The 55,812-nt window shown below is 69.4% G+C and carries 55 protein-coding genes (1 of these 55 only partly in view); 28 read left to right on the forward strand and 27 right to left on the reverse strand.

What is annotated here, in order from left to right; all coding sequences use genetic code 11:
- Positions 1-379, reverse strand: a 379-nt coding sequence (locus FFK22_RS12080; protein WP_186002427.1) for a dienelactone hydrolase family protein, incomplete at its 3' end; no start/stop codon positions are given.
- Positions 380-454: 75 nt separating this feature from the next.
- A complete protein-coding gene (locus FFK22_RS42870; protein ID WP_186002428.1) occupies positions 455-676 on the reverse strand; it encodes a DUF1127 domain-containing protein in 222 nt (73 codons plus the stop codon).
- 126 nt (positions 677-802) lie between these two features.
- Here FFK22_RS42870 and gcvA point away from each other — a divergent pair, with 126 nt between their 5' ends.
- Both gcvA and FFK22_RS12095 read left to right on the forward strand, forming a co-directional pair.
- Positions 803-1,735, forward strand: coding sequence for a transcriptional regulator GcvA (gene gcvA / locus FFK22_RS12090; protein WP_138891932.1), 933 nt, complete (start codon positions 803-805; stop codon positions 1,733-1,735).
- Positions 1,736-1,808: 73 nt separating this feature from the next.
- Positions 1,809-2,498 (forward strand): tellurite resistance TerB family protein, encoded by a 690-nt coding sequence (locus FFK22_RS12095; protein WP_138891933.1) that lies wholly within the window; start codon positions 1,809-1,811, stop codon positions 2,496-2,498.
- A gap of 105 nt (positions 2,499-2,603) precedes the next feature.
- On the opposite strand, the gene purS is transcribed toward FFK22_RS12095, so the two are convergent.
- Both purS and purC read right to left on the reverse strand, forming a co-directional pair.
- On the reverse strand, positions 2,604-2,846 hold the full coding sequence (gene purS, locus FFK22_RS12100) for a phosphoribosylformylglycinamidine synthase subunit PurS (RefSeq protein WP_138891934.1): 243 nt from the start codon (positions 2,844-2,846) through the stop codon (positions 2,604-2,606).
- The gene (gene purC, locus FFK22_RS12105) at positions 2,843-3,610 is read right to left on the reverse strand and encodes a phosphoribosylaminoimidazolesuccinocarboxamide synthase (RefSeq protein ID WP_138891935.1); all 768 of its coding nucleotides are present in this window, start codon (positions 3,608-3,610) and stop codon (positions 2,843-2,845) included. The genes purS and purC overlap by 4 nt, the downstream gene beginning before the upstream one ends.
- A 213-nt stretch (positions 3,611-3,823) precedes the next feature.
- Here purC and FFK22_RS12110 point away from each other — a divergent pair, with 213 nt between their 5' ends.
- Entirely contained in the window at positions 3,824-4,156 is a 333-nt protein-coding gene (locus FFK22_RS12110; RefSeq protein ID WP_138891936.1) for a DUF1476 domain-containing protein, read from the forward strand.
- Positions 4,157-4,477: 321 nt separating this feature from the next.
- On the forward strand, positions 4,478-5,074 hold the full coding sequence (locus FFK22_RS12115) for a carbonic anhydrase (protein ID WP_221938545.1): 597 nt from the start codon (positions 4,478-4,480) through the stop codon (positions 5,072-5,074).
- A gap of 21 nt (positions 5,075-5,095) precedes the next feature.
- On the opposite strand, the gene FFK22_RS12120 is transcribed toward FFK22_RS12115, so the two are convergent.
- The 4 genes from FFK22_RS12120 to FFK22_RS12135 form a co-directional block, all read right to left on the reverse strand.
- Entirely contained in the window at positions 5,096-5,932 is an 837-nt protein-coding gene (locus FFK22_RS12120; RefSeq protein ID WP_138891938.1) for a carbohydrate ABC transporter permease, read from the reverse strand.
- Positions 5,929-6,810: a carbohydrate ABC transporter permease gene (locus FFK22_RS12125; protein ID WP_138891939.1), complete on the reverse strand. Its 882-nt coding sequence runs from the start codon at positions 6,808-6,810 to the stop codon at positions 5,929-5,931. Before FFK22_RS12125 ends, FFK22_RS12120 begins: the two co-directional genes overlap by 4 nt.
- Before the next feature lie 77 nt (positions 6,811-6,887).
- Positions 6,888-8,273 (reverse strand): ABC transporter substrate-binding protein, encoded by a 1,386-nt coding sequence (locus FFK22_RS12130; RefSeq protein WP_138891940.1) that lies wholly within the window; start codon positions 8,271-8,273, stop codon positions 6,888-6,890.
- An 86-nt stretch (positions 8,274-8,359) separates the two neighbouring features.
- Positions 8,360-9,415, reverse strand: a complete 1,056-nt coding sequence (locus FFK22_RS12135; protein ID WP_221938546.1) for a LacI family DNA-binding transcriptional regulator — start codon at positions 9,413-9,415, stop codon at positions 8,360-8,362.
- Positions 9,416-9,798: 383 nt separating this feature from the next.
- Here FFK22_RS12135 and katG point away from each other — a divergent pair, with 383 nt between their 5' ends.
- A complete protein-coding gene (gene katG, locus FFK22_RS12140) occupies positions 9,799-11,976 on the forward strand; it encodes a catalase/peroxidase HPI (protein ID WP_138891941.1) in 2,178 nt (725 codons plus the stop codon).
- A 126-nt stretch (positions 11,977-12,102) separates the two neighbouring features.
- Here katG and FFK22_RS12145 read toward each other — a convergent pair whose 3' ends face one another.
- From FFK22_RS12145 to FFK22_RS12175, 7 genes are read right to left on the reverse strand one after another with little or no spacing between them, the layout of a single operon-like run.
- Complete coding sequence (locus FFK22_RS12145) at positions 12,103-13,149, reverse strand: ABC transporter substrate-binding protein (protein ID WP_138891942.1); 1,047 nt, start codon at positions 13,147-13,149, stop codon at positions 12,103-12,105.
- A gap of 30 nt (positions 13,150-13,179) precedes the next feature.
- Positions 13,180-14,310 carry an FAD-binding oxidoreductase gene (locus FFK22_RS12150; RefSeq protein WP_138891943.1) on the reverse strand — a complete coding sequence of 377 codons (1,131 nt, stop codon included), beginning with the start codon at positions 14,308-14,310 and terminating at the stop codon, positions 13,180-13,182.
- Positions 14,307-15,680, reverse strand: coding sequence for an NAD(P)/FAD-dependent oxidoreductase (locus tag FFK22_RS12155; protein WP_138891944.1), 1,374 nt, complete (start codon positions 15,678-15,680; stop codon positions 14,307-14,309). The genes FFK22_RS12150 and FFK22_RS12155 overlap by 4 nt, the downstream gene beginning before the upstream one ends.
- Positions 15,677-15,967: a (2Fe-2S)-binding protein gene (locus FFK22_RS12160; RefSeq protein WP_138891945.1), complete on the reverse strand. Its 291-nt coding sequence runs from the start codon at positions 15,965-15,967 to the stop codon at positions 15,677-15,679. Before FFK22_RS12160 ends, FFK22_RS12155 begins: the two co-directional genes overlap by 4 nt.
- A gap of 13 nt (positions 15,968-15,980) precedes the next feature.
- Positions 15,981-16,775 (reverse strand): ABC transporter permease, encoded by a 795-nt coding sequence (locus FFK22_RS12165; RefSeq protein ID WP_138891946.1) that lies wholly within the window; start codon positions 16,773-16,775, stop codon positions 15,981-15,983.
- An 8-nt stretch (positions 16,776-16,783) separates the two neighbouring features.
- Entirely contained in the window at positions 16,784-17,647 is an 864-nt protein-coding gene (locus FFK22_RS12170; RefSeq protein ID WP_138891947.1) for an ABC transporter permease, read from the reverse strand.
- On the reverse strand, positions 17,644-18,717 hold the full coding sequence (locus FFK22_RS12175) for an ABC transporter ATP-binding protein (RefSeq protein ID WP_138891948.1): 1,074 nt from the start codon (positions 18,715-18,717) through the stop codon (positions 17,644-17,646). Before FFK22_RS12175 ends, FFK22_RS12170 begins: the two co-directional genes overlap by 4 nt.
- Before the next feature lie 205 nt (positions 18,718-18,922).
- Between FFK22_RS12175 and FFK22_RS12180 the strand changes: the two genes are divergently transcribed.
- From FFK22_RS12180 to FFK22_RS12200, 5 genes are all read left to right on the forward strand, one after another.
- Positions 18,923-19,747, forward strand: a complete 825-nt coding sequence (locus tag FFK22_RS12180) for an IclR family transcriptional regulator (protein WP_138891949.1) — start codon at positions 18,923-18,925, stop codon at positions 19,745-19,747.
- A gap of 40 nt (positions 19,748-19,787) precedes the next feature.
- The gene (locus FFK22_RS12185) at positions 19,788-20,825 is read left to right on the forward strand and encodes a class I SAM-dependent methyltransferase (RefSeq protein WP_138891950.1); all 1,038 of its coding nucleotides are present in this window, start codon (positions 19,788-19,790) and stop codon (positions 20,823-20,825) included.
- Complete coding sequence (locus FFK22_RS12190) at positions 20,822-21,532, forward strand: pseudouridine synthase (RefSeq protein WP_138891951.1); 711 nt, start codon at positions 20,822-20,824, stop codon at positions 21,530-21,532. The genes FFK22_RS12185 and FFK22_RS12190 overlap by 4 nt, the downstream gene beginning before the upstream one ends.
- 453 nt (positions 21,533-21,985) lie before the next feature.
- Positions 21,986-22,192 (forward strand): hypothetical protein, encoded by a 207-nt coding sequence (locus FFK22_RS12195; protein WP_138891952.1) that lies wholly within the window; start codon positions 21,986-21,988, stop codon positions 22,190-22,192.
- A gap of 151 nt (positions 22,193-22,343) precedes the next feature.
- Positions 22,344-22,982, forward strand: a complete 639-nt coding sequence (locus tag FFK22_RS12200) for a phosphohydrolase (protein WP_138891953.1) — start codon at positions 22,344-22,346, stop codon at positions 22,980-22,982.
- Between the two features lie 4 nt (positions 22,983-22,986).
- Here FFK22_RS12200 and FFK22_RS12205 read toward each other — a convergent pair whose 3' ends face one another.
- Together FFK22_RS12205 and FFK22_RS12210 are read right to left on the reverse strand one after the other, a co-directional pair.
- Positions 22,987-24,066 (reverse strand): AbrB family transcriptional regulator, encoded by a 1,080-nt coding sequence (locus FFK22_RS12205; protein WP_221938547.1) that lies wholly within the window; start codon positions 24,064-24,066, stop codon positions 22,987-22,989.
- A 28-nt stretch (positions 24,067-24,094) separates the two neighbouring features.
- Positions 24,095-24,667: a hydrolase gene (locus FFK22_RS12210; RefSeq protein ID WP_138891955.1), complete on the reverse strand. Its 573-nt coding sequence runs from the start codon at positions 24,665-24,667 to the stop codon at positions 24,095-24,097.
- 152 nt (positions 24,668-24,819) lie between these two features.
- On the opposite strand from FFK22_RS12210, the gene FFK22_RS12215 reads away from it, so the two are divergent.
- Complete coding sequence (locus tag FFK22_RS12215; protein ID WP_221938548.1) at positions 24,820-25,413, forward strand: TetR/AcrR family transcriptional regulator; 594 nt, start codon at positions 24,820-24,822, stop codon at positions 25,411-25,413.
- Here the strand turns inward: FFK22_RS12215 and FFK22_RS12220 are convergent.
- On the reverse strand, positions 25,404-26,681 hold the full coding sequence (locus FFK22_RS12220; protein ID WP_221938549.1) for an MFS transporter: 1,278 nt from the start codon (positions 26,679-26,681) through the stop codon (positions 25,404-25,406). The genes FFK22_RS12215 and FFK22_RS12220 overlap by 10 nt on opposite strands.
- A gap of 115 nt (positions 26,682-26,796) precedes the next feature.
- On the opposite strand from FFK22_RS12220, the gene FFK22_RS12225 reads away from it, so the two are divergent.
- From FFK22_RS12225 to FFK22_RS12235, 3 genes are all read left to right on the forward strand, one after another.
- Positions 26,797-27,717 (forward strand): LysR family transcriptional regulator, encoded by a 921-nt coding sequence (locus tag FFK22_RS12225; protein ID WP_221938550.1) that lies wholly within the window; start codon positions 26,797-26,799, stop codon positions 27,715-27,717.
- A 396-nt stretch (positions 27,718-28,113) separates the two neighbouring features.
- Positions 28,114-28,815: a PhoH family protein gene (locus FFK22_RS12230; RefSeq protein ID WP_138891956.1), complete on the forward strand. Its 702-nt coding sequence runs from the start codon at positions 28,114-28,116 to the stop codon at positions 28,813-28,815.
- 99 nt (positions 28,816-28,914) lie between these two features.
- Positions 28,915-29,427 carry a ferritin-like domain-containing protein gene (locus tag FFK22_RS12235; RefSeq protein ID WP_138891957.1) on the forward strand — a complete coding sequence of 171 codons (513 nt, stop codon included), beginning with the start codon at positions 28,915-28,917 and terminating at the stop codon, positions 29,425-29,427.
- A 108-nt stretch (positions 29,428-29,535) separates the two neighbouring features.
- Here the strand turns inward: FFK22_RS12235 and FFK22_RS12240 are convergent, their stop codons facing one another.
- A complete protein-coding gene (locus tag FFK22_RS12240) occupies positions 29,536-29,847 on the reverse strand; it encodes a general stress protein (RefSeq protein ID WP_138891958.1) in 312 nt (103 codons plus the stop codon).
- 217 nt (positions 29,848-30,064) lie between these two features.
- Between FFK22_RS12240 and FFK22_RS12245 the strand changes: the two genes are divergently transcribed.
- Positions 30,065-30,445, forward strand: a complete 381-nt coding sequence (locus tag FFK22_RS12245) for a helix-turn-helix domain-containing protein (RefSeq protein WP_186002429.1) — start codon at positions 30,065-30,067, stop codon at positions 30,443-30,445.
- 19 nt (positions 30,446-30,464) lie between these two features.
- Here the strand turns inward: FFK22_RS12245 and FFK22_RS12250 are convergent, their stop codons facing one another.
- On the reverse strand, positions 30,465-31,172 hold the full coding sequence (locus FFK22_RS12250; protein ID WP_138891959.1) for a Crp/Fnr family transcriptional regulator: 708 nt from the start codon (positions 31,170-31,172) through the stop codon (positions 30,465-30,467).
- Positions 31,173-31,364: 192 nt separating this feature from the next.
- Here FFK22_RS12250 and FFK22_RS12255 point away from each other — a divergent pair, with 192 nt between their 5' ends.
- The 5 genes from FFK22_RS12255 to FFK22_RS42875 all read left to right on the forward strand — a co-directional run bounded on the left by FFK22_RS12255 (position 31,365) and on the right by FFK22_RS42875 (position 41,243).
- A complete protein-coding gene (locus FFK22_RS12255; RefSeq protein ID WP_138891960.1) occupies positions 31,365-32,345 on the forward strand; it encodes an aldo/keto reductase in 981 nt (326 codons plus the stop codon).
- A gap of 97 nt (positions 32,346-32,442) precedes the next feature.
- A complete protein-coding gene (locus FFK22_RS12260) occupies positions 32,443-32,958 on the forward strand; it encodes a hypothetical protein (RefSeq protein ID WP_138891961.1) in 516 nt (171 codons plus the stop codon).
- Between the two features lie 525 nt (positions 32,959-33,483).
- On the forward strand, positions 33,484-35,808 hold the full coding sequence (locus tag FFK22_RS12265; protein ID WP_186002430.1) for a pentapeptide repeat-containing protein: 2,325 nt from the start codon (positions 33,484-33,486) through the stop codon (positions 35,806-35,808).
- Between the two features lie 53 nt (positions 35,809-35,861).
- Complete coding sequence (locus FFK22_RS12270) at positions 35,862-39,131, forward strand: hypothetical protein (protein WP_138893442.1); 3,270 nt, start codon at positions 35,862-35,864, stop codon at positions 39,129-39,131.
- Between the two features lie 33 nt (positions 39,132-39,164).
- Positions 39,165-41,243 carry a pentapeptide repeat-containing protein gene (locus tag FFK22_RS42875; protein WP_186002431.1) on the forward strand — a complete coding sequence of 693 codons (2,079 nt, stop codon included), beginning with the start codon at positions 39,165-39,167 and terminating at the stop codon, positions 41,241-41,243.
- Between the two features lie 113 nt (positions 41,244-41,356).
- On the opposite strand, the gene FFK22_RS42880 is transcribed toward FFK22_RS42875, so the two are convergent.
- A complete protein-coding gene (locus FFK22_RS42880) occupies positions 41,357-41,755 on the reverse strand; it encodes an NUDIX hydrolase (protein ID WP_186002432.1) in 399 nt (132 codons plus the stop codon).
- A 105-nt stretch (positions 41,756-41,860) separates the two neighbouring features.
- Here FFK22_RS42880 and FFK22_RS12295 point away from each other — a divergent pair, with 105 nt between their 5' ends.
- Genes FFK22_RS12295 through FFK22_RS12305 form a run of 3 tightly spaced genes read left to right on the forward strand, consistent with a single transcriptional unit; the run spans position 41,861 to position 43,492 of the window.
- Positions 41,861-42,412 (forward strand): AAA family ATPase, encoded by a 552-nt coding sequence (locus FFK22_RS12295; RefSeq protein WP_306770100.1) that lies wholly within the window; start codon positions 41,861-41,863, stop codon positions 42,410-42,412.
- Entirely contained in the window at positions 42,409-43,023 is a 615-nt protein-coding gene (locus tag FFK22_RS12300) for a dimethylsulfonioproprionate lyase family protein (protein ID WP_186002433.1), read from the forward strand. The genes FFK22_RS12295 and FFK22_RS12300 overlap by 4 nt, the downstream gene beginning before the upstream one ends.
- A complete protein-coding gene (locus FFK22_RS12305) occupies positions 43,010-43,492 on the forward strand; it encodes a nucleoside deaminase (RefSeq protein WP_138889894.1) in 483 nt (160 codons plus the stop codon). The genes FFK22_RS12300 and FFK22_RS12305 overlap by 14 nt, the downstream gene beginning before the upstream one ends.
- On the opposite strand, the gene FFK22_RS12310 is transcribed toward FFK22_RS12305, so the two are convergent.
- Complete coding sequence (locus tag FFK22_RS12310) at positions 43,467-43,898, reverse strand: YbaY family lipoprotein (protein ID WP_221938551.1); 432 nt, start codon at positions 43,896-43,898, stop codon at positions 43,467-43,469. The genes FFK22_RS12305 and FFK22_RS12310 overlap by 26 nt on opposite strands.
- A 210-nt stretch (positions 43,899-44,108) precedes the next feature.
- Here FFK22_RS12310 and FFK22_RS12315 point away from each other — a divergent pair, with 210 nt between their 5' ends.
- The gene (locus tag FFK22_RS12315; protein WP_138889896.1) at positions 44,109-45,803 is read left to right on the forward strand and encodes a calcium-binding protein; all 1,695 of its coding nucleotides are present in this window, start codon (positions 44,109-44,111) and stop codon (positions 45,801-45,803) included.
- Positions 45,804-45,848: 45 nt separating this feature from the next.
- On the opposite strand, the gene FFK22_RS12320 is transcribed toward FFK22_RS12315, so the two are convergent.
- The 5 genes from FFK22_RS12320 to FFK22_RS42885 all read right to left on the reverse strand — a co-directional run bounded on the left by FFK22_RS12320 (position 45,849) and on the right by FFK22_RS42885 (position 50,884).
- Positions 45,849-46,340 carry a YajQ family cyclic di-GMP-binding protein gene (locus FFK22_RS12320; protein ID WP_221938552.1) on the reverse strand — a complete coding sequence of 164 codons (492 nt, stop codon included), beginning with the start codon at positions 46,338-46,340 and terminating at the stop codon, positions 45,849-45,851.
- Between the two features lie 30 nt (positions 46,341-46,370).
- A complete protein-coding gene (locus FFK22_RS12325; protein WP_138889897.1) occupies positions 46,371-47,276 on the reverse strand; it encodes a ChbG/HpnK family deacetylase in 906 nt (301 codons plus the stop codon).
- Entirely contained in the window at positions 47,242-48,258 is a 1,017-nt protein-coding gene (locus FFK22_RS12330; protein ID WP_221938553.1) for a glycosyltransferase family 2 protein, read from the reverse strand. The genes FFK22_RS12325 and FFK22_RS12330 overlap by 35 nt, the downstream gene beginning before the upstream one ends.
- Positions 48,259-48,266: 8 nt before the next feature.
- On the reverse strand, positions 48,267-49,874 hold the full coding sequence (locus tag FFK22_RS12335; protein ID WP_138889899.1) for a glycosyltransferase family 39 protein: 1,608 nt from the start codon (positions 49,872-49,874) through the stop codon (positions 48,267-48,269).
- Between the two features lie 335 nt (positions 49,875-50,209).
- A complete protein-coding gene (locus tag FFK22_RS42885) occupies positions 50,210-50,884 on the reverse strand; it encodes a CHAP domain-containing protein (RefSeq protein ID WP_186002434.1) in 675 nt (224 codons plus the stop codon).
- Between the two features lie 723 nt (positions 50,885-51,607).
- On the opposite strand from FFK22_RS42885, the gene gabD reads away from it, so the two are divergent.
- The 4 genes from gabD to FFK22_RS12360 form a co-directional block, all read left to right on the forward strand.
- Positions 51,608-53,065 carry an NADP-dependent succinate-semialdehyde dehydrogenase gene (gene gabD, locus FFK22_RS12345; protein WP_138889901.1) on the forward strand — a complete coding sequence of 486 codons (1,458 nt, stop codon included), beginning with the start codon at positions 51,608-51,610 and terminating at the stop codon, positions 53,063-53,065.
- Complete coding sequence (gene rpiA, locus FFK22_RS12350) at positions 53,062-53,772, forward strand: ribose-5-phosphate isomerase RpiA (RefSeq protein WP_138889902.1); 711 nt, start codon at positions 53,062-53,064, stop codon at positions 53,770-53,772. Before gabD ends, rpiA begins: the two co-directional genes overlap by 4 nt.
- A 140-nt stretch (positions 53,773-53,912) precedes the next feature.
- Complete coding sequence (gor, locus tag FFK22_RS12355) at positions 53,913-55,295, forward strand: glutathione-disulfide reductase (RefSeq protein WP_138889903.1); 1,383 nt, start codon at positions 53,913-53,915, stop codon at positions 55,293-55,295.
- Positions 55,292-55,812: the 5' portion of a bifunctional 2-polyprenyl-6-hydroxyphenol methylase/3-demethylubiquinol 3-O-methyltransferase UbiG gene (locus tag FFK22_RS12360; RefSeq protein ID WP_138889904.1), read on the forward strand. The gene runs 229 nt beyond the window's last position; only the first 521 of its 750 coding nucleotides appear in the window; its start codon is at positions 55,292-55,294; the stop codon falls past the right edge of the window. Before gor ends, FFK22_RS12360 begins: the two co-directional genes overlap by 4 nt.

A 55,812-nucleotide genomic window follows, 5' to 3' on the forward strand; every position in this document is an offset into this window, starting at 1 on the left:
AGCCGACAGCGCCGATCGGGCCCGCGACCTTCTCGGCATCGAAGACATCGAGGAAGGCGGCGGTGTCGCGCCGCGTCATCTCCTGGCTGGTCTCGCGCAGCATCGTCATGATCTGGGCGCGGGCGGCGTCGTCGCCGAAGGAGGCGCCGGTGAACGGGCCGTACGACCCGAAGCGGTAGAACAGATCCGGCAGCAGCACGACATAGCCCGAATCGGCCAGCCGCTGCGCCATGCCGGCCAGCGAGGCCCGCGGGCCCATCGCATCCATGTAGAGGATGACGCCGCGCAGCGCCTTGCCCGGCGCGGCGGTGCCATCAGGATGGAACAGTGCCGCCTTGGCCGTGCCATCCGCCGTCTTGATCTGAAGGTCGCGCCTCATCTGCCAATTCCTTGTGGGCTGGCCCCGGCCGCGGGGGAGCAATCGAGAGGGGCGGCCGTGCCGGGATCATAGCCCTCATTCCCGCCAGAACGGCTTGCGGTGCATGGTCTCGACCTGGTCGCGGCGCAGGCCGAGGTCGAGCAGGGTGTCGTCGTCCATGCGCTGCATCCGGCTGCGCGTCTGGATCCGGGCGTACCACAGCGCCGGCAGGGCCGCGATGTGGCTGAGCAGGGACAGGACGGGGGTCGGCCGCTTGCTGGGTGCAGAACGGCGCTCGTCGAGGCAGGTGCTGATCATGATACGGTCCTGATCTAGGGTGGGATCAGGGGTCGACCCGTGCCTTGAAGATCGGTCCTGGCGGCCGCGACCGCAAACGGGATAGTCTGGGCCTAGTCCAATAAAAACTTGGCCTGAGGCATCGGAATGGGATGGCGGCTGCCCCCGCTGAACGGCGTGCGGGCCTTCGAGGCGGCGGCGCGGCATCGCAGCTTCACCCGCGCCGCGGCCGAGCTGTCGGTGACCCAGGCCGCGGTCAGCCAGCAGGTGCGCCGGCTGGAGGACTGGCTGTCGGTCAGGCTGTTCCACCGGCGCGAGAACAGCCTGGAACTGACCGAGGCCGGCCGCACCTACCTGCCGCTGGTCAGCGGGGCCCTGGCCGGCATCGCCGACGCCACGGCGCAAATCGCGCCCGGCCGCACCGGCGGCGTGCTCACCATCAGCACCACCCCGTCCTTCGCCGCGAAATGGCTGACGGCACGCCTGCGGGGGTTCACCGCGGCGCATCCCGATATCGACGTCAATGTCACGGCGTCGTTGGCCCGGGTCGATCTCGAGGGCGGGGAGGCGGATTGCGCCACCCGCTGGGGCCAGGGCGGGTGGGAGGGGCTGGCGTGCGACCGGCTGTTCACGGACGACAGCTTCCCGGTCTGCAGCCCGGCGTTGCGCGACGGGCCGCCCGGGCTGCGCACGCTCGACGACCTGCGCCGGCACACGCTGCTGCACGACCAGTCCCTGGCGCCCTGGCGCGACTGGCTGCGCGCCGTCGGCATGGCGGAGGTCGACTGGGTGCGCGGATTGCGGGTCAGCGATTCCTCGCTGACCATCCAGGCGGCGATGGAAGGGCAGGGGGTGGCGCTTGTCGTGTTCTCCCTGGTCGTCGACGACCTGGCGGCGGGGCGGCTGGTGCGGCCGCTCGACCTCTCGGTGCCAAGCCCCGCCAGCTACCATTTTGTCGCCACGACGCGGGCGCTGCGGCGGCCGATCGTCCAGGCGTTCCGCGACTGGATCGTCGCCGCCGCAGCCGAGACCACCCTGGCACCGCGGGAGCCGGTCGCGTCGTCGCGCCCGGCCGATTGAGCGCCCGGCGGGCTTGTCGGGCGCCGCCGGCCGGACCATCTGCCTTGCGGTGCAACAACTGGAGGAGAGGCGCGTGATCGATCCGAAGAAGCTGTTCGAGGATTTCCTGGGCGGTGGTGCGAAGCAGCCGGGCAGCAAGAGTTCCGGCCTGTCCGGCAATCTCGGGACGCTGGCCACAGGCGCTGTCGGCGGCGGGTTGATCGGCCTCCTCCTCGGCTCGAAGAAGGTCCGCAAGTTCGGCGGCAGCGCGCTCGGCTATGGCGGTGCCGCGGTGCTGGGCGGCCTGGCCTACAAGGCCTGGCAGGACTGGTCGGCCAAGCGGGCGCCGGCCCCGGCCCAGCCGCCGGCGCAGCAGCCGCTGGCCCTGCCGCCGCCGCGCAGCCCGTTCGACCTGGAGACGCAGAGCGCGGCGGGCGGCGGCGATGCGCGCATCGCCGTGGTGCGGGCGATGATCGCCGCGGCCAAGGCCGACGGTCATATCGATGCGACCGAGCAGCGGGCGCTGTTCGACCGCATCGGCCAACTCGGCCTCGGCACCGAGGAGAAGGCCTTCGTCATGGACGAATTGGCCAAGCCGCTCGACATCGCGGCGATCGCGGCCCTGGCGGCGACGCCGGAGCAGGCGTCGGAGATCTGGCTGGCCTCACGCCTGGCGATCGATCCGGACGACCCGCGCGAAAAGGCCTATCTCGACGACCTGGCGAGACAGCTGAAGCTGCCCGAAGGGCTCGCGGCCCATCTCGAGGCGCAGGCGGTCGGGTGACGCCCCTGTCTGTCATGCCCGGGCTTGACCCGGGCATCCAGAAGGTGTCGACGCTCTCCGGATTGCCGGGTCAAGCCCGGCAATGACAAGAGGGGAGGGAGCGCCTCAGGCGACCAGGTCGATCGTGTAGCTCTCCATGACCGGGTTGGCCAGCAGCTTGCGGCACATCTCGTCGAGGCGCGCCTTGGCCTGGGCCGCGTCGGCGGCGGCGATCTCGACCTCGATCACCTTGCCCTGCCGCACTTCGCCGACCTCGTCGAAGCCGAGGCCCTGCAGGGAATGGCCGATCGCCTTGCCCTGGGTGTCCAGGACACCGGGCTTCAGCATGACGTGGATGCGCGCTTTCATGGGGCGACCTGGCTCTCACGGATGTCGACGACACTTCCTTCCGGCAAGATGCCGAGGCGCCGGGCCACTTCCTGATAGGCCTCGAGGACGCCGCCGAGATCCTGGCGGAAGCGATCCTTATCGAATTTCTCGTTGGTCTGCACGTCCCACAGGCGGCAGTTGTCCGGGCTGATCTCGTCGGCCAGGACGATCCGCATCTCGTCGTTCTCGTCGTACAGCCGGCCGAACTCCAGCTTGAAGTCGACCAGCTTGAGCCCGATGCCGAGGAACAGGCCGGTGAGGTAGTCATTCACTCGCAGCGACAGCGACACGATGTCGTCGAGGTCCTGGGCGTTGGCCCAGCCGAAGGCGGTGATGTGCTCCTCCGACACCATCGGGTCGTTGAGCTCGTCCGACTTCAGATAGTACTCGATGATCGAGCGCGGCAGCGGCGTGCCTTCGGGCACGTTGAAGCGCTTGGAGAACGAGCCCGCGGCGATGTTGCGCACCACCACCTCGAGCGGGATGATCTCGACCTCGTGGATCAGCTGCTCGCGCATGTTCAGGCGGCGCATGAAATGCGTCGGCACGCCGATCTCGGACAGCCGGGTCATCAGGTACTCGGAGATGCGGTTGTTCAGCACCCCCTTGCCTGAGATCACCGCCTTCTTCGTACCGTTATGCGCCGTCGCATCGTCCTTGAAGTACTGGACGATCGTGCCAGGCTCCGGCCCTTCGTACAGGACCTTGGCCTTGCCTTCGTAGATGCGCCTGCGGCGGCTCATGTGGACGTGTCCATGGAAGGTGAAGCCAAAACAACAAAAAAGGGTCGGGACGTCCCACGGAGGACGTCCACGCCTGCGCACATATAGCAAGCGCGGCTCTGGTAAACAATTGCGCGCTCCCGTCCGCCTCCGGGCGTGACCAGGGCGGCCGGAGACGCTATATCCTCCGCTATGGGATGCGCCCGCGGTTGCGGGCAGATGGAAGGACACGGCATGACGACGTTCGACTCGCGGGGCCAGGCATTCGAAGCGGAGTTCCAGCACGACCAGGAGCTCCTGTTCCGGATCCAGAATCGGCGCAACAAGCTGCTGGGCCTGTGGGCGGCCGAACTGATGGGCCTGACCGGCGCCGATGCCGACACCTATGCGAAGGAGGTCATCATGTCCGACTTCGAGAGGCAGACCGACGAGGACGTGCACGACAAGGTCTATGCCGACCTGAAGATCCACGACGTCGACCTGTCCGACCACCGGCTGCGCAAGAAGATGGACGCGCTGCTGGCCGTGGCGCGGCAGCAGATCATGACCGAGGCGACGCCGAAGTAGCGGCAGGCGGCCTTTCGAGACGACGCAGGGCGGCTTCGGCCGCCCTTTTTCATGCGCGTCGCCGGGGCCGGGACGGATCCTTGCGGATTTGGCCTTCCCATTTTCCGGGCAAGAAAGAAAACTCTCTTCAGCTCGATTCGTACGAATCAGCCTGCATTTCGGAAAGGAATTTTCATGTGTGATCAACATTGTTCCGCCGGAGCGAAGCCGTCGCCGCTCCCGGTCTCCCGCCGTGGCCTCCTCGTCGGCGGCGCGGCCCTCCTGTCGGCCGGTGCGGCTCTGTCCGCCTGCGCCAGGGCCCAGGCGCAGGGCGAGAAGCCGGTGGCGACCCCGATCTCCGGCGACGACGCCTTGAAGCGGCTGATGGACGGCAACGCCCGCTACGCCGCCAACACGCCGGTGCAGAAGGACTATTCGGCCGGCCGCGCCGCGCGAGTGGGCGCCCAGCATCCCTTCGCGTCGATCCTGAGTTGCGCCGATTCCCGCGTCGCGCCGGAACTGGCCTTCGACCAGGGGCCGGGTGATCTGTTCGTGGTCCGGGTCGCCGGCAATTTCCTGAACGATGACGGCCTCGCCAGCCTCGAATACGGGGCGCTGGTCCTGAACATCCCGCTAATCATGGTGCTCGGCCACAGCAATTGCGGCGCGGTCGACGCGACCATCAAGGTGCTGAAGGACGGCACCAGGCTGCCCGGCCATCTCCCCGGGCTGGTCAATTCGATTAAGCCGGCGGTCGAGGCGGCGAAGGCGAAGGGCGGGCCGGACCTCCTCGCCGACGCCACGGTCGAGAACGTCCGGCGCAATGTCCGGCTCCTGGTCACCGGCGACCCGGTCGTCTCCGGGCTGGCCAAGGATGGCAAGGTGAAGGTCGTCGGCGGTATCTACGATCTGGCGACCGGTCGGGTCACGCTGGTGTGAGGAGGGCGGGGCGGGAAGGGCTCAGCCCTTCACCGCCCCCGCCGTCAGCCCGCTGGTCATGGCGTTGCGGAAGACGTAGTAGATCACCGCCGGCGGCACGGCGTAGATCAGCCCGGTGGCCATCAGCAGGTTCCACGGCGAATCGTCGGCCGACAGGAACGCGCCGAGCCCGACCGACAGCGGCGCCGCCTGCTCGCTCGACAGCAGCAGGAAGGCGTAGAGGTACTCGTTCCAGGCCAGGATCAGCGCATAGATGCCGATCGCCACCAGCGACGGGCGCATCAGCGGCAGATAGACCATGCGGAAGATCTGCAGCGGGCTGGCGCCGTCCATGATCGCCGCCTCGTCCAGTTCACGCGGCAGCTTGTCCGAGGCCTGCTTCAGCACCCAGATGGCATAGGGCGAGGCCAGCGCGATCATCGCCAGGATCAGAGCGGTCTGGGTATCGAGCAGGCCGTAGGAGCCCATGGTCTTGTACATCGGCACCGCCAGGAAGGCGGCCGGGATCAGATAGGTGGCCAGCGCCAGGTTCATCACCTGGCGTCCGCCCTTCACGCGCAGCCGGCTGATGGCGAAGGCGGCGCAGGTGGCGACGAACAGGGTCGCCACTCCGGTGGTGACCGCGATGAAGAAGCTGTTGCCGAGCTGCAGCCAGAAGTTGCTGAGGTAGTAGTGCTGCTGCCGGAACACGGTGAGGAAGTTGGAGAAGGTCGGGTGCTCCGGCCACAGCGTGCCGGCCAGCACCGCATCCTGCGGCGAGATCGCCAGGACGAACAGGTGGTACAGCGGCACCAGGGTCCACAGCACCACCGGGACGGCGATCAGGATCAGGGCCGCCTCGTTCAGCCAGCGCTTCATTCCTCGCCTCCCTTGGACAGGCGCTTCACCATGACGAAGACCAGCGGCAGGACCAGCGGCATGGCGACGATGATCGAGGCGACGCCGAGGTCGAGGGCGTTGTTGCGCAGGTAGCGGATGCCGAGCGTGGCCAGCACCTGGGTGCTGTCGTTCGGGCCGCCGCCGGTGAGCAGGTAGACGCTGTTGAAGTCGCCCAGTGTCCAGATCGTCGACAGGATGACCGAGGTGACGTAGAGCGCCGCGACCGACGGCCAGGTGACGAAGCGGAAGCGCTGCCAGCGCGACGCGCCGTCGACCGACGCGGCCTCATAGAGGTCGCGGGCGATGGCGAGGCGGCCGGTCAGCAGGATCAGGGTCCAGAACGGCAGCGACTTCCAGATATGGACCATGATCGCGGCGAAGAAGGCCAGCCATGGGTTGGTCAGCCAGGGCGGGCCCTCGAAGATGCCGAACAGCTGGAACAGCTGCTGGTTGATCATGCCCGTCTCGGGGTTGAGCATAACCCGGAACGACAGGATGGTCGGGATCGACGGCACCGCCCAGGGCAGGATGAACAGCACCAGCAGCAGCCGGATCCACCAGCGCGGCACGGCGAAGAAGCCAGACAGGCCGAGCGCGATCACCATCTTAACGTTCACGGCGATCAGCAGGAACAGGATCGTGTTGACCGCCGCGGTCAGGAAGATCGGGTCGGCGAACAGGCGCCGGTAGCTGGCCGGGTTGGCGCCGAGATAGAGGCCGTAGCCGACCGGATAGGCCACCAGCACCAGGAACACGGCGATGTAGGGGGCGAGCAGGATCAGCCCCCAGGTCGTCCAGGTGCGGCGATGGCTGCGGCCGGCGGCGGCCGGGATCCCGTGGATCGTGGTCGCGGTCATCGGCTGGGTCCTCTCTCAGAAAAGGCTGCGGCCCGGCCCGCGCGGCGTTCCGCACGGGCCGGGCCGGCAGGTCGGTCCTAACCGGCGATTTCCTTGATCCGGGCGATCATCTCATCGACCGCCTGGTCGGGCGAGACCCCGTCCTGGACCACGCGGTTCAGCGCCTTGGCCCAGACATTCTCCGCATTCACCTTGGTGAAGTGGTAGTTGTAGACGAAGGGGAAGGGCACGGTGCCCTCGGTGAACTGCTTCGACACCACGGCGCGGTGCGGGTCGCTGCCGTCGGTCCAGAACGGCCGGGCGGCGCCGGACTTGGTCACCGGGTACCAGCGCCCGACCGAGCCCTCGACGAAGGGCGTCAGGTTCTCGTCCTTCATCATGAAGGCCATGAACTCCTTGGCCCGGGCCTTGTTCTTGGAATCGGCGAAGATCACCGCGGTCTTGGTCGCCGCCAGGTTCGGCAGCGTGCCGCCGTCCGGCTTCTTCGGGAACAGGGTGGTGCGGATGTTCTCCTCGTAGTTCTTCTTCGCCTGGGCCCGCTGCTCCTCGGTCAGCGTCTGGTTGGTCGAATCGTCCAGATGCTTGCTGGGGATCGAGATCGTGGCGTTGTGGGTCAGGACCGTCGTCTTGTTGTGGAAGTTGACGTTGTTGTCGGTGTCGAGCCAGTTGACCGAGGAGGGCGGGGTGCAGCCGCGGGTGAAGATCGAGCTGTACCCCTTGACCGCCTCGATCATCGCCGCCCGGTTCTCCGGCTGGTCGAGCACGATCTTGCCGCTGTCGTCGACGATCTTGACGTTGTAGGCGTTGGCCCAGGTCAGGAAGCTGAAGAAGGTGTCGGAGGCTGCGACGCTCATCGGATGGCCGATGGCGTAGATGCGCTTGCCCTTGGCGCGCAGGCCGGCCTGCACCTTGTCGCACCAGAAATCCCAATACGCGTTCCACTCGGTCGGGATGTCGGCCTCGGTGAAGCCGGCATCCTGCAGCATGTCCTTCCAGTAGAAGATGTGCATGGTCTGGCGTTCGATCGGGAAGGCGTAATAGGCCTTCTGCCCGGTCTTGCCGTTCATCAGGAAGGTGGTGGCCAGCGCGTCGGGCTGGAAGCTGTCCTTGATCGGATTGAGGACGTCGCTGACATCCTCCAGCCGGCCCTCATAGGCCCACTGCCCGGTGGTGCGGAAATCATAGGTGGTGCAGTAGCCGACGTCGGGCGGCGTGCCGGCCTCGACCGCGGCGACCGACTTCACGATGCAGTCCTCGGTCGAATACAGCGACAGCTCGACCTTGACGCCGGTCGCCTTCTGGTACCGGTCGATCAGGCCCAGCAGGGCGTCGTCCTCGCCTTTGTAGAACCCCTTGGTGACCCAGACGGTGAGGGTGTCCTGCGCCTGGGCGGGCAGGGCGACGGCGAGGCCGAGGGCCAGGGCACAACCCGCCGAAAGGTGGCGGAGACCGATCTTGGGCATGAAATCTCTCCCAGAGCTGAGGAATGAGGGCGGCGGCGGCTTGTGCCGTCTTGGTGGTGGCTTCCGGAGGACCGGAAGCGGGGGTGTCAGGCGGGGCCGGGCCTCCTGGCGGTGGAGCCCCGTTCGACGATCTCGAAGCCGACATCGATCACCCGCGGCGGTGCCGGGGCGGCGTCCTCGGGGTCGAGGATGCGCATCAGCAGCTTGCCGACCCGGCGGCCGATGCCTTCGGCGTCGATCCGGACGGTCGACAGCGCCGGCACGCATTGCTCGCCGATCTCGAAATCGCCGAAGCCCATGATCGAGACCTGCCCCGGCACCGCGATGCCGCGGCGGTGGCATTCCATCAGGGCGCCGACGGCGGCGAGGTCCGAGACCGCGAACACGGCGTCGATCGGCCCGGCGGTGTCGAGCAGATGGGCCATGGCGGCGGCGCCGCCGGCGAAGGACACCGGTACGTGGCCGCGATGGACGACGGCGTCGAGCGGCAGCCCGGCCTGGCGCAGCACCTCGGTGAAGCCGACCAGCCGGGCCTCGCCGCGGAAATCATGCGAGTCGCCGCCGACCGCCGGGCCGATGCCGCCGATGCGGCGGTGCCCCAGCGCGATCAGGTGCCGCGCCGCGGCCCGGCCGGCGTCGATGTTGGAGAAGCCGACGGCCCGGTCGATCGGGGCGGCCGCACCGCAGTCCCAGATCTCGACCACAGGGATGCCGGCGCTGCCCAGCATGGCCCGTGCCGCCTCGGTGTGGCTCATGCCGGCCAGCACGATGGCCTCCGGCCGGCGCTCCAGCATCGCCCGGACCAGCGCTTCTTCCTCGCTCGTCCGGTACAGCGTGTAGCCGATCAGCAGCTGATAGCCGGTGCGGCGCAGGGCCTCGGTCAGCCCATGCGCCGTGTCGGCGAAGGTGGAGTTGGTCAGCGTCGGCACCAGCGTCGCGATGAAGCCGGTGCGGCGCGACGACAGGGCGGCGGCGACCTTGTCGTCGACATAGCCGAGCTGCGCGATCGCCTGGCGGATGCGGTCGCGCGTCTCCGGCGCCACCCGGCTGCTGCCGGCCTGCACCCGGGACACGGTCATCGGCGAGACCCCGGCGAGACGGGCAACGTCCCGCATGGTCGGCCGGAGGGAACGCTTGGGCATGGCTTGGCTCTCGATCGGCCGCGCGGCTGCTCCACGCCGGGCCACGTGCCGGCGGGACCGCGCATCTCGGCGCGTCCAGGCCGCAGTGGGGCGGGGCCGCGCGGAAGCGCAGCAGGCCGCGGATCGCGTCATCGGCAGGGCCGGGCGCGTCGTGTGGTCGGGCTGATGCGATCGATGGCAAGCATGATGTCGGCCCTCCCCATGGCCTGGGTCAATTTGTCATTCTTATTGATGTGACCGGTAACATGGATGGCTGTCGGGACGCAAGAGCGAGGCTGCCGTCGCGCGTCGCCGGGCCTGGCGAGATCGTGCTGTTCGCTCTTGGCCAAAGCCCGGAAGTAGTTTTAGAATGATTCAAAATTCCGGAACCCGACGGAGGGAACATGGCTGACGAAGGCAAGTGCCCGTTCACAGGTGGTGCCCGTAAGCCCACCAACCGCGACTGGTGGCCGAACCAGCTGGATCTGCAGGTTCTCCACCAGCACTCCGCCCTGTCCGATCCGATGGGCGAGGCGTTCGATTACGCCAAGGAATTCAAGACCCTCGACCTGGACGCCGTGATCAAGGACCTGCGGGCCGTGATGACGGATTCGCAGGATTGGTGGCCGGCCGATTTCGGCCATTACGGCGGGCTGTTCATCCGCATGGCCTGGCACAGCGCCGGCACATACCGCATCGGCGACGGCCGCGGCGGCGGCGGGCGGGGCCAGCAGCGCTTCGCGCCGCTCAACAGCTGGCCGGACAACGGCAATCTCGACAAGGCCCGCCGCCTGCTGTGGCCGATCAAGCAGAAATACGGCCGCAAGCTGTCCTGGGCCGACCTGTTGATCCTGACCGGCAACGTCGCGCTCGAGTCGATGGGCTTCAAGACCTTCGGCTTCGGCGGCGGCCGCCCGGACACCTGGGAGCCCGACCACGACATCTTCTGGGGCCCCGAGGGCAAGTGGCTGGCGGATGAGCGCTACAGCGGCGATCGCGAGCTGCAGGGCCATCTCGGCGCCGTGCAGATGGGGCTGATCTACGTCAACCCGGAAGGTCCGAACGGCCACCCGGACCCGGTCGCCGCGGCGCGCGACATCCGCGAGACCTTCGCCCGGATGGCGATGAACGACGAGGAGACGGTCGCCCTGATCGCCGGCGGCCACAGCTTCGGCAAGACCCACGGCGCCGGCGATGCAAGCCTGGTCGGCGCGGAGCCGGAAGGGTCCGACATCGTGGATCAGGGCCTGGGCTGGCGCAGCACCCACGGCACCGGCCATGCGGGCGACGCGATCACCAGCGGCCTGGAGGTGACCTGGACCTCGACGCCGACGAAGTGGAGCAACGAGTTCTTCAAGAACCTGTTCCAGTACGAATGGGAGCTGACCAAGAGCCCAGCCGGCGCGCAGCAGTGGCGGCCGAAGGACGGTGCCGGGGCCAGCCAGGTTCCGGACGCGCACGACCCGTCGAAGCGCCACGCGCCGGGGATGCTGACCACCGACCTCGCCCTGCGGTTTGATCCCGCCTATGAGAAGATCTCGCGGCGCTTCCTCGACCATCCGGAGGAGTTCGCCGACGCCTTCGCCCGCGCCTGGTTCAAGCTGACCCATCGCGACATGGGGCCGAAGGTGCGATATCTCGGCCCGCTCGTGCCGAAGGAGACGCTGATCTGGCAGGATCCGGTCCCCGCGGTCGACCATCCGCTGGTCGACGCGTCGGACGTCGCCGCGCTGAAGGCGAAGGTGCTGGCCTCCGGCCTCACAGTTCCGCAGCTGGTCTCGACGGCCTGGGCGTCGGCGTCGACCTTCCGCGGCTCCGACAAGCGCGGCGGCGCCAACGGCGCGCGCATCCGCCTGGAGCCGCAGAAGGACTGGGCGGTCAACCAGCCGGACCAGCTGGCAACGGTGCTGGCCAAGCTGGAAGCGATCCAGCAGGAGTTCAACGCCTCGGCGCCGGGCGGCAAGAAGGTCTCTCTGGCCGACCTGATCGTGCTCGCCGGCGGCGCTGCGGTCGAGAAGGCGGCGAAGGATGCCGGGCAGGACGTGCAGGTGCCCTTCACCCCGGGCCGCACCGATGCGTCGCAGGAGCAGACCGACGTCGCCTCCTTCGCGCCGCTCGAGCCCAGGGTCGACGGGTTCCGCAACCATCTCGGCGAGACCTTGCTGGCCTTGACGCCGGAGGAGCTGCTGGTCGACCGGGCGCAGCTGCTGACGCTGACGGCGCCGGAGATGACGGTGCTGGTCGGCGGCCTGCGGGTGCTGGGCGCCAATGCCGGGAACTCGCATGGCGTCTTCACCCGGCGGCCGGGGGTGCTGACCAACGACTTCTTCGTCAACCTGCTCGACATGGGCACGCAGTGGGCGCCGTCCTCGGACGCCGAGAACGTGTTCCAGGGCCGGGACCGGAAGACGGAAGACGTCAAATGGACCGGCACGCGTGTCGACCTGATCTTCGGGTCGCACTCGCAGCTGCGGGCGCTGGCGGAAGTCTACGGCGCCTCGGACTCGCAGGCGAAGTTCGTGAAGGACTTCGTGGCGGCCTGGACCAAGGTGATGAACCTCGACCGGTTCGACATCGCCTGATGTCGGCGAGGGGTCCCCGGCGGTCGTCGCCGGGGACCCCTCGCCGTTGCATACCGCCGCTCGCCAACCTAACGCTCTGGCGGGACGACGCTGGGTTCGCAGCCGCGAACCCGGCCTACGCGGTCTTTAACGCTCCACCGTCCGGTTCCAGCGATCGTTCCACTCCGGCCGGTGAGCGTTGATCTGGTCCCAGTCCAGCACCACGGCGTGATCGAGATAGCCGCGGAACTCGGTCAGCATCTTGGCGGCCTCGGGCGTCGCGCCGGCGACCTTGCTGTTCGACGGGATCTGGCCGCCATATTGCAGCGCCGGGTCCTGGGCCTGGGCGCTCAGCAGATAGTGCGCCAGCTTCTGCGACAGCGCCGGCTCGGTGTTCCCGGCGATGACGCATTGCGTCACCATCAGCAGCACGCCGCCCTCCTTGGGCTGGGCATAGGCGACCGGAATGCCCTTGGCCTGCATCCCGGCGACGGCGGTTGGCGTCAGCGGGAAGATTGCGGCCTCGCCGGTCTGCACCATCTCCGACAGCTTGGCCGAGCTGGGGATGTACTCCAGCACGTTGGGGCCGATGGTGCTTGCCCATTTGCCGAAGCCGGGCTCGACATCCGCCTCGCTGCCGCCCTGGATGCGGTTGACCATCAGGAAGCCGTGCAGCCCATAGGTGCTGCTGGATAGCGACTGGAACACGACCTTGCCTTCGAATTTCGCGTCGGCCAGGTCCATCCATGAGGTCGGGGCCGGCCAGCCCTCCTCCTGGAACATCTTGGTGTTGTAGGCCAGGCCGGTCAGGCCCAGGGTCACGCCCGAGGCCATGTCGTCCTTGATCCGGGCGGCGGGGTACAGCTCCTCCAGTACCGGGTCGGGCTCGGTCTTCTGGCACAGCCCCATGCCGATCGCGCGCACCATCACCCCGTCATCCAGGAACATCAGGTGCATCTGCGGATTGTCCTTGGCCGCCGTCGCCTTTGCCAGGATCTCGGAGGAGGTGCCGGGCACGACCACGATCTTGACGTCGTTGGCCTTCTCGAAAGCGGGGAAGACGTGTTCGGTGAACGCCTTCTCCATGTCGCCGCCATTCATGCCGATGTACAGCGTCTTGGTCTCGGCCGATGCCGCGCCCGAGGCCAGCAGTGCCGCGCTGGCCAGCAGTGCAGCCCTGATCCGTCCGTTCATGTCGCTCTCTCCTGTTTTGGTTGTTGCTGCTCAGGCCGCTGCCGTTCCGGCAAAGCGGCCGATGTCGAAGGCCTCGATCGGGGTGGTGCTGCGGCCGTCGCGCGCCAGCTCGGCCAGCACCTCGCCGACCGCCGGGCCGATCTGGAAGCCGGCGCCGGAGAAGCCGAAGCCGTGGATCAGCCCCGGCGTGGTGCGGCTCGGCCCCAGCACCGGGTTGCGGTCGGGCATGTCGCCCTCGACCCCGCTCCAGAACCGAATCACCTGGGCGCCGCGCAGCGCCGGGAACAGCTCCGCCGCCTGGCGCAGCAGCGCGGCGATGGCGGTGCGGCCGGGTCGGGCGCGGTCGGCGTCCAGGGTGATACCGCGGCCGCCGCCCATGACGCAGTTGCCGCGCTCGACCTGGCGGGCATAGATGCTGCCGCCCTCGACTCCGACATTGATGTCCATCAGGCGCGGCAGCGGTTCGGTCACCGCCATGTTGGGATGGGCCGATTCCAGCGGCACCGTCTCGCCGAAGGCGGCAGCGAAGCGGCCGGACCAGGCGCCGGCGCAGTTCAGCAGCAGGCGCGACCGCACCTCCAGACCGTCGCCGGCCAGCAGGCGGAAGCCGTCGCCGTCGCGCACCGCCTCCTGCACCGCGGTCTGCTCGCGGATGTCGGCTCCCGCCTTGCGCGCGGCCCGGGCGAAGCCGGGCGACACCAGCCGTGGATTGGCATGGCCGTCGGCCGGGCACCAGGACCCGGCGATGGCGCGATCGCCCAGCCAGGGCCAGCGGGCGCGGAAGGCGTTGCCGGCGACGATCTCGAGCCCGAGGCCAAAGTCGCGAACGCGGTCCTGATAGGCCTCCAGCACCGCCAGGTCGGCCTCGCTGCGCGCCAGCTTGAGATGGCCGGAGCGGATGTACTCGCCGTCGATGCCGATCACCTCCGGCAGGCGCTGCCAGATCGCATGGGCCCGCTGCGACAGCGGGATCTGCTCCGGCGGCCGGCCCTGGCGGCGGACGCCGCCATAGTTGGCGCCGCTGGCCTGGGCGCCGCAGAAGCCGCGCTCCAGCAGCAGCACCGCCATCCCCATGCGTCGCAGCGCCAGGGCCGTGGCCGCGCCGGCGATGCCGCCGCCGATGATGGCGACGTCGGTGGTGATGCGTTCGGTGACGGTCATGCCGCTGCCTCCGGCGCGTCCTCGATCGCGACCGGGATCGGCTTGACCGGGGCCTGGCCGCGCAGCCGGCCCACCGCCTCGACCGGCACGCCGCGATGGGTGGCCAGGATCTCGGCTGCCGCGGCGCCGCACATGCGGCCCTGGCAGCGGCCCATGCCAACCCGGCACAGCGCCTTCAGCCGGTTCAGCTCCGGCGTGCCCCAGCGGGTGGCAGTGGCGCGCAGCGTGCCGGCCGACACCTCCTCGCAGCGGCAGACCACGAGCTCGTCGGGCACCTTGGCGGCCCAATCGGCGGGGAAGGGGAAGGCACGCTCCAGCCCCTGGCGGAATTTTGCGATCCCGGCCAGCTTCGCCTCCAGCTTGGCCGAGCGGGCCGTGTCGACCGGCCGGCCGAGATCCTGCAGCAACGCCAGGGCCGCGCGTTCGCCGGCCAGCTCGGCGGCGTCCGCCCCGGCGATGCCGGCGCCGTCCCCGGCCAGGTAGAGGCCGGTCACGCTGCTGCGGCCGGCGGTATCGCATTCCGGCAGCCAGGCGCGGTTCAACGGGTCGAAGCGGAAGCGGCAGCCAGCCAGGTCGGCCAGCTGGGTCTCCGACCGCAGGCCATAGCCGAAAGCGACGGCGTCGCATTCGATGCGCTGCTCGCGCTCTCCGTCATGCCAGACGAGGCCCTCGACCCGCTCGGTGCCCAGGATGCGCAGCGGGCGGGTGCCCTGCCGCGTGGGCACGCCGCCGGCCTTCAGCGCGGCGAGTAGGCGCAGGCCTTTGGCCAGGACGGCGGGGCCGCGCAGCAGGCCGGGCAGGGCGGCCAGCTTGTCGGCCTGCCGCGCCGTGTCCAGCACCGCCACGACCTCCGCCCCGGCCTTCAGATATTGCGAGGCGACCAGCGGCAGCAGCGGGCCGGTGCCGATGAAGGCGACGCGCCGGCCGATGCCGCAGCCCTGGTATTTCAGCGCCACCTGGGCCGCGCCCAGGCTGTAGGCGCCGGGCAAGGTCCAGCCCGGGATCGGCAGGATCCGGTCGGTCGCGCCGGTGGCCAGGATCAAATGGCTATAGGGCAGCCGCTCCGCGTGCCCATCGCGCAGCAGGTCCAGCGCTCCCGCCTCGATGTTCCAGACCAGGGTGTTGGGCCGGTGGTCGATGGCCAGCCCGTCGATGGTCCGGTGCAGCGCCATGGCCTTGGCCGCCTCGGTGCCATAGAGGGTCTTCGCGTCGCGGGTGAAGCCGTCTGGCTGGCGGCGGTAGATCTGGCCGCCGCCCCTGGCGGCCTCGTCCACCACCACCGGCCGCAGCCCGGCCGCCACGAGAGCCTGGGCGGCGCGGATGCCGGCCGGGCCGGCGCCGATGATGACCGGGCGGATGTCGCCGCTCATGCCGCCTCTCCCGGGCCGGTGACCAGGCGCATGCCCTCGGCGATGGCGGTGGAACAGGCGCGGAAGCGGTGTCCGTCCTCGGTCGCCACCCAGCAATCCTGGCAGGCGCCCATCAGGCAGAAGCCGGCGCGGGGGCCGCCGCCGAACTCCGATCGCCGCAGCCGGTCGGCTGTCGTCAGGATCGCGGTCAGCACCGTGTCGCCGGCCAGGGCTATGGCCGGCCGCCCGTCCAGGCGGAAGCGGATCTCAGGCCGGCCGGTCTCGGCGAGGCGGGTCAGGATGGGCATCGGGAGGATCCGGTCACTGGCGGCCGACCAGGATGCGGTCGAGGCCGTAGATGCGGTCGAGCACGATCATGGCGACGGCGGTGACCGCGACCATCAGGGCCGAGACGGCGGCCATCATCGGGTCGATCGATTCCGTCGCGTACATGTACATCCGCACCGGCAAGGTGACGGTGGCGGGGGAGGTGACGAAGATCGACATCGTCAGCTCGTCGAAGCTGTTGATGAAGGCCAGCAGCCAGCCGCCGGCGACGCCGGGCAGGATCATCGGCAGGGTGATGCGGCGGAACACGGTGAAGGCGCTGGCGCCCAGCGATGCCGCCGCCTGCTCGGTCGACCGGTCGAAGCCGACCAGGGCGGCGATCACCAGCCGCAGCGCATAAGGCGTGATCACCACGCTGTGTGCCAGCACCAGCCAGAAGAAGCTGCCGGCGGCGCCCATCTGCGAGAACAGCTGCAGCAGCGCCACGCCCAGCACCAGATGCGGGATCAAGAGCGGCGACAGGAACAGCGCGTTCAGCGCGTCGCGGCCGCGGAACGCGTAGCGGGTGGTGGCGATGCCGGCCGGCACGGCGATCGCGGTCGACAGCGTCGCCGACAGGGTCGCCAGCCACAGGCTGTTCCAGAAGGACTGCAGGAAGTCGGGATGGTGGAACACCGCGTCGAACCAGCGCAGCGAGACGCCGGCGGTCGGCAGGCTCAGCGTGTTCTCCGGCGTGAAGGCGACCAGGCAGACGATCACCAGCGGTGCCAGCATGAAGGCCACGACCAGCGTGTGGAAGACCAGGGCGAGGGGGCCGTTGCGGGACATCGGCGCCTTCACCCGAGGGTCTTCCGGTACCGTCCCTCGACGATCCGGTTGTAGCCGAGCATGATGGCCAGGTTGGCGACCAGCAGGATCACCGCGATGGCGGCGCCCAGCGGCCAATTCAGCGAATTCAGGTATTCGTCATAGACCACGGTCGCGACCATCTTCAGCCGCCGGCCGCCGAGCAGGCCGGGGATGGCGAAGGAGCTGGCGGCGAGGCCGAACACGATCAGGCTGCCGGACAGGAGGCCGGGCAGGATCTGCGGCAGCACCACCCGGCGCAGCACGGTGGCGTGCGACGCGCCCAGCGACAGCGCCGCCTGCTCGGTCGCCGGGTCCAGCTTCTGCAGCGAGGTCCAGACCGGGATGACCATGAACGGCACCATGATATGGACCAGCGCCACCACCACCGCGGTCTCGGTATAGAGCAGCCGGATGCGGCCGAGGCCCAGGGCCTGGGTCGCCTCGTTCACCAGGCCGGTCGGGCCCAGCAGCATGCTCCAGCCGAAGGCGCGGACCACGACCGAGACCAGCAGCGGCGCCAGCACCACCAGCAGGAAGACCGAGCGCCAGGGGCTGCGCATCCGGCTCAGCACATAGGCCTCGGGCGCGCCGACCACGATGCAGATCAGCGTGGTCAGGGCCGACAGGCGGAAGGTGCGCAGGAAGATCTCGTAGTAATAGGGGTCGGTCAGCACGGTCAGGTACTGGCCGACGGTCCACGCATCCTGCACGCCGGTGGCGTGGTCGTAGACGTGGAAGGACAGGATCAGGGTCAGCGCCAGCGGCGTCAGCACCAGCCCGGCGAACAGGATCGTCGCCGGCAGCGCCATTGCCGCCGGGGCCAGGCGCCCCTCGGCCGTCGCGGCGCTCATCGGGCTGCCTCCGCGGCCTCGGTGTCGCGCAGCACCCGGACCATGTCCGGCGCCCAGTCGATGCCGGCCTGTGCGCCCTCGGCCAGCGGCTCGCCGCCTAGGTTCGGCGCCGCCACCAGCAGCTCGCCGGCCGGGCTGTCCAGATGGTACAGCCACTGGCTGCCCAGGAAGTAGCGGCGCGAGACCGTGCCGGGCAGCCGTCCGGTGCCGGGCGCGCCCAGCGCCAGCTTCTCCGGCCGCAGGCACAGCAGCACCCGGGCGCCGGCGGGCAGGCCGTCGCCCGGCACCTCCAGCGTCGCGGCGCCGACCGTCACCTGCGCGACTGCGCCGGCCTGGGCCACCACGCCGTCCAGCAGGTTGGCCTTGCCGACGAAGTCGGAGATGAAGCGGCTGCGCGGATGCTCGTACATCCGGTAGGGCTGGTCGATCTGGGTGATGCGGCCGCGCTCCATCACCACCACGCGGTCGCTGATCGAAAGCGCTTCGGTCTGGTCATGGGTGACCATGATCGTGGTGGTGCCTGTGCGGCGCTGAATCTGGCGAAGCTCGAACTGCATCGCCTCGCGCAGCTTGGCGTCGAGGTTCGACAGCGGCTCATCCAGCAGCAGCACCGGCGGCTCGATCACCAGGGCCCGGGCCAGGGCGACACGCTGCCGCTGGCCGCCGGACAGGGCCCGCGGATAGCGGCCGGCGAGGTGGTCGAGATGAACCAGCGCCAGCGCCTCCTCCACACGCTTCGCCCGCTCCGGCTTGGCAACTTTGCGCATCTCCAGGCCGAAGGCGACGTTGTCGGCCACGGTCATGTGCGGGAACAGGGCGTAGCTCTGGAACACCACGCCGAGGCCGCGGCGGTTCGGCTTCACCAGGGTCAGATCCTGCCCATCCAGCACGATCCGGCCGGTGGTGGCGGGGACGAAGCCGGCGACCATCTGCAGCGTGGTGGTCTTGCCGCAGCCGGAGGGGCCGAGCAGCGACACGAACTCGCCGCGCTCCACAGTCAAATCGAGATCGGCGACCGCCGCGACGTCGCCATAGAGCTTCGAGATCCGCTCGAGACGGAGGAAGGTCACTGCAGTCTCCCTGGCATCCCTGTCCGATGACCGTTTCGGTCCCGCCGGTCTTGGCTTCCGTCGAACGGAAGGCGCCAGCGCCTTTCTCCAGAAGACTCTTTCGTGATGGCGAGTCAAGGCGACATTCCGTTTTTTTGAGAGTATCGTGATTGAGATTCCGGTCTTCGGAATTAATGGTGCCAATATCGGCCTGGAGTTTCCGGAAATGGTGAAAGAGAGCGAGGCCCCGGGCAAGAGCCTGCAGCGCGGCTTCGCCATTCTGCGGGCCCTGGCCAAGGCGGGCGGCGAGGGGGCGAAGTTGATCCGCATCGCCGAGGCCACCGGCCTGACCCAGGCCACCGTGCACCGGCTGCTGCAGGCGCTGCTGGCGGAGGGGATGGTCGAGCAGGACGGGCGCAGCCGGCTGTACCGGCTCGGCATCGACTTCTTCGCCCTGGCGGCGCGGGCCGGGAATCCCGGAAATCTGCGCGATCTGTGCCGGCCGGTGCTGCAGCGCCTCTCCGCCATGCTCGGCGACACCGTGTTCCTGCTGGTGCGCAGCGGCTTTGACGCCATGTGCCTGGACCGTTGCGAAGGGCCGTTCCCGATCCGCTCCTTCACCGGCGACATCGGCGGCCGGGTGCCGCTCGGGGTCGGGCAGGGGGCGCTGGTGATCCTGGCCTTCCTGCCCGAGGCGGAGCGCGAGGAAGTGATCCGCTTCAACGTTCCCCGGTTGATCGGCCAGAGCTTCATGATGGACGAAGTCCATTTGCGGACCGAGATGATGAAGGCCCGGGAGGCGGGCTTTGCCGCCCGGCGCGACTTCGCCATCCCCGGCATGGGCGGCGTCGCGGTGCCGATCCTCGATCGGGAGGGGCGGTCGGTGGCGGCGCTCAGCATCGGCACGATCTCGGAGCGGCTGGGCGAGGACCGGCTGCCGACGGTGGTCGAGATCCTGAAGCGCGAGGCGACGGCGATCGGCCCGCGCCTCAACCCGTTCGACCCGGCGCTGCGCCGCCCCGCCCAGTCGCTCGGCAGCGCCTCGCGGTGACGCTTCCGTTTTCGGCGGCGATATGCCAGGGAGGGTCGGCATGACCGACGATCCCGCGCTCGACACCCTGTTCCTGCCGTTCCGCAGCGGCACCCTGGCCTGGCCGGCGGATGGCCGGGCCCTGGTGCTCGGCGCCCGTGCCGGCGCCGCCCTGGCCGAATTCGCCTCGCCGACCCTGGCCTGCGAGCAGAGCGTCCGGCCTCGAGCCGCGGCGCTGGAAGCGGCGGGGCTGACCGTGTCGACCCGGGTCGAGGGCCGCTTCCCACTGGTGCTGGTGCTGCCGCCGCGGCAGCGCGAGGCGGCGCGGGCGCTGCTGGCCCGGGCGCTGGACCAGGCCGAGCCCGGCGGGACGGTGGTGGTCAGCCTGGCCAACACCGACGGCGCGCGTTCGGCCGAGGAGGATCTGGCCCGGCTGGCCGGCCCGGTCGACAGCCTGTCGAAGAATCGCTGCCGCGTGTTCTGGGCGCGGGCCGGCGCCGGCGATCCGGCCCTGCGGGCGGAGTGGGCGGCGCTGGACGAGCCGCGGCCGGTGGCGGATGGCCGCTTCCTCAGCCGCCCCGGCCTGTTCGCCTGGGACCGGATCGATCCCGGCTCGGCTCTGCTGGCGGCGCACCTGCCGGCCGATTTGAAAGGCCACGGCGCCGATCTGGGCGCCGGCTTCGGCTATCTTGCCGCGGAGGTCCTGGACCGCTGCCCGGAGGTGACGGCGCTGGACCTCTACGAGGCCGAGGCCAGGGCGCTGGAGCTGGCGCGGCACAACCTCGAGCCCCATGCCGGCCGGGCCGCGCTCGATTTTCTCTGGCACGACGTCGCCGCCGGGTTGCCGCGGGACCGGCGCTACCATTTCGTCGTCACCAACCCGCCCTTCCACGAGGGCGGCCGCGCCGACCGGCACGATCTCGGCCGCGCCTTCATCGCGGCGGCCGCGGCGGCGCTGCGGCCGAAGGGCCGGCTGTTTCTGGTGGCGAACCGGCACCTGCCCTATGAGGCGGCGCTGGAGCAGGCCTTCACCATGGTCCGCCGCGTCGCCGATGACGGCGCCTACAAGGTGATCGAGGCGGCGAAGGGCGTGCGATGAAGCTGGTGCGCCGCCTCGCCAATCTCGGCTACGGCAGCCGCAAGCAGGTCGAGGGGATGCTGCGCGACGGCCGCGTCACCGATGCCGGCGGCCGGTCGTTTGCGGCCGAGGCCCAGCCGGAGCATGAGGCGATCCGGGTCGACGGCCAGCCGCTCGACCCGCCGCCCGGTGCCGTGCTGATGCTGCACAAGCCGGCCGGATACACCTGTTCGACCAGCGACCCCGGCCGGGTGGTGTACGAGCTGCTGCCGCCGCGCTTCCGCCTGCGCAATCCGATCATCGCGCCGGTCGGGCGGCTGGACCGCGACACCACCGGTCTGCTGCTGCTGACCGATGACGGGCCGCTGCTGCACCGGATCATCTCACCGAAGAGCCGGATCCCGAAGGTCTACGACGCCATGCTGGCGCACGACCTGACCGGTGAAGAGGCGGCGGTCTTCGCCGCCGGGACGCTGATGCTGCGGTCGGAGACCACGCCGCTGGAATCGGCGGTGCTGGAAGCGCTCGGGCCGCGCCGCGCCCGGCTGACCGTGACCGAGGGCCGCTACCACCAGGTCCGGCGCATGTTCGCGGCCGCCGGCAACCATGTCGAGGCGCTGCACCGCACCGCCATCGGCGGCCTCGGCCTCGACGATCTGGCAGAGGGCAAGTGGCGGTTGCTGGTCCCCGCCGAAGTGGCGTCAGTGTTCAAGCCGACGGCGTCTTGAACATATGTTCGGTCCCTCAGAGCTCGCGGCGTCATAGGAATGTAATATTATATCGCCGTCCATGTTTTTCCTTGTCGGGGCCTCCCTGCTGGCGCAGAGTGCCCACCCTGCAGGTCGGAGATCGGCCGCGAGGGCGCCGAGAACGGGTTTTCCGTCAGCCCCGCCGGCCCGTGTGTTCGTCGGTTTGGCACTTCTTCCCCGGTGCCGATGCGCTTCACCGGATCCGTCGCATCGCCGATGACCATGGGACCGATCTTCTCCTGCAAGAACCACGGCACGCGGCGGTCTTAGGATCCGCCGGGAGCCGCAACGACAAAAGCCGCTGGAGGAACCGCCATGGCAGGTCAGCACCGCAGGCGTCCCAAGACGAGTCCGGCCCCGCTTCGGGCGGACGAGCACGAGCAGACCTCTCTCCCGCCGAAAGCCGCGAACGACACCAATGCCGTGGTCCCGATGAGGGAAATCGCGGAATTGGCGCCCTCGGCCGAGCAACCCGCCGCCCCCCGCCCGTCCCGTATCCAGGCGGCGCTTCGGGCCGAGATGCTGTGCCGCGGGCTGCGCCTGTCCCAGGCGGAATTCGCCCGCCGCTACGGCCCCGCCAGCTCGGTCGTGCGCAACTGGACGCCGCGCCAGGCGCAGCCGAGCGGCATCAAGGTATAGCCCTCTTCCAACGGTCCTGAGCGATTCGACCGGCGGCCGCCGACGCGGCCCGCCGGTCTTCGCTTGTCCGCGCTCTTGCGCCGCGGATGACAGCCCGCCGGGTTCGGTGCTACCCGGAAGGGCGGAACCGCCAGGCGATCGAGGGGAAGGGATGCGTTGGGACGGACGGACGGCGATGGCGCGGGCCTGGGTCCGGCTGCCGTCGGGCAAGCGGCTGGATCTGCTCAACCCCACGCCCTTCGACTGGGACGACCGCGACCTGGCGCTGGGCCTCGCCCGGACCTATCGCTGGGGCGGGCATTCGGCCTGGCCGCTGCCGCTCTCGGTGGCCCAGCATTCGCTGGCCGTGCTGGCGCTGTGCCGGGCCTGGGCGCCGGCGCCGCTGTCGCCGCTGGCCGAGCTGCGCGAGCTGCTGCACGACGCCGATGAGGGGCTGCTGGGCTTCGACCCGCTGTCGGTGATCAAGCCGTTCCTGGGTCAGGAGTTCCGCGACCTGGCGGCTCGGCTCGAGGATACCGTGTTCCTGCGCTACGGCCTGCCGCGCTGGACGGTGGAGCAGAAGGCCTTCCACAAACGGGCCGACCGGGTGGCCGCGGCCAGCGAGGCGATCCATGTCGTCGGTTGGACGCGCGACGAGGTCTGGCGCGTGCTGAAGATCCGGTTCCGGCCGGTCGAGGACGACCCGCTGCTTCCGGCCTATGGCGGCACGCCCTGGGAGCCCTGGGCCCCCGACCTGGCGGCGGAGCGCTTCCTGGAAGAGTTGGGCCGGTTGAAAGCGGCAGCCGGCTGATCGTCTAGGACAGGTGCGGGGACCGCCGGGCGATGAAGCGCGCCACCGCCGGGCCCAGCAGCACCACCAGGAAAAAGCGCACGGTCTGCAGCGCCATGACGAAGGGCAGGTCGACATCGCTCGACGCGGCGATGATGGCGATCGAATCCATGCCGCCGGGGCTGGTGGCGAGATAGGCGGTCAGCGGGTCGACCCCGAGCGTCCGCACCAGCACGAAGGCGAGGCCGCTGCAGAAGGCGATCAGCGCGACGATCGACAGCAGGATCTGCGGCAATGCCCTGGCCGCGTGCACCAGCACCGACCGGGTGAAGCCGAGGCCGATGTTCCAGCCGATCAGCGCATAGGCGAGGGCGAGCAGCCATTCCGGCAGCTCGATCTCGATCAGGCCGAGTGCGTGCAGCACCGCCCCGACCACCAGCGGCACCAGCATCGAGCCGGCAGGGATGCGCAGCCGCCGCCCGGCCACGGCGCCCAGCCCGGCCAAAGCGAGGGTGGCGGCGAAGGGGCCGGCATCGATCGGCGGGAACCAGACGATCGCCGCCGGCCCGGCGTCGCCGGTGTCGATCCAGAAGCGGGCGATCAGCGAGGCCGCGGTGGCGACGCAGACGACGCGCAGATACTGCATGAAGGCGACCAGCCGGGCGTCGGCGCCGAACGCCTCGGCCATCAGCACCATGGCGGTGGCGGCGCCTGGGGACGAGCCCCAGACGCCGGTGGTGCCGGGCAGCACCTGCCAGCGGCTCATCATCCAGCCGAGCAGGCTGCTGGCGGCCAGCGTCGACAGCACGATCGCCAGGAACAGCGGCCAATCCCGCAGGAAGGTGACCAGGATCGCCGGCGTGATCGCCCCGGCGATCAGGCAGCCGATGATCGCCTGGGCGCCGAGATAGGGCTGGCGCGGCACCCGGATGGTGCCGCCGCCGACTCCGACCAGGATGCCGGCGACCATCGGGCCCAGCAGCAGCGCCGCGGGCAGGGCCGCGGCCTGCAGCAGGCCGGCGACGGCGCCCGACACGGCCAGCAGGACGGCCCATTGCCCGGCACGCGGCAGCCTGGCCAGGACCGGCAGAGCCGGGCCGTTCACGGGTACCACAGCAGCCTCGCTTTCCGCCTCAGGGCCGGCCGAGCAGGATGTCCGCGGCCTGGGAGACGATTCCGATGCGGGGCAGGATAGACTCCATGGCGAAGCCATGCATCTCCGCCGACAGGCTGGTCATCGCATCCTCGGCGAAAACCACGGCGTAGTTCAGCTCCCAGGCGTGGCGGGCGGTGGATTCGACGCCGAAATTGGTGGCGATGCCGCCGAGCACGATGGTGCCGATGCCGCGCCGGCGCAGCTGCAGGTCGAGATCGGTGCCGGTGAAGGCGCCCCATTGCCGCTTGGTGACGACGACGTCGCCGGGCGCGGCCACGCCCTCGGCAAGGTCGCTCCAGCCCGCGGGCAGGCCGCCGACCGGGCGGTTCATCGGCCGGTCCACCGGCTGCCTCGGCGCATCGGCGTAGTCCGACGCCCAGCCGACGCGGACCGGCACCACCAGGGCGCCGGCGGCGCGGAAGCGCGCGGCCAGCGTCTTGGCCGCGGCCAGTATCTCCGCCCCGCCGCGGGGCGCGAGCGGCATGCCGAGGATGCCGTGCTGCAGATCGATCAGGACCAGGGCAGTGCTGCGCGGGTCGAGGGTGGGCATTGTCGTCGCCTTTCGGTGCAGGCCGCACCCCTCCGATCCCGCTGGCCGCGGGCCGGATGGACGGGGACGGGCACATGTGGAAATATGAGGATAGCCTCGCAAATAGTTTTATGAGTATGTCCTCACAAAAGTCAACCGCCTCCGACGCCGTGATGCGCGAGCCTCGACGCCAGCGCGGCCGCGACCGGGTCGCCGCGCTGCTGCAGGCGGGGGCGGCCATGTTCGCGGAGAGGGGTTACGAGGCGACGACGATGACCGAGGTCGCGGCCAGGGCCGGCGCGTCGATCGGCTCGCTCTACCAGTTCTTCCCAGGCAAGGAGGCCCTGGCCGACGCGCTGCTGGCCGGCTATGGCGAGCAGGTGTTGACGGGGCTGCGAGCGGTCGAGGCACAGGCGGCGCAGCTGGCCGTTCCGGCGCTGGCGGATGCGCTGATCGACCTGCTGGTCGGGCTGAAGGAGGAACGCGCGGCGGCGCTGGTGCTGTTCGAGGCGCGGCGGGACGTCGCCCAGCCGTTGCGGCTGCGTGACGACATGCGCGAGGGCGTGGTCCGGATTTTGGTCCTTCGCGCCCCCGGGTTGCCGCCGGACCGGGCCATGGCCATGGCGATCGTCGTGCTGCTGCAGATGAAGGCGGCGGCGGCGCTCGGCACCGAACCGGATCTGAAGCCGCGCGACGCCGCCCTAGCCGAGCTGCGGCGGATGACCCGACTCTACCTCGTCGAGGGCCTGGGGCCCGATCAGGCCTGACGCGGCGGCAGGACGACCAGGCGCAGGGCGATCAGCAGCGCCGCCAGGGCCAGGGTGCCGATCATCAGGGCGACGCCGGGCCAGCCCCAATCGGCCCACGCCACACCGCCGAGCGAGCCGGCGACGCTCGATCCGAGATAGTAGAAGAACAGGTACAGCGAGGAGGCCTGGGCACGGGCGTGCCGCGCCCGGCGGCCGACCCAGCTGCTGGCCACCGAATGGGCGCCGAAGAAGCCGAAGGTCAGCACCGCCACGCCGGCGACGATCGCCCACAGATCATCGCTGCAGGTCAACGCGATGCCGGCCAGCATCAGCACGATCGGGGCCCAGAACACCCGGCGACGGCCGAGCACCCCGGCGAGATGGCCGACCCAGATCGAGGCGCCGATGCCGATCAGATAGACCACGAAGATCGCCGCCACCGCGGTCTGGCTGAGCCCGTAGGGCGGCGCCAGCAGGCGGAAGCCGGTGTAGTTGTACAGCGTGACGAAGGCGCCCATCAGCAGAAAGCCTTCGAGGAACAGCCAGCGCAGCCCGGGGTCGCGCAGATGGTCGGCGAAGGCGGCCAGCAACAGGCGCGGGCGCAGCGGCCGGGGCGTGAAATGCGCTGAAGGCGGCAGGCTGCGCCAGAACAGCACGGCGCAGACCAGGCCGGAGAGCCCGACGACGCCGAGGCCGAGGCGCCAGGAGGCGAGGTCGGTCAGCACGCCGGCGATCAGGCGGCCGCCGAGCCCGCCGAGCGCACTGCCGCCGATGAACAGCCCCATCGCCAGCCCGACCGAGCGCGGATGCATCTCCTCGCTGACATAGGCCATGGCGACGGCCGGCAGCCCGCTGAGCGTCAGGCCCATCAGCGCCCGCAGGACCAGCAGCCCATGCCAGGACGGCATGAAGGCCGCCAGAACGGTCAGCACCGCCGAGGCGAACAGTGACGCCACCATCACCGGCTTGCGGCCCCAGGCCTCGGACAGGGCGGCGGCGGCCAGCATGGCGAAGGCCAGAGTGCCGGTGGTCAGCGACAGCGACAGGCTGCTTTCCGCCGCGCCGACCCCGAAGGTCCCGGCGAAGACCGGCATCAGCGGCTGCACGCAGTAGAGCAGGGCGAAGGTGGCGAAGCCGGCGGCGAACAGCGCCAGGTTGGTGCGGTGGAAGGCGGCCGTGCCGTGCTCAATGAAGGCGACGACATCCTCGGCCGCGACCGTTCCGGCCGGCATGGTGTCGGCGATCGACGGGGATGTGCGGGGCAGTGCGTGGACCGATGCGGTCACGGGATCTCTCCGGCCGGGCCTGACGAAGGGAAGGGTGGCCAGCCTGTTCAAAAACATGGCCGTGCCGATTGATAGTGTCCAATATGTTTGGCGGCATGTTTGATAGCTTTGGCGAATGATGGAACTGAGGCATCTGCGCTATGCCGTGGCCCTGGCGGAGGAGCTGCATTTCGGCCGGGCGGCGGCGCGGCTCGGCATCTCCCAGCCGCCGCTGAGCCAACAGATCCAGGCGTTGGAGGAGGAGCTCGGCGCCCGGCTGTTCGAGCGCAGCAACCGGCGGGTGGCGCTGACCGAGGTCGGCCGGCTGTTCCTGGAGCAGGCGCGGACCGTGCTGGCCGCGGCCGACCGGGCGGCGGAGGTGGCGCGCCGGGCGCAGCGCGGCGAGATCGGCGAGATCCGCATCGCCTTCACCGCCTCCGCCCCCTTCACCACGCTGATCCCGCAGACGATCTTCGCCTTCCGCCGCAGCCATCCGGACGTGCATCTGGAGCTGCAGGAGATGCCGACCCGGCAGCAGATCGAGGCGCTGGCGGAGCGGCGGCTGCAGATCGGCTTCCTGCGCAACCCGACCTTCCCGCCGGTGCCGGACGGGATCGAGGTGCGCGAGCTGTTCCGCGACCCGCTGGTGGCGGTGCTGCGCACCGACCATCCGCTGGCGGCGGCCGCGCCCGAGCCACTGGCCCTGGCCGAGCTGGCCGGGGAATCCTTCGTCTGCTATCCGCGCGACGCCGGCACCAGCCTGTACGACCAGATGATCGGCCTGTGCCAGGATGCGGGCTTCAGCCCGCGGCTGGGGCAGGAGGCGCGCGAGGTCTCGACCATCGTCGGCCTGGTCGCGGCCGGGCTCGGCGTGTCGCTGCTGCCGGCCTCGCTGCAGCGCATCCAGGTCGAGGGCGTGGTGTTCCGCCGGCTGTCCGACCCGGGCGCCGTCACCACGATGTGGCTGACATGGCGCCGGGACGAGACCTCGCCGGCGGCGCGCGCCTTTATCGACCTGGCGACGCAAGTCGATGCATCTTTTAGTGGTAGCCGCTAGATCTAGCCGCATCTCCGGCGCGGACTGGCCACAATTGGTATGAATTTTCCGTGTCGCCGTTTCTTTTCGCTGGTGCAGCACGAAGGTTGGTGCGACGCTTCTCCCTGGCGACGTGATTTCCGTCGTCAGTGATCGGAAAGGCGACATGCGACGGGCAACAGCCTGGCATCACCATCCGCTTCCCGGCTCCGACCAGGGGCAGCATCAGCATCGGCAATCGTTCGAAACGCCCCTCCGCAGGGGCGTTTGTCGTTTCTGGCCGCCCTTCCGATCCGCCACCTGTCCTGTTCCACCCGACCCGACGGAGGGTTCCGGCAAATGAGATCTCCCGGTGAAGGGGGCCGCAACTGGGATCCCCTGTTCGAGGATGCAAGCGAGAGCAAAGGACGACGTTCCATGGCCAAGCGCAGCGCTTCCACCGCCCGTATCGTTCCGATCAGCGAAGGCTACGACGATGATTTCCGGGAGCAGAGCTACCTGAAGACGGTCAAGCCGCGGACCGCCAATCAGGAGGTTCTGATGAAGGCGATCGACGGCCATGCCATGACCCTGGCCCTCGGCCCTGCCGGCACGGGCAAGACCTATCTCGCCGTGTCCAAGGCGGTCGAGGCGCTGACCGCCGAGCGGGTCAGCCGCATCGTCATCACCCGGCCGGTGGTGGAGGCAGGCGAGAGCCTGGGCTACCTGCCGGGCGACATCAACGAGAAGATGGACCCTTGGATGCGTCCGATCTACGACGCGCTGTCCGACCGTCTCGGCGCCAAGCAGGTGCGCCAGATGACCAAGGAGGGGATCGTCGAGATCGCGCCGCTGGCCTATATGCGCGGCCGCACCATCTCGCGCAGCTTCGTCATCGTCGACGAGGCGCAGAACATGACCTTCCAGCAGCTGAAGATGCTGCTGACCCGCCTCGGCTGGCACTCGACCATGGCGATCACCGGCGACCCCGACCAGACCGACCTGCTGCCCGGCCTGTCCGGGCTGGAGGAGGCGGCGCGGCGGCTGGAGCCGCTGGACGGCGTCGCCGTCGTCCGGCTGACCACCGCGGACATCGTGCGCCATCCGCTGGTCGCCGCGATGATGCCGCTGCTGGCCTGATCCGGCGGCGCGGAACCGCGGGCCGGCCGCCGCCATTGGCTGAAGAGGGGGCCGCCGCATCGTCGGCGGCCCCCGTCACCAGCCACAGCGAGGCCGGCCATGGCGACGAAGACGCTGCACGATCTGTTCCTCAACGAGTTGAAGGACCTCTACAGCGCCGAGCAGCAGCTGACCCGGACGCTGCCGAAGATGGCGCGCGCCGCCACCAATCCGGAGCTGAAGCAGGGCTTCGAGCACCATCTCGAGCAGACCAGGGGCCATGTCGAGCGCCTCGACACCGTGTTCAAGGGCCTCGACGCGTCGGCGCGCGGCCAGACCTGCGAGGCGATGGAGGGGCTGCTGGCCGAGGCGCAAGAGCTGACCGAGCTCGGGCTCGAGCCCGACGCGCTCGACGCTGCGCTGATCGCGGCGGCGCAGAAGGTCGAGCACTACGAGATCGCCTCCTACGGCACCGTCTGCACCTGGGCCAAGGCGATGAAGCACGACGAGGCGCTGGCTCTGCTGCTGGAGACGCTGGCGGAGGAAAAGGCGACCGACGAGACGCTGACCAAGCTGGCGAAGACCGCCGTCAACGTCGCGGCGGCCCGGCACGCCCATCCGCGGGCGGCCTGAGACATGACGTCCCGCCGGTCGTCTGCAGGGACGGCCGGCTCAACGCCCGGGCCAAAAAAGAAGGGCAGGCCCGGCCTGCCCCGATGACGTCAAGTCAGCGCCGCGACGTCAATGCGGGCCGTGGCCGGAGAGACCGCCCTTCCGACCGGCTTCCGCCGCGCGCTCGCGGTCATTGGCGAAGTTGCCGCCGCTTTCCTGCCCACCCTTGCGGCCTGCCGCCGCCGCCCGGGCCGGATCGTTCTTGAAGTTGCCGCCGCTGTGCTGGCCGCCCTTGCGGCCGGCTTCCGAGGCGCGGGCGGGGTCATGGGCGAAGTTGCCGCTGCTCTTCTGGCCGCCCTTGCGGCCGGCCTCCGCCGCGCGCTCCCGGTTGTAGGCGAAGTTCCCGGCGCCGCCCCGGTGCGGAGTCTGGCTGCTCGCCATGGTCCAAGCTCCCTTGCTGTGGGCTTACGTCATGGGAATAGGCCGCAGCGAGGCGAGGTTCCCAATGAAAAATCCTTAACTTTCAGCCGGTTCGTCAGGCTTCGCTGCGGGGCTTTCGGCGCGACGATGTGCCTGCGGCAACCAGGCGGTTCCGTTCAGGATTTCGGTTCCGATAATATACCGATGGGCTTGGTCGCGGCGGACGGAGGAGTGGAGCATGGTGGCGCGCAAGATGGTGGACGGGGCGTTCCATCCCTGTCCGATCCGGGACGTGCTGGACCGGATAGGCGACCGCTGGAGCCTGCTGGTGCTGCAGACGCTGGCGCCGGGCGTGAAGCGCTTCACCGTGGTCAAGCGCGAGATCGGCGACATCTCCCAGCGCATGCTGGCACAGACGTTGCGCCGGCTGGAGCAGGACGGACTGGTGTCGCGCACCGTGCATCCGACCATCCCGCCGCGCGTCGACTACGCGCTGACGCCGCTGGGCCGGTCGCTGATGGAGCCGCTGGACGGGCTGGTGCGCTGGGCCGACCAGCACCATGACAAGGTGCGCGCCGCCCGGATGGCCTATGTGCCGCCGGCGGCAGAAGCCGCGTGACGCTCGGGAGACCTGGCGCTCAGGCCGCCGGCTTCTGCGCCATGTTTCCCAGCGCCGCCGCATCCAGGACCTGCAACCACCGTCCCTTGATCCGGAACAGCCCGTCGCGCTGCAGCCGCTTCAGCGTCCGGTTGGCATGAACCAGCGAGATGCCGAGCGCGTCGGCGATGTGCTGCTGGGTCAGCGGGAAGGGCATTCCGTCGCTCCGCACCATCTCGCGCGCCTCGGCCCGGCCATACAGGTCGAGGATCAGCGCCGCCACCCGCTCCAGCGCGGTGCGCTGGCCCAGCGACAGCAACTGCTCCTCCATCGCGCGCTTCTGGTCCGCGGTCAGCGCGGCGAAGCGGAAGGCGATCTCCGGCCGGTCCTCGGACAGCCCGGCGACGTCCTGGTAGGGGACGACGCAGAGGGAGACGTCGGTGACCGCCTCGACCGAGGTGACGGCGCTGTCGAAGAACTGAGCCTGGAAGCCGATCACGTCGCCCGGCAGGATGAAGGACAGGATCTGCCTGCGGCCGTCCTGCAGCGCCTTGAAGCGCATCGCCCAGCCGCTGGCCACGGTGTAGAGCGGCGGGTCGGAATCGCCCTCCGTCATGATCCGTGCGCCGGCGGGGAAGGCGACATTCTCGACCCGGCGCCGCTGGATGTAGTCGAGCAGCTGGGGATCGAGGACCTTGAGTTGCGGCGCTTCGGCATCGAGCTTCACGTTCAGGTCGTGCGGGGACATGGCAGGCTCTCCAGGCTGATGGACGCAATCGGGCCGTCGGCATTGTCAGAACGTGCCGCAGCGGCGGCCCGTTCCGAGTCTTCCCTGTCCGCACTGTGTCGGCCTAGACTGCGATGGCCGGCCCGACAGCGGGTCCGCATCCCTTCGCCGCCCGGCCGTCGCCGGCGGCGCCCCGCCAGACGGAACGACATCATGGACACCACGAGACTGGGCCGGACCGGCCTTGAAGTGTCGCGTCTTTGCCTCGGCTGCATGAGCTATGGCGATCCCCAGCGCGGCAGTCATCCCTGGTCGCTGGGCGAGGCGGAGAGCCGCCCCTTCCTGCGCAAGGCGCTGGACCTCGGCATCAATTTCTTCGACACGGCGAATGTCTACTCGGCCGGCAGCAGCGAGGAGATCGTCGGCCGGGCGCTGCTGGAATACGCCCCGCGCGACGAGATCGTGCTGGCCACCAAGGTGCATGGCCGGATGCGGCCGGGTCCGAACGGCGCCGGCCTGTCGCGCAAGGCGATCCTGAGCGAGATCGACAACAGCCTGCGCCGCCTCGGCACCGACCATGTCGACCTGTACCAGATCCATCGCTGGGACCCGGCGACGCCGATCGAGGAGACGCTGGAGGCGCTGCACGACGTGGTCAAGGCCGGCAAGGCCCGCTACATCGGCGCCTCGTCGATGCATGCGTGGCAGTTCGCCAAGGCGCTGCACCTGACCGACCGGCACGGCTGGACCCGCTTCATCAGCATGCAGAACTACGTCAACCTGCTGTATCGCGAGGAGGAGCGGGAGATGCTGCCGCTGTGCCGGGCGGAGGGCATCGGCGTGATCCCCTGGAGCCCGCTGGCCCGTGGCCGGCTGACCCGCGACTGGGACGAGACCAGTGCGCGGTCGGAGACCGACGCGTTCGGCAAGACCCTCTACGCCGCGACCGCCGAGGCCGACCGCAAGGTGGTCGAGGCGGTGGCCGCGGTGGCGACGGCGCGCGGCGTGCCGCGGGCCCAGGTGGCGCTGGCCTGGGTGCTGCAGCAGCCGGGGATCACCGCGCCGATCGTCGGCGCCACCAAGGTGCAGCATCTCGACGACGCCGTGGCCGCGCTGTCGCTGCAGCTGACCGCAGAGGAAATCGCGGCGCTGGAGGCGCCCTATGTGCCGCACCGGGTGGCCGGCTTCAGCTGAGCCGGCCGGCCACGCCGGCATCGGATTGACCCCGTGGCGGCGGCGAGGCTATGTCGGGGCGGGGCGCTCGGGCCCCGCCGGACTATCGGGAGCCCCCATGCTGCGTCGCCTGTCGCTCGCCCTCGCTTTGCTCGTCGCCGCCTGCGCCACCCAGCCGGTGCCGGGGCCGCGCACCGGCTATCAGCCGCAGACCACGGCGCATCTGACCGGGGCGGTCGCGGTCAACCCGATGGACTACCGTCCGCGCGGCGGGGTGGCGCCGCAGGGCAGCGTGCGCGACGTGCCGGGCTATGTCACCAACGCCCTGAAGGCCGAGCTGCGCCGCGCCGGGGCCGGGCTGAACTCGTCGCGCTGCGTGCTCGACGCCACGGTCCGCGACTTCAAGGTCGATCGCGCGGGCGCGGAGGAGCATTACGGCGTCGACATCCACTATGTCCTGGCCGTCGGCGGCAACGTCCAGTTCGACCAGGCTTTCGGCACCACCTTCACGGTGGCCCGCGGCCAGCCGGTCGACCGCGCGGTGGACGACGCCATCGCCAAGAATCTGAACTTCCTGCTGAAGGACGACTGGTTCGCCACCCTGCTGCTGCGGGAGTGCAGCGGCCGCGCGTGACAGCGGACTGAATTGCGGCCGGGCCGGAGGCCTGGCGCTTCGGACCGGCGCCGGCATCACCGGCCCCGGCTTTTGCCGCGGCGGGCCTGCCGCCGGCCGGGGGCGTCCCGTGGGGCGGCAGGCCGAGGGCCCGGCACAGGCTGGCGATCAGGGCCTCGATCGGCAAGGCGGTGTCGGCGAGGTCGACGGTGCCGTGGCCCCGTCCCGGAAGCAGCCGCGCGTCCTGAAGCCGAGGCCGAGCTCAGCATCTCAAGAGTGCGTCAAGTTCTGATATATTTAGTAAAATTAATACAGTTATCTATGAAATCAATTGTTGATTTACGACATGAAGAAGGTCATCTTTTTTTGACTTCTGCCAGATCCCGCTATCCAGATTCGCGCAAGAGACTATATTCCTGATTTCGAATCCGCGGTGTCCTGTCATTTCATCAGGGACATATAATGTTATTAAATCGGTCCTTAGACTTGGGCGCATCAATTTTTACTCTGTCGGTTGCTGTGTTGGCCATTGTTTGCCAACCGGCTGTGGGGGACTCTGTTTCCGCGGCAGCGACCTGCTCGGCCGGAACCGGCACCGGCAAGAGCTTCGCCGGGCAGGACCTGACCAATCACAATTTCAGCGCCGATCCCGCGGGCTCTCTGGTCGGGGCCGATTTCAGCAAGGCGCAGCTGAGCGGCGCGATCTTCACCGGCCAGGACCTGACATCCGCAAAGTTCCAGGATGCGAAGCTCGGCCCGGCCAAGGGACCGGTCGACTTCACCAACGCGACGCTGAAGAACACCTGCTTCGTGAACGCCACTCTCGATCAGACCGATTTCTCGTTCGGCGTGATCACATGTGCCGACTTCTCGGGCACGTCGCTGATCAACGCCACCTTCGGCCCCGTCCAGACCATCGTCGCGGATCCGTCGTGCCGCACCAAATTCAATGGCGCGACCCTGGATGTCCACATGATCTCCAACGATCCCGTCGGCAAGAGCAACTGGAGCAAGAGCGACTTCACCGCGGCCAATTTCCAGAACCTGTCGCCGGCCACGTTCAGCCTGAAAGGCAAGGACATCACGGGCGCGATCCTGGCCCAGACCAATTTCACCGGCATCGACATGACCGGCGCGAACTTGACCGATGTCGACTTCTCCCGCGCCACGCTGACCAAGGCCGTGCTGGACAATGCCGCGATCAACGGCGCCAAGTTCTACAACGCCCAGGCGCAATCGCTGTCTCTGGTCTGCGCCCAGGGCTACGGCACTGCGAGGGGCAAGATCAAGCCGGACAACACGCCCTGTCCGGACGCCCCGGCCTCGACCGACCAGGGCAAGGCGGCGGACTTCACCCTCGCGGCCCTCAAGAACGCCGATTTCACTGCGGCGACCATGGACCACGCGATCCTGGTCAGCGCCAACCTCACCGGCTCGGTGTTCGACAATTCCAGCCTGGTCCAGGCCGCCCTGCAATCGGATTCGGCCCATACCGGGCCGGCGATCGTCCAGTTCGCCTCGTTCCGGGGCGTGAACTTCAGCAACGCGCAGCTCTCCAACGTCGACTTCTCGGGCAGCAACCTGACGGGGGCGGTGTTCGACGCGACGACGCTGTTCGGCACATCCTTCGTCAACGCCACCCTGTCCGGCGCGAAGTTCCAGTCCTCGACCCTGCAATCCGTGAACTTCAGCGGGGCCAGGCTCCAGGCCAGCCAGTTCCGCAACGCGGTGATCCAGGCGCCGGGTTCAGGCCCCGGATTCGGCGCGAACTTCTCCTGCGCCCAGCTCGGCGGCGCCGATTTCACCTCGGCCACGATCTCGGCCACCAATTTCTCCAATGCGGTGATGCCGGCCGAGCGCGACTGCTGCCCGGCCACGAACACCAGCGATGCCTGGTGCGGGATCGTCGATGCAACCCAGCAGCCCTACGGCCCGGTCACGTTCCCGGTGCTGAACGCGATCGCCACCTGCCCGAACGGCGCCACGGCGGAATGCACCGGTCCGCAATGGCAGCTGTCGCCGAACTGGCAGACCAGCAGCTGCAACGTGAACGGCCTGCCCCAGCAGATGTGGTCGCGCCCGAACTGCGGCGGCCAGCCGGGCCAGATCGTCGTGTTCAAGGACCCGAACCTGAAGTCATGCATCCTCGCGACCCTGCCGGGCCAGACCGAGGTGCTGCTGGCGACGGCGCAGCAGATCACGCAGGTGAACTGTCCCGGACGAGGGATCGCCGATCTCACCGGCCTGGAGACCTTCATCTCGCTGACCAAGCTGGACCTGTCGTCCAACGCGCTGCCGATCTTCACGCTGTCCTTCACCGCCGGCGGCCAGCCGGCGAAGTCTCAGCTGCGGACGCTGTCACTCGACAACAACGCGCTGACGACGCTCGACGTGACCGGGCATCCGGCCCTGGTCTCGCTGAGCGTGTCCAACAACAAGCTCGCATCGATCGCGCTCAACGCGAACACCTACCTGGTGATCCTGGACGCGTCGCACAATCAGCTGGCCTCTTTCGATCTGCCGATCCAGACGACGCTCGCCTATGCGGATCTGTCCTATAATCTCCTGACCGATGTGCTGGACCAGTACAGCCAGGATCTCGGGCAGCTGGTCAGCCTCTCCTATCTCGATCTGTCGCATAACAACCTGTCGACGATCGGCCCGATCACGGCGATCGCCTACGGCCCGGCGAACGATGCTGCCGCGCTGCAGGCCTTGTTCCTGGCCTGCAATCCGAAATTCCACTGCGGCGATCTCGGTGTCTATGACGGGACGAAGTATCCGGCGGCCTCGACGAGCCAGTGCTCGGCCTATGACGCCGTCAACGGCCAATGGACGCCGCTGACCAATCCGACCTGTCCTCCCGGCTGAGGCCGCCGACGGGCCAAATCATCAATCAAATGAACAAGCAAACGGAGGCGACCATGTCTCAGGCCAGCGGCAGAACGCTCAATACCCTGTTCCATGCAGATCTGTCGGACGCGCATCCGGGCGAGGATTACTGGGTCTCGGTCGCGGGCAAGCGCATCCCGCTGGTGCCGCACACGCCGGAATCGCTGGCGGCGGCCCATGCCTCCGCACCGCATCTGAAGGCCGGGCGCACGGACAGCACCCTGACGCATTACACCGGCACGCCGGTGGCGATGCCGGTCGATTCAGTCATCCGCGTGCATCTGCGGCACACCCAGAGAACCTTCACCAACCCCGCCTGCGACACCGGGATCGGCCTTTCCGGCCTGTACATCCCGCCCGCCGATCATCACCTGGCGGCGATGGCGGAGGATGATGTCTTCCACGCCCATCCGATCGACTACACCTCGACCGCGCAGAACTTCCTGTTCCACCATCCGGACCTGATCAACAAAGACAAGACCCTGTCGAGCACGATCATCGACACCTACATGGCCGGCGACAAGGTCATCTCCGCCGCCATCAACAAGCTGGCCCTGCAGATGCGGGCGATGGGCCCGCCGACCGAGAAGGGCGGCTGGGCCAAGCTGGTTCCGTTCCAGACCAACAACCCGGATCCGCATTTCAAGGGCGTGTTCGACGGCAAGACCTACTACACCCAGCAGATCAGCCCGGAGACCCAGGCGGCGGCGCTGCCGGCGCTGTCGCCGCTGTTGGTCAAGGTGCAGAACGACGCCACCTTCCGCGACAAGAAATGGTTCGCCACGCCGGGTGCGAGCGTCGTGCCATCGGCACCGCCCGCCCCGCACATGCTGGCGGCGGGGGAAGGCGACAACTGGAATGTGGCGATCGCCAATACCGGCGCGGTCAGCGGGCTGACGACCGTGGTCAAGGTGCTCGATGCGGGCAAACGGCAGATTTCGATCAGCCTGGCGAATTCCTACATCCGCTACCTCGGCGCCTATATCCGGTTCTATGACGCCGACGGAAACCCGATCAAGGTCGCGGACTGGAAGCCGGACGACGCCGGGATCGTGCAGGAGCTCGTCGCCGCCGCGGGGCTGCAATATGACGACATCCGGTTCCTCGGCATGCTGTCGCCGAAGAACAACGTCTTCGCCATCCCGATCCCGCCGGACGGGGAGCTTTCGGTCAAGGTGACGTTCCCCGCCAACGCCGTCAGCGCCAGCGTATACGGCTCCGGCCTCGGCACCGGTGCCAATCCGTGGCCGCTGACCCCCGCCCTGGGCGGGTCCCTGACCGGCGTCTTCAATCTCGGAGTGCCGGCCTTCATGCTGGGATTCGGCGGGGCGGCCCAGACCTACAAGCCGCTCTACGACATCATCTCGGACCTGGCCGCGAGCAAGGTCTTTATCGGCCTGATGGCCACCGGCGTCGCCGGTTACCTGATCGGCTCCTCCGTGTCGCAGCAGCAGATGAACTGGAGCACCTTCACGACGGTGGTGAAGTTCCTGTTCGACAAGGCGGTGACCAAGGCGCTGGTGTGGGTCGAGGGCACATTGGCGGCCGAGGAGGTCGCGAACCAGATCCCCTTCGCCGGCTGGATCATGCTGTCGATCAACATCGCGACCGGCATCGCCCAGATGGCCCAGACCATCGTCGAGGTCGCGACATCCGACTGGAACATCGAGAACAGGGTCTCGACGACGATCACCACCGCCGTCACCGTCCATCCCGACCCGCGCGCGAAGGTCTTCCCGCCCGGGCAGGCGGGCGAGGCGCGAAACCTGGTGGTCAAGATGATCTACCAGGACCAGGCCCGCCCGACGGTCCAGCAGACGATCGCGATCCCGGAAGGATCGACCGACACCAGCTTCACCGCCAGCTTCGCCAACAACACGCTCGGCGGCGAGGTCAAGTTCGAGGCCGACTACTTCGTCGGCACCTGGCTGGCCGGCAAGGCGACGACCGGCCTCGTGCCCAACGACGCGCCGCACACCAGCGCGGTGACGATGTATCTGATCGAGTACCCGCGGCCGCTGGACGAGAAGTCGATCTACTCTCACGCCCGGATCCTGACGTTCAACAACGAGGTGTATGGCTGGACCGACACGGCGAAGGCGCCGGTCGCCACGATCGCCAGCCGGAACGCCAGCCCCACCGGCAATGCGCTGGGGAACTGGACCGGGTTGGCGCTCAGCCAGCGCACGGGCCAGCTGGGCTCGTCCTGGCAGGCGGCCGGGATGGGCATCGCGGACTGTGTCACCGGCAGCACGGGGCAGCTCTATGCCTTCATGAGCTTCGGCATTCCCGGCACGTCGACCGCCGTGGTCAAGTTCCCGAGCTGCGGCTTCACCGGCCAGTCCCGGCTGATCTACGACCCGTACCCGCCGAAGTTCAAGCAGCTGCCGGACGGCAACTGGGCGATCGATCCGAAGACCGGCCTGCCGATCCCGGATCCCGATGATGCGACGCTCGGCAACTACTATGTCGACCCGCGCTCGGCCTTGCTGCCCTTCGACCAGGGCGGCGGGTATCATCTGCGGCAGGTCACGCTGGGCGACGCGACGCCGTTCAACATGGGCACCGGCCAGAAGAGCTTCGGCCGCTTCGCCTATTTCCCGGATTCGGTCTGCCTGCACCCGTCCGGCCTCATCATCGGTGTCAGCGCGACCTACCAGAAGCTGCAGATCGTGACGCTCGACAAGCGGGGCGGCCTGGCCGATGTCGACGTGCCGCTCGGCGCCATCGGCTCCGGCCCGGCCCTCGACAAGACCCGGCCGGGGCTGATGTTCTTTCCGGTGGCGGTGGCCTGTGCCTATGACGGCACCATCATCGTGCTGGAGGACACCAAGTCGTCGACCGGCGACACGGCCACGGTGATCGCCCGCCTGTCGGCCTATGACCTGCAGATGAATCCCGTCAACCGCTTCTTCGACAGCGACGGCAACCCCAGCCCATGGCTGTATCTGGCGAATGCGACCGACAACTACTACCTCGACATGTCCGTCGTCGGCGACGACAAGATGACCTACATCTATGTGCTGTACTATACCGGGTCCGGAGCCAGCCCGGCGGACTACAACATGGCGATCTACACCTATGGGCTGGCGCCGCCTAAGAGCAACCCGCTGGTCACCACCAACGCCATCGCGGCGGCCAGGCTGGCGGTCGACATGTGGCATTCCGCCTACACGCTGAACTTCGCCATGGTGACGGACGCGAACGGACAGCCCGCCGGCCCGAAGAGCGCGACGACAGGCCCGGGCGGGCGGACGGCGCCGTCGGTCAGCATGTGGCTGCCGCCGACGCCCGGCCACTGAGCGGTCGACGGTGTATCGTTCACGGAGGCGTTCGTGAGAGCCAGCCACGCCCTCGCAGCCAGCTTGGCGCTGCTGTTCGTGTCGTCCGGGAGCCCGGCGCAGATGACGCCCGCGCCGGTGCCCTCCGGGGCGCAATCGGCGCCCGCTGCCATAGCGATCATGGGCGCCTCCGGCCCGATATCCTGCGCCTATTGCGACCTGCGGGGCAGGAACCTCGCGGGGCTGGACCTGACCGGCGCCAACCTGACCGGCAGCGACCTGCAGGGCGCCAATCTCGCCGGCGCCAGGCTCGACGGCGCCGTGCTGGCGGGCGCCAATCTCTCGGGTGCGGACCTATCGGGGGCGCATCTGGCCCCGACGGCCCAAGGGCCGGCCGACCTGACGCATGCGAACCTTGCCGGGGCCAACCTGCGCAAGGCCGTGCTGACCGGCGCGCACCTGCCTTTCGCCGGGCTGGAAGGCGCCGACTTCAGCGACGCCGATCTGACCGGCGCCGTGCTGGGCCCCACGCCGGCGCTCGGCACGAGCAACGGGCGCCGGACATCGTTCCGGGGCGCCCGCCTGGACCGTCGCGCCGGGCTGGAGGCGGCGGCGGACCTGTCGGGCGTGATCTGGAACGAGCCGCAACCGGTGGCCGTGACGCCCGGCCCCGGCGGGGTCACCTGCGGCGCCTCCGACCTGTCTGGCGTGACCAATCCGGTCTTCGTCTCGCCCCAGGGGACCGACGGCGCCAGCTGCGGCGCAAGCCCGGCGGCGGCGTGCAAGACCTTCGCCCAGGCGCTGTCGCGCTGCACCCCGGCCGGCTGCGACGTGCTGGCCATGTTCGGCGCCTATGATCTGCCCGCGACCCTGGCGTTCAACGGCCAGACCACGCCGGCCGGGGCACGGCTGTATGGCGGCTGCGTCGCCGCCGCGCAGGCCGAGGCCGGGCTGAGCTCGCAGATCTCGGCGCCGCCCGGCGGGGCGCCGGCGGTGAGCGTGAACGGCACGATCCCGGTGGTGCTGGAGAACTTCAAGATCCTCGGCTCGGCCGCGGCGGGGACCAACAGCTCGCCCTCGGTGGCGGTGCAGATCGCGCAGGCGCCGAACGTCACCCTGACCAACAGCCTGGTGGTCGGAGGCAAGGGTGGAACGGGAGGGACCGGCGCCGCGATCGCCGCCGGGGCCCAGGGCGGCGGCGCGTCCGTCCAGACCGCCGGCACCAACCAGAGCTGCCCCGGCTCGAATGGCGGCGGCGGCGCGAACGGAATGGACGATGTCGGGTCCTACTCCGAATGCGTGTGGACCTGCGGCGACACGGGTTGCACCGGCGGCTCCGGGTCGCCCGGCAGCGGGTCGAACTGGGCCACGGGCGGCGGCCCGGGGACGCCGTTCGCGACGTTCTGCCCGCCCATGACGCCGAATGACGGCGGTGGCGCCGCCGGCGGGCAGAATGGCGGCTGCGGCACCGGCGGCACAGCATCGCCGAACCTCGTCGGCGCCTTCAACGGCGCGACCTGGGGGCCGGGCACAGGCGGAACCGGATCGGCCGGCGGAAACGCCGGCGGCGGTGGCGGCGGCGGAGCGGGCGGAGCCTATTGCGGCGTCTGCTTCCTCGTCCGGTTCCGCTACAGCGGGTCCGCCGGGGGCGGCGGCGGCGCCGGCGGCTGCGGCGGCCAGCCGGCACCGGGCGGGCAGCAGGGCGGCGCCTCCTTCGGGATCGTCGCCGCGGCCGGATCGGTGCTGACCCTCAACCAGACCCGCGTGGTCGCCGGCCGCGGCGGCGACGGCGGCGGCGGGGGCACCGGGGGCAACGGCGGCGCGGCCGGGGCCCATGCCGGCGGTTCCGGGACCAGCGGCTATGGCTATCACGGCGGCAAGGGCGGCGACGGCGGCGACGGCGGGGTCGGCGGCGGCGGCGGCGGCGGTGCCGGCGGCAATGGCGGCCCGTCCGCGGCGGTGGCGCTGGTCGGCGGCGCGAAGATCGGCGGGACCGGACCCGTCTACTATGTCGGCAGCTCGGGCAATTTCGGCGGCGGCGGTGCCGGCGGAACCAGCCCGGTCTGCCAGACGGGGCCGGTCGGGGCGCCGGGCGTGCTCGGGACGGCAGCCGAGACCCTGACCTATCCGTAGCGTGCTCCTGTCGGCCCGGTGGCGAGCGGGGAGTGCGCAGTGCCGATCAGCCGGTCGAGCGGGCGAGGCGCTGTCCGGAATCCAGGTGCCCCATCATCCAAAAGCGCGTCCGGCTATACCAGCGATCGGAACAGGTCGCGATACGCCTCGATCGCGAGGTCGGGCAGCCGAGCGGCCTCGTCGATCGGAATCCAGCGAATCTCGCTGTGCTCGTCGCCCAGCATCCGCGGCTCGCCTCCCGTCCAGCCGGTGATGACGAACACGTGGTACCGGACCTCGCCGTTCCTGGCCGGATCAGGGTCCGGCAGAGTCGCGACCAGACGGTGGCGGGCGGGCGTGACCGCGACTTCCTCCTGGACCTCCCGGACCAGCGCCTGTTCCGGGGTTTCCCCGGCCTCGCCATGGCCGCCAAGCACATCCCAGCAATCCGGATAGAACCGGCGCTGCGGCGTCCGGCGGCCCAGCAGGATGTGGCCGTCGCGCAGCAGGATGGCGCAGGCGATGTGCTTCATCAGCTCACCTCGAACATTGCCGGCGGCGGATTGTTGACATCGCGGTGATCGCCGTCGCGCTATGGCCTGTCTACCATAGGCAACGAACGAGGAGCTTTGCCCACCGTGCCGACCGAAGCCGATCTGCCCGACATTCTCGTCGTCACCGGCATCATGGCGGCGGGCAAGTCGACCGTGGCCCAGGCGCTGGCCGAAAGGCTGCCGTGGGCGGTGCATCTGCGCGGCGACCTGTTCCGGCGCATGATCGTCTCCGGCCGGGTCGAGGTGACGCCCGACCTGCCGGCCGAGGCGATGCGCCAGCTCGACCTGCGCCACGAGCTGGCGGCGACCGTGGCCGGGCGCTATGCCGAGGCCGGCTTCACCGTGATCTGGCAGGATGTGATCCTCGGGCCGACCCTGGCGCGGGCTTCCGGGCTGCTGCGCGGCCGGTCCTTCGGCATCGTCGTGCTGTGCCCGTCGCCCGAGGCCGTGGCCGGGCGCGAGGCGGGGCGCGCCAAGACGGGATACGGCGCCTGGACGCCCGCCGATCTGGACCGCGGCCTGCGCGCCGACACGCCGCGGCTCGGGCTGTGGCTCGACAGCTCGGCGATGACGGTCGGCGAGACCGTCGATGCGATCCTGGCCCGCGTCGCCGAGACCCGGAGGGGGCTGTCGTGACGGGCGCGGAGCAACTGGCTGTGGCGGCACGGACGCTGCTGGCCGGATTCGATCAGCCGGAGCTGGCCTCGTTCCTGGACGATTGGCCCGCGCCCGACGCGGCGCGGCGGGCGGACGAGCCCAGATCTCTGCCAGTGCTGCGCTGGCTTGACCGGCTGCCGCCGCTCGCCGTCGCGGACACCCGTGCACTGGTCGAAGGCGTCGTCGGGGCGGCAGCCGCTCTCGCCTGGGGCCAGACCTATGCGGCGGGCGATCTGGGCGAACGCTTCCTGGAACGCTACGGCTGGAGCGAGCTGATCGGCCTGCGCGGCCCGATCGCCAGCGATCGCCTGGCCTGTGGCGTCCTGCTGCTGGGGCCGAAGATCGAGTATCCGCCGCACAGCCATGCGGCGGAGGAGATCTACCTGCCGCTGGCCGGCACCGCCGAATGGCTGCGCGACGGGGAGGGATGGCGACAACGCCGGCCCGGCGAGCTGATCCACCACCCCTCCGGTATCGCCCATGCGATGCGCACGGGCGAGCAGCCGCTGCTGGCGCTGTATCTCTGGCGCGGCGGCGACCTGGCGCAGAAATCCAAGCTTCTGGGTGGAGGATCGATTGACCACGCATGAACGCTTCCTCGCCCAGGCGATCGAGCTGGCGCGGCGCAATGTCGAGGAGCAGGGCGGGCGGCCCTTCGGCGCGGTGCTGGTGCGCGACGGCGCGGTGGTCGCCACCGGCGTCAACCAGATGGGCGCCACCGGCGACCCGACGGCGCATGCCGAGCTGCAGGCGATCCGGGCGGCCGCCCAGGCGCTCGGCGCGCTGCGGCTCGACGGCTGCACCGTCTATGCCAGCGGCCATCCCTGCCCGATGTGCCTGGCCGCCATGACCATGACCGGCGTCGCCGCGGTGTACTATGCCCATTCCAACGACGAGGGCGCGCCCTACGGCCTGTCCACCGCCGGGGTCTATGCCGAGCTGGCCAGGCCGCCGGCCGACCAGGCGATGACCATCCGGCACCTTCCGGTGCGGCCGGACGGGCTCGACCTCTATGCCCTGTGGCGCGACCGGCTCAGGGCGCCCGGACCCGGGTCATGACGATGTCGACGGTGCTGCCGCCGCCCTGGGTCAGCACCGGGTGTCGGGTGTCGGTGACGAACAGTTGCCTGCCGCCGCGCTCGACCCGGGCCGAGACGGCGTAGCTGCGGCGCCGGTCGATCTGCGCCGGGTCGTAGGTCAGGGTGAAGGCGGCCGGCACGCGGACCGGGGCGATGCGCTGTTCGGCCACCACCGTCGACGGCGCGTCCGCCAGCGAGAGGTCGAGCAGCTGCACGATCAGCTCCGCATCCGCCGGCAGGGCGATGCGCTCGCGATAGGTCGCGGTGCCGGTGACCTCGGCGCTGGCGATGGGTGCGGGCGCCGGCGCAGTTTCCTGAGTCGGGCCGCAGGTGGCGAGAAGAAGTGCGGCCATCACGGCGGCCGCTGGAAGGAAAAGATGGTTCATCGGCGATCTCTCGACCCGGGTGCTGCTGTGCATCACGACAACGTTCGATGGCCCGATCCGTTGCGTTCTGCTGAATCGAAGGGCGAACGCAAAATTTCAATAAGCGCTTATTATAATTGCGAACAATTTTTCTCTGTATTGTCTCGATCGGAGAATGAGGAGTATGGATATCGTCTCATTTTGAGATCATTGACCTAGTGGGGGATTTGAATGGCCTCGATTGTAGGAACCGGCGGCAACGACTTCATTCACGTGCCCGGCCAGGGCGGCACCGCTCCCGGTTTCAACGACATGCCGGTCGCGACGGACGCCGGCGACGCCATCGACGGCGCCGCGGGCAACGACCGCATCATCGCCGGCGCGGGTGCCGACACCATCACCGGCGGGATCGGCAACGACACGATCGACGGTGGTGCCGGGGACGATCTGCTGCTCGGCGACGCCGGCGCCGACACGCTGGCGGGCGGCGCCGGTTTCGACACGCTGAGCTACGCCGCCAGTGCGGCCGGCGTGTCCTTCACCACCGGCGCCACGCCCGGCAGCGGCGGCGATGCCCAGGGCGACATCATCTATCAATACGCGTCGATCGAGAAATTCATCGGCTCCGCCTTCGCCGACACCATCACCGCCGATGCGGCCGTCGTAGACGGCGGGAATGGCGCCGATGTGCTGTCTTCGTTCAATTCCTACTATCAGGGTGCCAGAACCCTCTTCGGAGGAGCCGGCAACGACACGCTGACCGATGCCGGAACCAATGGTGGCACGCTTGTCGGAGGTGCCGGCGCAGACAGGCTGGTCGGCGCATCGAACGCCTTGACCATCATTTCCTATGCCGACAGCTCGGCCGGCCTCAGCATCAATCTGACCGGTGGGCGGAATGGCGGCAACCCGGGTGTCGGCGGCGATGCCGAAGGCGACATCCTCGTCAACATCTACCGCGCGGTCGGCAGCGCCTTCGACGATCATCTGACAGGCAGCGGCTACGGCGATCGTCTTCAGGGCGGGGACGGCAACGACATCATCTCGGGTCGCGGCGCCGGATTCGACTATGACTACCTGGACGGCGGGACCGGAAGCGATACCGCCGACTTCGGCTATAGTGCCATCGGCGTCACGGCCGATCTGGTGCAAGGGCAAACCAGCGCCCACACCTTTCTGACCTCCATCGAGAGCCTGGCCGGCAGCGGCTACGACGATGTGTTCACCGGCAATGACGAAGCTAACGGCCTGTGGGGCTTCGGCGGCAATGACAGCCTCGTGGGCGGCGGCAGCGGCGACACGCTGCGGGGCGGCGACGGCGACGACACGCTCGAAGGCGGCACCGGCAATGATCGCCTCGACGGCGGCGGTGGCATCGACATTGCGATCTATTCGCGGTCGAGCCTGGGGGTGACGGTCGATCTCGGGGCTGGTACCGGCCGCTTCGGCGATGCTCAGGGCGATGTACTGATCGGCGTCGAGAACATTGTCGGCTCCGCCCGCGGCGACACGCTGACCGGCAACAGCAGCGCCAACACACTGTCCGGCGAGGACAGCAATGACCGGCTGACCGGGGCCGGCGGTGCCGACGTCTTGAACGGCGGGGCCGGCGGGGACCTGTTCACCTACCGCGCCATCGGCGACAGCACCGTGGCGGTGGCGGGCCGCGACACGATCCAGGACTTCAACAGCCTGGAGCAGGACAGGATCGACCTCAGCCAGATCGATGCCGACGGCAATGCCGGCAACGGCACCTTCAGCTTCATCGGCAAAGGCGCCTTCACCGGGGCGGGGGCGGAGGTGCGCTTCGAGGTCTCGGGCAACGACCTGCTGGTGCAGGCCGATACGAATGGCGACAAGATCGCCGACTTCGCCATCCTGGTGCAGGGGAGCGCCACCCTGACCGCGGCCGATTTCGTGCTGTGACCGGGAGGGCGCCGGTTCCCGCGGGGATCGGCGCCCAGGCCCGGGTCAGTCGCGGAAGTTCAGATACTGCAGCGGCTGCTCGATCTTCAGGCCGCGGACCACGGCGATCGTGGCCTGCAGGTCGTCGATCTTCTTGCCGGTGACGCGCAGCTCGTCGCCCTGGATCGCGGCCTGCACCTTCTGCTTGCTGTCCTTGATCGCCTTGATGATGGTCTTGGCCAGGTCGCGGTCGATGCCCTGCTTCACCACCACCTCCTGCCGCACCATGTTGCCGGAGGCCTTCTCCACCGTCTTGAAGTCGAGCGCGCCGGCATCGAGCTTGCGCCGGGCGAAATAGCCGCGCAGCAGCTCGTGCATCTGCTTCAGCTTCAGGTCGTCGTCGGCCAGGATCGTCAGCGTATTCTCTTTACGTTCAAGCGTGCATTTCGACCCCTTGAAGTCGAAGCGCTGCGCCACCTCGCGGGTGACACCGCCGATGGCGTTGTCGACTTCGGTGAGGTCGGTCTTGGAGACGATGTCGAAGGACGGCATGACCATTCGCGGATCTGCGGAACCAGATCGGAGAGTCTAGCCGATTCCGCGGCGAATGGGAGCCTCCACGGCGGGGACGGGGCGATTGGCCGCCGCCGGCGCGCCGAAGGGCGCCAGCGTCGCGCCATGGCGCCGCAGCGCTTCCGGGAAATCCGGCCCGGCGAAGTAGCGATATTCCACCGCGCGCATCCCGGTGACCGGGTCGAGCGCGGCGAGCCGGGCATCGACCAGGCCGGGATGGCACATGATCACTGCCCGGTCCGACGTGGTCTCGAGCCAGCGTTCGAACAGCACGCCATAGCCGCGGTCGACGAAGTCATAGACGCCGCAGAAGCTGTCGTTCCGCCGCCCGGCCACGTCGGCAAGCACCGCGTCCGAGCGCAGGCTGAGCGCTTGCAGAGCGAGGGATTTCACGGCGAAGGGGCGGCGCAGGATCCGCCGCGGCCGGTCGCCGCAGCGCCGGATCCAGCGCGGGTGGATGCCGGCCGAGCGCAGCGTCAGCGCCAGGGTTTCCGCGACACCCGGCAGCAGATGGACATGCTGATGCCCGTCGATGAAGTCCGGGTCCCGGCCGAAGGCGGCAACGAAGGCGGCATGCTGCGCCTCGATCTCGGCCGACAGGGCGCCCGGCGGCAGCCGTCGCGCGAGGCTCAACCGGACCAGGGCGGCGAGGCTTGGGAAGCGTTGCCAGCCGGCACCAATGCGCAGCTGCGGCGACAGCGGGGCGAAGGGCCCCGTGAGGCAGAGATGCAGGCCGATCTCGACCGGCCCGGCGGCGGGCAGGTCGCGCAGCAGCCTGGCCGCCTCGGGCCAGAACGTCCCGACGGTCAGGCAGCTGGTGCCGGACAGGCGGCCCTCGGCCAGCAACTGGCGGATCGCCAGCGACACGCCGGGGGCGAGACCGTAATCATCGGCGACCAGCGTGATACGCCTCAAGGACATGGCTCATTTCTTCCACACGGTCGCGCCGCATGTGCTCGGCGACGACATAGAGGGGGCGGTCCTTCACCTCGTCGAGGATCTGGCCGAGATACTCGCCGAGGATGCCGAGATTGATCAGCAGCACGCCGCCGATCAGCACCAGGATGGCGATCACGCCGGGCACGCCGGGCAGCGCCACGCCTTCGGCCAGGCAGACGACCGTGATCCACAGCCCGTAGGCGAAGGCGGTGAAGGCCATGGCGAAGCCGAGCAGCGTCGAGATCCGGAGCGGCATCCGGCTGAACGAGGTGACGCCGTTGAGCGACAGCAGCAGCAGCTTCCAGAACGACCATTTCGTGACGCCGCCGATCCGCTCCGCCGGCTGGTAGTCGATCCGGCGCTGCTGGAAGCCGACCCAGACCGACAGGCCCTTGAAGAACCGGCCGCGCTCGCGCATGCCGCGCAGCGCCTCGGCAGCCCGGGCCGACAGCAGGCGGAAATCGGCCGCGTCCGGCGTGATGCGGAAGGTGTTGCCGGCATTCATCAGCCCGTAGAAGGACTTGACCAGCAGGCGGTAGACCGGCCCGGTCTCTCGCCGGCGGCGCACGGCGTAGACGATGTCGTCGCCGTCGACCAGCCAGTGGCGGACGAAGGTGTCGATCAGCTCCGGCGGGTGCTGGCCGTCCGAATCCATGAACACCACCGCGTCGCCCATGGCGGCATCGAGGCCGGCGGTCAGCGCCGCCTCCTTGCCGAAGTTGCGGCTGAGGCGGATCAGCTCGACCCGCACCCGGCCCTCCGGCAGGGCGGCGACGATCCCGGCGCTGCCGTCGCGGCTGCCGTCGTCGACATAGATCGCCTCGACCGCCAGGCCGTGCGCCTCGTCGAGCCGGGCAGCCAGGGCCTCGAGCTGTCGATGCAGCGCCGCCACCGAATCCGCCTCGTTGTACAGCGGCACGACGATCGACAGGCGGCGCGGGGTGGTGCGGAGGGTGTGGTTCATCATGGCCCTCATGAGCCGGGGCAGGTGACGGCCGGGGCGGCCCGGCCGGGAAGCACGGCGAGCCAGACGGTGCGGCTTGCGAGCGGCGTGCCGAGCGCCGTCCGCGCCGGCCAGGCATAGGCGGTGACGTCCTGCGGGCAGAGGCCGGCGATCGGGCGGCCTGGCACAGGGACACGCCGGGAGGCGTAGATGGCGCCGCCGTGTACGACGCTGTCCTGGTCGACCCAGGGCGACAGCACCGGGTCCGCATCCTCGAACACCTGCGGCCGCGCGGTGCCGTAGAGGGAGATGGTCCCGGCCTCCGGGATGGTGCCGATGACGGTCTCCGGCGCGTCGGGCTGGCTGTTCCGCCACAGCGACTCGGCCGCAGCGGACAGGGCCGGGCCATCGAGATTCATGATGTTCGGCCTGCCGGACAGGCCGGGCTTGACCAGCATCAGCACCACGAAGCCGATCATGAAGGCCGGCGCCAGGGTGAGGGCAGCGGTGCGGAAGCGCGACAGTCCGGGGGTTGCAAGCGCCGGCAGGAGCAGCGCCAGGAGCGGCGGGGCGGCCAGCACGAAGCTCATGCCCCACATCGTCCGGATCCGGATGCCGGTGGCGGCGGAGGCCAGGGCGAGGACGCCGATCGGGACCAGGTAGACGAAGGCGAGATACAGCCCCGCCGGGGAGCGAAGCCGCTGCCGGGCGAGATGGAGGAGGACGGCGATCCGCTTGCGCCCCAGCGGGCTGAGCCCGATCGCCGCCGCCAGCAGCATCGGCGCGATGGCGAAGGCCTGGTCGCCGAGGAAGGCGAGGGGGCCGATCAGGTGGCCTGCCGGGCCGGTCAGGGTGCCGTCACTGCGCTCGGCCAGATAGCTCAGCGTGGTGAAATCGTTCTGCGCCAGCCACAGCAGATGCGGCGCGATCACCAGCAGGCAGGCCGCCAGCGCGAGATAGAGGCCGGGCCGGGCGAAGTGCCGCCGGCCGGCGGGTGACAGCAGCAGATAGGCCAGCAGCGTCGCCAGCAGCACGCCGATCGAATACTTCGCCAGCAGGCCCAGCCCTGCGGTGAGGCCGGTCAGGACCCACCAGGCCGCGCGGTCGCGGGTGACGGCCCGCCAGAACAGCGCCATGGTCCAGGCCCAGAAGGCGAACTGCACGGTGTTCGGGTTGAAGCGCGGCGCGGCATAGGTGGTGTAGTGCGTCAGGGCCAGCAGCACGACCGCGACCAGCGCGGCCCGGCGCCCGGCGATGTCGCGCGTCAGCAGCCAGATGCCGGCGAAGGCGGCGGCGATGAAGCCCTGGCTCAGCGCGTAATAGGCCCAGTTGGCGCTGCCGAACACGGCGTGCACGAGCTCGGAGGACCAGGCCGCCAGCGGCGGGTGCTTGTGGTAGCCCCAGAGCCAGTGCTGCCCCCAATAGAGCCCTTCGAGCGTGTCGGGGTGCAGGTTGCCGGCCAGCCAGGCCGGCAGCAGGCTCCAGGCCAGGAAGCCGGCGCCGAGGAAGGCAGGGACCCAGAGGGACTGGATATCATGGGCGGCCGGGAGGACCGCTCCGGCCGACGCCGGGCCGGGACGCTGCGTCCCCAGCGCGGTCGGGGACTCGGTAACGGATTGGACCGCCTCGGTGCTCACGATGTCGTCGCTGCTCAATGGGAACGCTTTGTCTCAGTCCCGGCCGATGGTGGTCGGGAACGCGTCGCCATTAGAAATAATGTCTCTTCCGAGGTTCCGGTATTTACAGTTTCGTATAGATTTTCGATACGTTGTTTGCTTATCGGTGTGAGGTTTCGCCGAAGTTAAAGTATTGTGGAGAGAAATTAATAATTCGGTTCTGTCTGAGTAGATTGATGAAAAGCTGTGATCTGTTTGTGTGGAAGGAAAGCGCTGCTGCGTGCCAGCCCACAAAAGACAAAGGCCCGCCGGCAATTGCGGCGGGCCTTGCTGGACCGGGAACGGGACGCGTTCGGTCAGTCGGCGCGTTCGGCGACCTGGGTGTTCGGCGCGTAGATGAAGCCGTAGGTCGGATAGACCGAGGTCCCCATCTGGCCGGTCGGCTGATGCCAGAAGCGGGTCTGGCTCCAATCGTTCTTCGCCGACACGTCGATCACCCGGGCCGGCTCGTTCACCCGGCCGCGCGGTGCCCAGTTGGCCTGGTCGACGATGATCTCGCGGGAGCTGACCACCCGGCGCACCACCGCGACATGGCCGCGCCGCATCGAACCATAACGCTTCAGCACGATCACCGAGCCGGCGACCGGCATGCGGCCGCGGTTGTAGCGGCCGGCAGCGGCGTCCCACCAGCGCCAGGCGTCGCCGGAGATCTCGAAGCCGGTCAACTCGCGAGCGAAGGGAACGCAGGACCAGCGGCGATGCTGGGCCTTGAGCGTCGAGACGCGCTGGATCTGCCGCTGCTCGGTGACGTTGCGGGCCGTCAGCTGGGTGCGCGGAATCGGCGCATCGATCGCAGCGGAGGTCTGGGGGCGAGTTCGGGGCGCCGGTGCGGCGGCCGTCTTCCGCTCGGTGCTCGGTGCCGGGCTGGCCGTCTGATCCGTCGCCGCCTGGCTGGCGCCCGCGGCGTTGCGGACCGCGCCTTCGACCTGATCGCTGGGCTGGCCGGCGGCTGCGGCAGCCGCGGCATTCAAATCGCGGGTGCTGCGCGATGCGGCATGTGCAGTTTCGCCGAGAAGGGCGACGCTGCAGACCAGCGTTAACAGACTTGCAGTGAGGACACTGAGTGGGCGCTTGGCCCGAGTTTGCGTTCTGATTCTGAGGTCATAGTCAGTGTCGCGGGTCATCACTGGCCCGTCCCCCCTGCGCTGTTTCAACCGGACTGCACTCGCTCCCTTGGCGCTCCAAACGGATGCAGCGCCTTTCCGTCCGGCTCGTCCGGTGACCCCAGTCACCGCCCCCTCACCGGCAAGATCGGTTAGTAACATTCTGAAATATTCCCGCCAAGCAAAAATGACACGGTTTCGCCCGATTCCTGCCCGCTTTGGAATGCCAGTACAGAAGCGGTGCGGGTTCATGTATTGCAGGCGGGCGTAAAAAAATTATTCGACTTTTGTGCAGTGCATGGGTCGTTTCGGTTGCCTATTCGTCCAACCGTCGACACGATGCTGGAAAGTCGAGGGGTTCAATTGATTGGTAAGACTATTTAAAGGCAGGGAGGCGAAGCGGTTGCCAACACCTTCATCGTCCGACAAAAGCGGCGGATGTTCCGGTTTCGGACCTTGCGGCGAAGCAGCAAGCTACGCGTCCGGCGCATAGCAGGGTATCGGGCGCCCTGGCCGCCTTCCGCCGGCCGCGCTACAACCTTCCTTCGAGATTCGGCGGCCGGATGCGCCGCGAAGAGGAGATCGGACCCGATGCAGCTCACCGACTCGAAGCTTTTCCGCCAGCAATGCTACATCGACGGCCGCTGGGCCGACGCCGATGACGGGCGGGTGATCGAGGTCACCAACCCGGCCGGCGGCGCCAGGCTGGGCTCCGTGCCGCGGGCCGGTGCGGCCGAGACCCGTCGCGCCATCGCCGCCGCCGACAAGGCCTGGCCGGCCTGGCGCGCCAAGACGGCGCAGGAGAGGTTCACGATCCTGCGCCGCTGGTTCGAGCTGATGCTGGCGAATCAGGAGGACCTGGCGAAGCTGATGACGGCGGAGCAGGGCAAGCCGCTGGCCGAGAGCCGCGGCGAGATCGCCTACGCCGCCAGCTTCGTCGAGTGGTTCGCCGAGGAGGGCAAGCGGATCTACGGCGACACCATCCCGGCGCCGGCCGGCGACCGCCGCATCGTCGTGATCAAGCAGCCGATCGGGGTCTGCGCCGCGATCACCCCCTGGAACTTCCCGGCCGCGATGATCACCCGCAAGGCCGGCGCGGCGCTGGCGGCAGGCTGCACCATGGTGGTCAAGCCGGCCAGCGAGACGCCCTATTCGGCCCTGGCCCTGGCCGAGCTGGCGGAGCGTGCCGGCATCCCGGCCGGCGTGTTCTCGGTCGTCACCGGCAGCGCCGGCGAGATCGGCGGCGAGATGACGTCGAGCCCGACCGTGCGGAAAGTGACCTTCACCGGGTCGACCGAGATCGGCAAGCTGCTGATCCAGCAATCGGCTTCCACGGTGAAGAAGGTCTCGATGGAGCTGGGCGGCAACGCGCCCTTCATCGTCTTCGACGATGCCGATCTCGACGCCGCGGTGCAGGGGGCCATCGCCTCCAAGTACCGCAACACCGGCCAGACCTGCGTCTGCGCCAACCGCCTGCTGGTGCAGGACGGGGTGTACGACGCCTTCGCCGCCAAGCTGGCCGAGGCGGTCGGCAAGCTGAAGGTCGCCGACGGCATGACCGACGGCGCGCAGCAGGGGCCGCTGATTAACATGAAGGCGGTCGAGAAGGTCGAGGAGCACATCGCCGACGCGGTCGAGAAGGGGGCCCATGTCGCCCTCGGCGGCAAGCGCCACGCCCTCGGCGGCACCTTCTTCCAGCCGACGATCCTGACCGATGTGACGCCGGAGATGAAGGTGGCGAAGGAGGAGACCTTCGGCCCGCTGGCGCCGCTGTTCCGGTTCAAGACCGAGGAGGAGGCGATCCGCATGGCCAACGACACCGAGTTCGGCCTGGCCTCCTATTTCTACAGCCGCGACATCGGCCGGATCTGGCGGGTCGGCGAGGCGTTGGAATATGGCATCGTCGGCATCAACGAAGGCCTGATCTCGACCGCCGTCGCGCCCTTCGGCGGGGTGAAGGAAAGCGGGCTCGGCCGCGAGGGCTCGCATTACGGCATCGAGGACTATCTGGAGGTCAAATACCTGTGCATGGGCGGGCTCAACCGGTGACCGGGACCCTTTCACCGCAGGAGCAGGGCAAGCGCGCCGCGGGCGAGGCCGCGGCGGCGCTGGTCGAGGACGGCATGCGGCTCGGCCTCGGCACCGGGTCGACCGTGCGCTGGGTGCTGGAGGCGCTGGGCCGCCGCATCCGGGAGGAGGGGCTGCGCGTCACCGGCATCCCGACCTCCGAGCAGACGGCCGAGCGGGCGCGCGCGCTCGGCATCCCCCTGACCGACTTCGCCGCGACGGAGGCGCTGGACCTCTGCATCGACGGCGCGGACGAGGTCGAGCGCGGCACGCTGCGCCTGATCAAGGGGCTGGGCGGAGCGCTGCTGCGCGAGAAGATCGTGGCCGAGGCCTCGGCGCGGTTCATCGCCGTGGTCGACGCCTCGAAGATCGTCGCGGTGCTCGGCGAGAAGGCGCCGCTGCCGGTCGAGGTCACCGCCTTCGGCTGGGAGGCGACGGCCCGTCGCCTCTCGGCCCTCGGCGGCGCCCCGGTGCTGCGGCAACGCGACGGCGCTGCGGTCCGCACCGATGGCGGCAACCTGGTCCTGGACTGCGGCGGCTTCGCGCCGATCCGCGACCCGGACGGGCTGCAGCGGGCGGTCAAGTCGATCGCCGGCGTGGTCGAGACCGGTCTGTTCCTCGGCGGTGCCGAGCAGGCGATCATCGGCCAGGCGGACGGCACGACGACCTCGCTGCAGCCCTCGCGCTGACGGGGCAGGCATAGCGGCCCTGCGGGTCGAACGGGCTTGCCTGGATGGGGTTCCGCGGCCCAAATGCCGGGTGAACCCCTTCCCGCGCGGCCGGTCCTCGGCCGCGCCGCTTTGACCGCGCCAGGCGGTCCGGACATGCCATGAGCGGATTCGATTTCGACTATTTCGTCATCGGCGGCGGCTCGGGCGGCGTGCGCTCGGCCCGCATCGCGGCGCAGCACGGTGCCCGCGTCGGCATTGCCGAGGAGCGCTACTGGGGCGGCACCTGCGTCAATGTCGGCTGCGTGCCGAAGAAGCTGCTGGCCATGGCGGCGCATTTCTCGGCCGATTTCGAGGACGCTGCCGGCTTCGGCTGGACCGTGCCGGGCGCGACCCATGACTGGGCCACGCTGATCGCCCGCAAGGATGCCGAGATCGGGCGGCTGAACGGCATCTATCGCACCCTGCTGACCAATGTCGGCGCCACCATGTTCGACGCCCGGGCCGTGCTGGTCGACGCCCACACGGTCGAGGTCGGCGGCCAGCGTGTGACCGCCGACCGCATCCTGGTCGCGACCGGCGGCTGGCCGGTGCTGCCGGACAAGCCCGGCGTGCGCGAGCATGCCTTCACCTCGAACGAGGCGTTCCATCTGGAACGGATGCCGCAGCGCGTGGTGATCGTCGGCGGCGGCTACATCGCGGTCGAGTTCGCCGGCATCTTCCACGGCCTCGGCGCCGAGGTGACGCTGGTGCATCGCGGCGACATGGTGCTGCGCGGCTTCGACGACGACCTGCGGGTCCATCTCGCCACCGAGATGGGCAAGGCCGGGGTCAATCTGCGCCTCGGCTGCAATGTCGAGGGCATCGCCAAGGTCGGCGACGCCCTGGCGGTGACGCTGAGCAATGACGAGGTGATCGCCGCCGACGGGGTGATGTACGCCACCGGCCGCAAGCCGAATTCGGCGGGGCTGGGGCTCGAGACGGTCGGGGTCGCGGTCGATGCCGACGGCGCCATCGCTGTCGACGAGCACTACCGGACCAGCGTGCCCAACATCTACGCGCTGGGCGATGTCACCGACCGGCTGAACCTGACGCCGGTGGCGATCGCCGAGGGCCATGCCCTGGCCGACACGCTGTTCGGCGGCCGGCCGCGGGTGCCGTCCTACGAGAACGTGCCGACGGCGGTGTTCTCCAATCCGCCGATCGGCACGGTCGGGCTGACCGAGGCGGCGGCGCGGCAGCGCCATGGCGAGGTCGACGTCTACCGCGCCGTGTTCCGGCCGATGCGCCACACCTTGTCGGGCCGCGAGGAGCGGACGCTGATGAAGCTGGTGGTCGACCCGGCGACCGACCGGGTGCTGGGCTGCCACATGGTCGGGCCGGACGCGCCGGAGATCGTCCAGGGCCTGGGCATCGCCCTGACCTGCGGCGCCACCAAGGCGCAGTTCGACGCCACCATCGGCATCCACCCGACCGCGGCGGAGGAGTTCGTGACCATGCGCAGCAAGGTCGAGCGCCCGGCCAGCCCCGGCCTGGCGCAATGACGGATTCGCCGCAGAACATCTATGACGATCCGACCTTCTTCGCCGGCTATGCCGCGCTGCGCGAGGCCGAGAGCGGGCTGAACGCGGTGCTGGAGCAGCCGGCCTTCGCTCGGTTGCTGCCGGCCTCGCTGGCGGGTCTGCACATCCTCGATCTCGGCTGCGGCTTCGGCGACTTCGCCCGCAGGGCCCGGGCGCAGGTTGCCGCCTCGGTCCTCGCAGTCGATGTCTCGGAGAAGATGTTGGCGGAAGCCCGGCGGCGCACGGCCGATCCGGCCATCCGCTACGAGCAGGCCTCGATCGAGACGGCGGCGATGGGTGAAGGCGGCTTCGACCTGATCGTGTCGTCGCTCGCCCTGCACTACGTCGCGGACTATCCGGCCGCGGTCCGGCGGATCGCGGCGGCCCTGGCACCTGGCGGCCGCTTCGCCTTTTCGGTCGAACACCCGATGTGCACTGCCCTGGGCGGCAGCCAGTGGCAGTGCGACGCCGAAGGGCGAAGGCTGCATTGGCGGGTCGA

The sequence above is a fragment of the Mycobacterium sp. KBS0706 genome (assembly GCF_005938675.2).
Taxonomy (GTDB): domain Bacteria; phylum Pseudomonadota; class Alphaproteobacteria; order DSM-16000; family Inquilinaceae; genus Inquilinus.

Excerpts from the sequence above, each read along its gene's own strand:
- FFK22_RS12125 (WP_138891939.1), bottom strand. The coding sequence starts at position 6,810 with ATGACCGCGACCACGATCCACGGGATCCCGGCCGCCGCCGGCCGCAGC.
- FFK22_RS12310 (WP_221938551.1), bottom strand. The coding sequence starts at position 43,898 with ATGAACCATCTTTTCCTTCCAGCGGCCGCCGTGATGGCCGCACTTCTT.
- FFK22_RS12130 (WP_138891940.1), bottom strand. The coding sequence starts at position 8,273 with ATGCCCAAGATCGGTCTCCGCCACCTTTCGGCGGGTTGTGCCCTGGCC.
- gcvA (WP_138891932.1), top strand. The coding sequence starts at position 803 with ATGGGATGGCGGCTGCCCCCGCTGAACGGCGTGCGGGCCTTCGAGGCG.
- FFK22_RS12180 (WP_138891949.1), top strand. The coding sequence starts at position 18,923 with ATGGTGAAAGAGAGCGAGGCCCCGGGCAAGAGCCTGCAGCGCGGCTTC.
- FFK22_RS12195 (WP_138891952.1), top strand. The coding sequence starts at position 21,986 with ATGAGGGAAATCGCGGAATTGGCGCCCTCGGCCGAGCAACCCGCCGCC.
- FFK22_RS12135 (WP_221938546.1), bottom strand. The coding sequence starts at position 9,415 with ATGCCCAAGCGTTCCCTCCGGCCGACCATGCGGGACGTTGCCCGTCTC.
- FFK22_RS12270 (WP_138893442.1), top strand. The coding sequence starts at position 35,862 with ATGTCTCAGGCCAGCGGCAGAACGCTCAATACCCTGTTCCATGCAGAT.
- FFK22_RS12190 (WP_138891951.1), top strand. The coding sequence starts at position 20,822 with ATGAAGCTGGTGCGCCGCCTCGCCAATCTCGGCTACGGCAGCCGCAAG.
- katG (WP_138891941.1), top strand. The coding sequence starts at position 9,799 with ATGGCTGACGAAGGCAAGTGCCCGTTCACAGGTGGTGCCCGTAAGCCC.
- FFK22_RS12215 (WP_221938548.1), top strand. The coding sequence starts at position 24,820 with ATGCGCGAGCCTCGACGCCAGCGCGGCCGCGACCGGGTCGCCGCGCTG.
- FFK22_RS12150 (WP_138891943.1), bottom strand. The coding sequence starts at position 14,310 with ATGACCGTCACCGAACGCATCACCACCGACGTCGCCATCATCGGCGGC.
- FFK22_RS12225 (WP_221938550.1), top strand. The coding sequence starts at position 26,797 with ATGATGGAACTGAGGCATCTGCGCTATGCCGTGGCCCTGGCGGAGGAG.
- gor (WP_138889903.1), top strand. The coding sequence starts at position 53,913 with ATGAGCGGATTCGATTTCGACTATTTCGTCATCGGCGGCGGCTCGGGC.
- FFK22_RS12245 (WP_186002429.1), top strand. The coding sequence starts at position 30,065 with ATGGTGGCGCGCAAGATGGTGGACGGGGCGTTCCATCCCTGTCCGATC.
- FFK22_RS12250 (WP_138891959.1), bottom strand. The coding sequence starts at position 31,172 with ATGTCCCCGCACGACCTGAACGTGAAGCTCGATGCCGAAGCGCCGCAA.
- FFK22_RS12160 (WP_138891945.1), bottom strand. The coding sequence starts at position 15,967 with ATGCCCATCCTGACCCGCCTCGCCGAGACCGGCCGGCCTGAGATCCGC.
- FFK22_RS12170 (WP_138891947.1), bottom strand. The coding sequence starts at position 17,647 with ATGAGCGCCGCGACGGCCGAGGGGCGCCTGGCCCCGGCGGCAATGGCG.
- FFK22_RS12110 (WP_138891936.1), top strand. The coding sequence starts at position 3,824 with ATGACGACGTTCGACTCGCGGGGCCAGGCATTCGAAGCGGAGTTCCAG.
- FFK22_RS42870 (WP_186002428.1), bottom strand. The coding sequence starts at position 676 with ATGATCAGCACCTGCCTCGACGAGCGCCGTTCTGCACCCAGCAAGCGG.
- FFK22_RS42880 (WP_186002432.1), bottom strand. The coding sequence starts at position 41,755 with ATGAAGCACATCGCCTGCGCCATCCTGCTGCGCGACGGCCACATCCTG.
- FFK22_RS12325 (WP_138889897.1), bottom strand. The coding sequence starts at position 47,276 with ATGTCCTTGAGGCGTATCACGCTGGTCGCCGATGATTACGGTCTCGCC.
- FFK22_RS12320 (WP_221938552.1), bottom strand. The coding sequence starts at position 46,340 with ATGGTCATGCCGTCCTTCGACATCGTCTCCAAGACCGACCTCACCGAA.
- gabD (WP_138889901.1), top strand. The coding sequence starts at position 51,608 with ATGCAGCTCACCGACTCGAAGCTTTTCCGCCAGCAATGCTACATCGAC.
- FFK22_RS12240 (WP_138891958.1), bottom strand. The coding sequence starts at position 29,847 with ATGGCGAGCAGCCAGACTCCGCACCGGGGCGGCGCCGGGAACTTCGCC.
- FFK22_RS12260 (WP_138891961.1), top strand. The coding sequence starts at position 32,443 with ATGCTGCGTCGCCTGTCGCTCGCCCTCGCTTTGCTCGTCGCCGCCTGC.
- purS (WP_138891934.1), bottom strand. The coding sequence starts at position 2,846 with ATGAAAGCGCGCATCCACGTCATGCTGAAGCCCGGTGTCCTGGACACC.
- FFK22_RS12235 (WP_138891957.1), top strand. The coding sequence starts at position 28,915 with ATGGCGACGAAGACGCTGCACGATCTGTTCCTCAACGAGTTGAAGGAC.
- FFK22_RS12230 (WP_138891956.1), top strand. The coding sequence starts at position 28,114 with ATGGCCAAGCGCAGCGCTTCCACCGCCCGTATCGTTCCGATCAGCGAA.
- FFK22_RS12330 (WP_221938553.1), bottom strand. The coding sequence starts at position 48,258 with ATGAACCACACCCTCCGCACCACCCCGCGCCGCCTGTCGATCGTCGTG.
- FFK22_RS12120 (WP_138891938.1), bottom strand. The coding sequence starts at position 5,932 with ATGAAGCGCTGGCTGAACGAGGCGGCCCTGATCCTGATCGCCGTCCCG.
- purC (WP_138891935.1), bottom strand. The coding sequence starts at position 3,610 with ATGAGCCGCCGCAGGCGCATCTACGAAGGCAAGGCCAAGGTCCTGTAC.
- FFK22_RS12200 (WP_138891953.1), top strand. The coding sequence starts at position 22,344 with ATGCGTTGGGACGGACGGACGGCGATGGCGCGGGCCTGGGTCCGGCTG.
- FFK22_RS12145 (WP_138891942.1), bottom strand. The coding sequence starts at position 13,149 with ATGAACGGACGGATCAGGGCTGCACTGCTGGCCAGCGCGGCACTGCTG.
- FFK22_RS12185 (WP_138891950.1), top strand. The coding sequence starts at position 19,788 with ATGACCGACGATCCCGCGCTCGACACCCTGTTCCTGCCGTTCCGCAGC.
- FFK22_RS12315 (WP_138889896.1), top strand. The coding sequence starts at position 44,109 with ATGGCCTCGATTGTAGGAACCGGCGGCAACGACTTCATTCACGTGCCC.
- FFK22_RS12255 (WP_138891960.1), top strand. The coding sequence starts at position 31,365 with ATGGACACCACGAGACTGGGCCGGACCGGCCTTGAAGTGTCGCGTCTT.
- FFK22_RS12210 (WP_138891955.1), bottom strand. The coding sequence starts at position 24,667 with ATGCCCACCCTCGACCCGCGCAGCACTGCCCTGGTCCTGATCGATCTG.
- FFK22_RS12165 (WP_138891946.1), bottom strand. The coding sequence starts at position 16,775 with ATGTCCCGCAACGGCCCCCTCGCCCTGGTCTTCCACACGCTGGTCGTG.
- FFK22_RS12155 (WP_138891944.1), bottom strand. The coding sequence starts at position 15,680 with ATGAGCGGCGACATCCGCCCGGTCATCATCGGCGCCGGCCCGGCCGGC.